We start from the raw sequence: 56,757 nt of genomic DNA, 5'->3' as shown, positions 1-56,757 counted from the left end.
GCTTGATTCGCCCATTGCTTTATACCACCGCGCAGTATCCTCGACACTCGCTATGTCTTTACCCTTGCAATGGAGGATAGCAAGGGCGACCAACAGTTCTAGACGTAGGCACTATGTTTGATGGTTCGGTAGAGTGAGCAAACCTTAAGTTTCTTCCTAAACGGCATTCAGCTCCCTACGAACGAATTCTCGAAAGACACGCACTCGCGCCGGTGCCTTCTGACCATTCAGGCTGATCGCATAGAGTTGGCCTTCCGATAGACTCCAATCCGCCAGCACCGGTACCAGAGCTCTGGAGGCAACATGGGCCGCTGCCACCAAGTCGGGAATGGGGCCAATCCCGGCACCCGCTATCGCCAAGCGCAACACGCTGGCATAGTCACTGGTACGAATACTCGGGCGGATAACCACCTCGTGTGTGCGGCCTCGGCGATCGGTCAGCACCAATTGTGCGGCCCCCGTAAACTCACGTGAGATGACAAAATGATGCTCTGCAAGCGCGGCGGGTGTATCACCTGACCATCCGTTCGCCTCGAGATAGTCGGGGGCGGCATAAAGTCCCACACGCAATTGAGCTACCGATGAGGCGCGGTAGACCATATCCGGCAGGTTTCCGTCTTGCGCTCTCAGTGCCAGGTCGATGCGATTGGCTGCAAGATCCAGCGGCGTATCTGTCAACAGAAGCTCAATGGTAATCTGGGGATGAAGTGCCCGGAATTTTGCCACTATGGGGGGCATCAACTCTATTCCGATATCCACCGGGGCTGTCACACGTAGATGCCCTTGGGGCACGTCTTGAGATTGACGTGCGTCTTCTGCAGCATCGTCCAGCCACGCCAGGGCTTCTCTCGCCTTGATATAAAAGGCGGTGCCTTCCTCGGTTGGAGAGACTGCCCGAGGAGCACGTGCCAACAAGGCCACGCCAAGCCGATGTTCCAGCCGTGATAGTCGACGACTGATACTTCCCTTGGTCTCGCCCAGCTGTCTTGCTGCGGCCGAGACCGTTCCAAACTCGGCGACCGCGCAGAACGCGCGAATGTCTTCTAATGCTCCGCCGATGGTTTCTGAATCATCAACCATGAGATGCAACTCCTGAAGTATTACGTGCACGCGGAAACTAATGCATGTTGTGCGTTTTCGCTAGTGCGAATGCTTGAGGACCAATTGGCTGACATTGGCCGTCGAGTAATCTGTCGTGGTAACCAAAAAATAACAAAACGCGAACGATTAACATTTATGTTGAAGATGAAAAAGCGATAGTGCTAATATTTGCCATCCGTCCGGTAGGTCGGGTTCTGTTCTTTTAAATCCAATCCTAAAGAACAGCATCCGCTAACGCTTCCTCCCAGCTTTCTTAAAGGCATTGGCATGAACGCACACTCTTCTCGTTTCAAACTGCATAGGATTGCATCAGCAATTGCTCTGGCAATGCTCACCATGGCGGCTTATGCACAATCTTCCGATGGGGTGGTCACCGAACTGCCCGCAGTGACCGTGACGGCAACGGCCAACGAGTTGGATGTTCGGGATGCCCCCGCCAGCGTGTCGATCATCACGGCCGAAGACATCAAAAAAATTCCCACGAACGACCTCAATGAAGTGCTGCGCCGCGTCCCTGGCCTATCCCAGGGCACAACGCCCGACGGCGGCACTAGCATCCAGATCCGTGGTCTGCCGCAGCGCTACACCTTGGTCCTGATCGATGGTCAGCGCACTGGAAGTTCAAGCGAGACATTCGATCGCTACACGCGCAATGAACTCAACTGGGTTCCAGTAGAGTCCATCGAGCGCATCGAGGTGGTGCGCGGGCCGATGTCCTCACTCTACGGTTCGGATGCAATGGGCGGTGTCATCAACATCATTACCAAAAAGACGGAAGACACGTGGGGAGGAAGCTTTGCTACGGGTGTGGTGGTCGATGAGGATTCGATTCGCGGTAATGACTACAACGGCAGCTTCTCTATTGGTGGTCCACTAGCCGACGGGCTGGCGTTACGCCTCAACGGCCAGCAGACATACCAGCAGGCCGACAGCGGCCTGCCGGATAGCGCCGATGGCGCCTTCCGCTGGGGAGGCGGCCGTGAAGGCAGCAAGCGACGCTCATTTGGAGGGCGCTTGGACTGGGACATCAACCCCGATCACCAGCTCTCCTTCGACTACCAGCATGGCGAGTGGCGTACGCTGCCAGCGCCGGAAGGCGACGCTAGCAATCCAGGTGGATTTTCAACATCCACCTTTACACGCGGGCCAGCAAAGATGGAGCGCGAAAACGTCGGCCTGAGCTATGCTGGCCGACACGATTTCGGTACGTCCAAACTTTCCGTCAACCAGGTCGAATACAGGAATGACACCACTGCACCGATTATCCGTGACGGTCAGTTGGTTGAAAAGGATCCGCCCGATCAGCGCGACCCCTATGTGGCCTATGACACGCAGGCAGTGGCGAAAGATCTGGTCGTGGATGGAAGTCTATCCATGCCCGTTACGTTCGGGATGGACCAGTTTCTGACGGTCGGTGGACAATGGAAGCGCTCCGAACTGGATAACCCTAATTCCGTGGGGGCGCTACCTAACGCCGATGGCGTCGTCGGCCTGTCGCACAAACAGGTCAACGCCTCCGCGCTTTTCGCTGAAGACGAGATCTTCCTGAGCGACAGCTTGAGCCTGACCTTGGGTCTGCGGGTGGACCAACACGACGAACATGGAACTCACGTCAGTCCGCGTAGTTACCTGGTCTATCACCCGACCAGCGAATGGACAATTCGAGGCGGTTATTCCGAGGGCTTTCGTGCGCCTACGCTGCGGGAATCGAATCCGAACTTCGTCAGCGAGTCGCGGGGAGCCGGCTGCGCGGATGGCTATCAGGGTGGTGGTTGCTATACACGCGGCAACGCCAATCTAAATCCAGAGACTACGCAAAGCTGGGAGTTAGGCACTAGCTGGGAGCGCAATACTTGGCAGGGCGGGCTGACTTTCTTCAACACCGACTTCGATGACAAGATCCATGTGCGTGGTCTGGGCTACCTGGGCGGGGCGGGCTACTGGCAAGAGTATGTGAACATCGCCGAAGCCGAAACCCGTGGCTTTGAGGCCAACTTCACCGTGCCACTGGTTGAGCATTCCTCCATCCCCGGGCTCCAGAGTGTGATGTGGAATACCAATATCACTCATATGTTGAAGGCCGAGAATAAGGCGACAGGTGAACCACTGAGTGCGGTGCCAAAATGGGCCGCCAGCTCCGGACTCGACTGGCAGATCACGGATGCACTGGGCGCAACACTGCAAGCCGAGTTTGTAGGCAAGCAGGTACATCTCGACTGGCGCAATGCTAACAACGCGGATCGCTTCGGTGATCAACGTATCCAGAACAGCTATACCATCTATGACCTAGGTCTGAACTACCAGATCAACCAGCGGGTGCGCGTTAATGCCGGTGTTCGCAACCTGTTCGATCACAACCCCAATGGTGACGTGGACAGTGGGAATAATTTTTACACACCAGGGCGTCGTTACTTCACAACACTGACTGCCAGTTTCTGACGCCCCTACACCATGATGGAAGATTTTCTGCACCTTTCCATGCGTATGGTGCGGGTTTTTTTTCTACTACTTTTTTGATCGGAGACTTCATGATCCAGACCCGAACAACGCTTGAAACACCGAATGCCAGTCGCTACATCACCCGGCTATGTAAGCACTGGGGGCACAAATTTTCTGTGGATTTCGATGCACAGCGCGGACACATCGACTTCGGCGGCTCATCGTGCGAATTACAGGCGGAGGACATGGTGTTGCACGTCTCGGTGTTCGCGCCTGAGGCCGAACTGGATGAGATGGAGAACGTGGTCGCGGAGCATATCCAGCGCTTCGCGCCACGCGGCGAAGAGCTGCAATTCGCATGGGAGCGTATCTAGTACCGATATCGAACCCAATGAAGAGGAAGCAGGATCGTGAGTGCGCGTAGGATAGGTTCTGATCGTGGCAGCGATCCTGGTAGAAATTGCGGAGAAACGCGGGTCCTTTGCTCACCGTGCAACAGCGCAGCGTCGTCCATGCGCAATGACCGAATGGCAGTACAAGGGACGCCTGACGAAGTCATCCACTCGGATGCTCTACGATCTATCCATGATATGGCGATTGACGTATCTAACCGCGATGATCGGCGCGTCGCCCATTACTACTGATCCAATCGTAGTAATAAGTCGGCTGACTCACAGATTAGTTATCTGCGTTGCCATCAGAGGGCGACGCGATAGCCGCTTCAAAGACTGCCCAGGTGGATTCGAGGCGTCTTTGATACTTCTTCGCACCGCCAAAAAGCAGTTCACTTTGCAGGCTGTCGATCATGCTCATGCAGGTCATCGCTAGTACATCGGCACTCAGCTGGCTGGCATTTGGGACGAGCGGCGACGCTTGCAGCGCATTCTTGAGGATGCGCTCAAGATCATCCATGAAAATGTGCATCGGATCCATGACCATATCGTACAAATGCACCGGAGGTGCGAGAAGAATCCGTACCCAGAACTGAACCCTATAAGAGCTATTGAATCGCTCTTCAATACCTTGTAGATACGCCAGGAGTTGCTGTTTCATATCGCCCCCACCGCGCAGCGTGCTTTTGGCGTACTCCTGCTCGGCCTCGATGACCAAAGGAATAAGACTAAGAAACAGTTCCTCTTTATTACGAAAATGCGCGTATACGGAAGGTTTCTTGATGCCAACGTCCGCCGCAATCTCGTTCATTGAGGTCGCATCGAACCCCTGTTTGGCAAATCGCGCAAGCGCGGCATCTTGTAATCGTGATGCGGTCAGCGTCGTCAAATCCAATCCAACTCGTATCCGTTATGGGGGGCCACACTCACCTCCTTATTCAAGGGGCCAAAGCGATGATGTGGGACAGCCAGCCTAGTATATTGTAAAACCTCTCGCCAAGGCGAGGTGGCACGGCTTCTCTCGCTGCGCCCACATCTTGCCGCATTCAGCGTCCGCACAAGAATACACGAATGCCTGCAAGCGCTCCGTCAATGGTTTCCATTTCATCAACCATCAGTTCCATTTCTGGCGTCTTACATCCATATGGAAACTACTTCACACTATTCACATGGCCTAGTCAACGTGCTTGGGTGATGGTCGGTATGGCCCAGCCGCTATCTAGTTTTTGGGAGAGCGTTATGCCAGGTCTTATCAACGGATAATGGCGCCTTCAAGTGCAATATTCGCCGCATCGAAGGCTACCCGCACTTGGCGAACTATCTACGCGAGCTATCTGCGCGAACTCTATCAGTGGGCGGGGATGAGCGAGACGGTCAATCTCGAACATACCAAAATCGGTTACTACACTAATACCGCCCTCAACCCGACACTTGTCGTGCCGCTGGGCCCTGAACTGGACCTTGAGCGAGCGCATGATCGAGATAATCTGCCCGGAAAAGGGATATATAAACGCACAGGAGCGGCTGGATGAATACCTTACTTCCCCCGATTGGCTTTGGTCTTGATGAGCTAGACGATCAACAAGTCGCACACCTGATTCCTGCCGCCTGGCAGGCAGGTTTTCGTGCCTTCGATACGGCCCAGCTTTACGGCAACGAGGCCGCGCTCGGCCGTACCCTGCGCGACATCGGCATGGATCGCGATGCGGTGTTCGTCACCACCAAGGTGATGAATAGCAATTTCTCTGAAGCGCGTTTTCTGCCTTCGATTCAGGAAAGCCTCGCAAGGCTCGAACTGGATACGGTCGATCTGCTGTTGGTACATTGGCCCGGTCATGGCATGCCGATCGAGCGCCAAATTGAGCTATTGAATGAAGCCCGCGCACGCGGTTGGACGCGCCATATCGGCGTCAGCAACTATAATGCCACTCAGCTTGCTCGCGCAGCCGAGATAAGCGAAGCACCGATTGCCACAAACCAGGTCGAGATCCACCCCTATCTTGATCAATCTACGCTTCGCCAGCAGGCACATAAGCTTGGCGTGCCGCTGACTGGGTTCTTCGTGATGGCGATGGGGGCGGTGCCGCGTGATCCGATACTGGCCCGGATTGGCGCGGCACATGGCAAAAACGCGGCACAAGTGGTCCTGAGGTGGGCGCATCAAAAGGGTGATGTGCCCCTTACCCGTACCACCAAGCCCACGCGCATCGCGGAGAATATCGCCATCTTCGATTTTTCCCTGTCACTCGATGAGATGGCGATGATTGATGGCTTAGCGCACACGGAAGGCCGCATCCTTAGTCCGGGCAATCTTGCCCCTACGTGGGACCAGTAACATCAGCCTCATATAAAGACGAAATAAGGAAAGCGTTCATGCAGATCGACTTGAAAGGAAAGCGCGCCATTGTCACCGGATCGACCGCCGGAATCGGCTTTGCCATTGCCGAGGGGCTAGCGCGTGCCGGCGCCAAGGTGGTAGTCACGGGGCGTAAGCAGAATACCGTGGATAGGGCCGTCGAGAGCATCGGCAAGGCAGTGCCCGGGGCGCGCCTATCGGGCGTTGCCGCCGATTTTGCTAATGCCGAGGGTTCGCAGACGCTGATTGCTGCCGTACCCGATGCGGACATCCTGATCAACAATTTAGGCATCTACGGTGGCTGCTCCTTTTTTGACATTGACGACGCTGCCTGGGAGGAAATCTTTCAGGTGAACGTCATGAGCGGCGTGCGTCTGGCGCGCCACTATGCCAGAGGTATGCAAGAACGTGGCTGGGGTCGTATCCAGTTCATTTCCAGCGAGTCGGCACTCAATATCCCCGCAGAGATGGTGCATTACGGCGTCAGCAAGGCAGCTATGCAAGGCGTCTCCCGCGGGCTGGCCAAGGTGCTGGCCGGAAGCGGTGTGACCGTCAACACCATCTTACCCGGACCGACTCGCACGGAAGGGGCCCAGGCGATGTTGGCGAAGCTTGCTGAAGAGCGTGGTGTCTCGACCGATGAGGCGGAGATTCTGTTTCTTAACGAGAACCGTCCCTCGACGTTGCTCAAGCGCTTCGCGACGCCGGAGGAGGTGGCTAACCTCTGCGTCTACACAGCCTCGCCCCAGGCCAGCGCCACAACCGGAGCGGCGCTTCGTGTCGAGGGCGGCATCGTCGAAAGCATTGCCTGATTAGCTGACCGGCGCCGAATAGCAAGCGGGGGAGCACTGGATTGGACAAGACGACATTCAGGCCGGGACCATCTCCGTGCGGCGCCGCCTGTCCAGCTCCCCCTTCAATCAATGACCTAGCTGGTTGTGGCTCAAAGGATGAACGACCTGCCTCTAGAGTTCATGATCGTAGGTTCAAATCCTACTGGGCACACCATTTTCTCAAGTCTTCTGCGACATCACCCTGCTAGCGCTACCCCTATTAGTACTAATCCAAACACTGCTACACCCGCTGCCACAGGCAGGCCCATTGTGCGTACGCGCAGCCATACAAGCAGCGTCACGAATAGTCCGATGGCCGTTGCTGCCCATGAAATAACGCCAGGATTAACGGGAACGAGCGAGACGCCGAGCACCGCCGCGATCATCAGCGGGCCTAAAATGCTGATCCATTGAGGAATGCTGTTTAGGCCGGTTTCACTTCCCAGGCGGCGCTGCATCCATAGAAACGGCACAACGCGTATGAGTAGCGTACCCAATGCTGAAGCGATTACGGCTAACCACAGTCCTGTGCTCATAATGTGCTCTTCCTGGGATAAAATCTCACCATATAAAAACAGATGGCACCGCAGGCAGCTGCCAACGGGATGGCAACGTTGCTCCAGCCATAAAGGGTAAAGAAAAGGGCGGATGCAATGGTGCAGCCCAAGGCTAATGCCCAGCGTTTATCCGTGACGCGTGGCGCTACCATGGTTAAAAAAAGCGCGGGTAGGGCAAAGGGCATAATTTCACCCAGCAGCGGCCAGTAGGCCGTTAACGTTTCTCCGGCTGTGGCGCCTACCACGGTACCCACAATCCACACGCCCCAGGCCAGCAGTGCTACTCCCAAAAACCAGCCGAAACGTTCAGATTCAGGCAGTTGAGGCAGACGCGTATGCGCCAGGGCAAAGACCTGATCGGTAAGGCCGTGCATAAGCCAGGGCCAGTGGCGGCTGCGGGGTAGCCAGGCCGCGATGTTCGGGCCGTAAACCACATGGCGCACGTTAATCAGTAGCGTCAACACGACCACCAGCCACAGCGGCGAGCCCGCCGCGACCATGCCGACGAATAGAAACTGTGAGGCACCCGCATAAATTAACAGCGATATGACCGCCGCTTCCCAGGTGCTAAAACCTGCCTGTGTCGCCACTAAACCAAACGAGAGCGAAACGGGTATATAGCCGCCCAGCAAAGGAATCGCTTCGCGCACGCCACGCAGTGTCGAACGACCAGAAGTAAGCTTGGTAAGCTGGTTCATGGCGTACCGCCTTTTTCAGCGTAAGTAATGGTTAAAATCAGCGTCGCCTCTGCTGCCTGGGTGCGGTAAAGGTGTGGCTGGTCGGCCGGGAAGGTGAGGGTCTCTCCAGGCATAAGCGCTGTAGTGTTGCCATCCGGCCCAGCTTCCAGCCTGCCGCTGATCAGCGTGAGTGATTCCTGCGCACCCGGCGTATGCGCCTCGGCATGGCGCAGCGTGTTCGGCGCGCAGCGCATCCAGTAAGCGTCCACTTGGGGCGAGTCTTTGCCCTGATCAATAAGCCGGACCTGCACGCCATCTTCACCCAGCGGCACGGTAATTGGTGCCACTAACGTACCAAACGGCACGTTGAGCTGAACGGCCAGCCGCCAGATAGTATCCAAGGTGGGGTTGCCATTGCCCTGTTCAAGTCGGCAAAGATTGGATTTGGCGATGCCCGCTTCATTGGCCAACTGCGACAGCGAAAGGCCTCGCTCCGTACGAAGCGTTTGAAGGTGCTGGCCCAATGTACTCAGTGAAAGCTTATCCATGACGTACTCTAGTGTTCTTTATATAGAACGTTCTATATAAGGGACGAGTGTGTGTCAATGATTACTGTTAATGGATGGAAAGAAGCTCAGCTGGAAAGACGACAGGGGGCTGGGAGCGCCAGCCAATTAAGGCGAGAGCGCTCCCATTTTGGCGTGCAGCTAGGAGGAAGTGAGAGGGTTGCTACGTGCGCGGCATGCAGCGGCAGTAAACAGCACGTCAGTTGAGGAGTTAAGCGCGGTTTCTGTGGAGTCCTGCACTACGCTAATCACAAAGCCGATCGCGACTGCCTGCATGGCCACTTCAGTTGGAATACCAAACAGGTTGGCGGCCATCGGAATCAGCATCAGAGAGCCACCGGCTACGCCGGAAACGCCGCAAGCTGCCAGCGCAGAGACGATGCACAGCAGTAAGGCAGTGGGGAAATCAACGTTAATGCCCAGCGTATGGGTGGTCGCCAGCGTGATCACGGTGATGGTGATTGCCGCACCGCACATGTTGATCGTCGCGCCTAACGGAATGGAAATCGAGTAAGTATCAGCGTCCAACTTCAGTCGGCGGCAGAGCTCAAGGTTGACCGGAATATTGGCCGCTGAGCTGCGTGTGAAGAAGGCGGTAATCGCGCTGCCGCGCAGGCAGGCAAATACCAGCGGGTAGGGGTTCTGACGGGTGGCGATGTATACCAGCAGCGGATTGCTCACCAGAGCAACAAACATCATGCACCCAACGATAACCGCGAGCAGCTGGGCATAGTTAACCAGCGACTCAATGCCTGACTCTGCCAGCGTACCGGCCACTAGGCCTAAAATACCCAGCGGGGCCAGACGAATTACCAGCGCAACAATACGTGAGATGGCGTCAGAAAGATCGCTAAGGGCAAGGCGGGTAGTGTCACTTGCTTGGCGCAGCATCAGGCCAAGGCCAACGGCCCAGGCAAGAATGGCGATAAAATTACCTTCCATTAGCGCACTGACGGGGTTGGCTACCGCGTTTAGCAGCAGGTGGCGCAGGATCTGGAAGATATCGCCAGGCGGGTTGCCCTCCGCTTGGGGGGCATTAAGCGCAAGCTCCGTTGGAAATGCAAAGCTTGCTGCAACGGCAATCAGCGCCGCTACCAGCGTGCCAACAATATAAAGCACCAGTACCGAGCGAATATGAGTAGGCTGCCCTTGCCGATGCGCAGAAATCGCGGCCGCCACCAGAACAAACACCAGAATAGGCGCGACGGCCTGCAGTGCAGCAATAAATAGCTGACCCAATAGCGCTATGTCGCTAGCAAGAGAAGGCGCGAATACCCCAAGTAGGGCACCTATCACGATACCGATAAAAATCTGAGAAATAAGGCCCAGCTGTAAAAGGGGGCGGAACAAGCCTGTGGCGGTTGCAATCATCGCGCGTCACTCAGGTAGTAGAATGTGATTGGCGCCGTGGACGCCTCCTGAAAGGGGCAGCATTCTATCACTTGCGGTTATCGCGCGGGCTTTTTGGCGGGTAAGTTTCTCTACATGGGCGAAAAGAAAATAAATTTTATATGCAGTTGGCCGTATTGGCATTTTGATATTTTATAATCGAATCGTCAGACCGGTACGGTTTACATAAAAATTGATATTGACTACATGACACTCAAAAAACTAGAAGGGAACGAACGAATGCGTATCACATTAAGGTTGGTGGCATTGATAATGCTTTGTTTATCGACGGTGGCTAACGCCTCTGACTACTACGTCGATGTTACCAATCGCACTGGCTATACCATCTTTTATATGTATGTTAGCCCAGCGAGTTCAAAGAGTTGGGAAGAAGATGTATTGGGAGAAACAGTGCTAGAGAACGGTGAAACTCAGCGGGTAACCTTAACGGGTTACACAAATCCATACTTTGATATTCGCTTGGTCGATCAAGATAACGACAGCTACACCTTCTGGACGATTGATGTGTCAACGCAGGATATCGTGGTAACGCTTGACCATCTCGATTGATGCTTGCTTCCCTTGCCGTCGTATTGCAACGGCAAGGGAAGCATCAGGAAAGGTTAAGACCTAATTAAGCAGCGACCATCGTTTGACGTGCCGCTTGTCGTGTAGTGCTGTGCGGGGCCGGTGTTGCAACGTTAGCGCTCATGGTAGCTACCATGGCATACCCTTTTTCAGTCAGTTCCACGACGTCTGGTGAAGAGCCCCATTTCAGCAGCATATCGTCAAGCTGACGTTCTGCGGCTTCAAACTGGCTGCAATGACACAGCAGTTTAGCGATGGTGTAATCGCATTCTGGGGTGTCGAACATTTCATCCTTGATTTCCTGGATAGCAAGTTGAAGACCGGCTTGGGAAATCTCTGCTAAATGGATATGTTGCATGCCACTACTCCTTGTGAATGCTGGTTTATTTGTACGCAAATTGTACTCTTGGAGAGTAATATAGCTTTTTTTCAGATGCAAACCCGAATTGGTCGAATGGCTTAAATGGACACTATAAAAAAATCCCTCCACTTAACGTAGAGGGATTTCGCTGCACTTTTTCATGCCGCTACTATAGGGTTTATACGGCTACAGGGGGAGCATCGCGAGTACGGTAACCACACAGCCTGCCAAAAAAGCGAGAGAAGCAAGCTTGATAATGTCTGCTTCTTGGTTTTTTGAGCGCCTATGCCGCTGTTCCATAAGATATTTTTCAAGGTGTTCGCGGCTGCCTGGTTTTGCTCCATTGAAAAGATGTTGGCGTATCATCTTGACTCCTTGAGCGTTGCGGTTAGTGATTTCCTCGTTCCCGCCTATAAAATCCTTGCACTCGAGCGTTTTACTGTCTGTTTTAACTAGCGTTGTAAATATCGTTCGAAGCCTAAGCATAGACCAAAACCAGAAAAACTAGGCATAAAAAGCTATACAAAAAATTAACAATATTGTCATGCGTGTGTCACTAATGCTCGGTTAGTGGTTTATAGAGCGGCGATGATAACGGTTAGCGTTTGGCTTTTTTCAGCTCTTTCAAGCAGTAACTACCGCAATATAAAAAATCACAAAATGGCGATCATCAGCATAAAGTATGCTGAGCTATTACAACCAAAGTTGTTAGACTTTGGTCGTAATTTTAGGTGATTTGCTGGACTAATGTTCTATTGCAGTGAATAAAGGGCGCCAAGAAACAGTTGGGCTCTTGCTGAGTAGAAGAGTGAGTTGCCAGCTATCCTTCTAAGCTATTTCGTTTACCTGACAAGAGCGGTACCTTTCCAATGCGCAGAACTGCCACGATGACGCTCTGGGATCAGCTTTGGCATTCCCACGATCAAGTCAAAAACCTACTCATGTGCGCGCTGCCAATATCCGGCACACCGCGTGCCCCTACGTCCACGAACGACACAAAAGGGGGGAGTGGTTCGGAGCCGCCGCGACCACCGGCCTATACCACCCCGCAAAAGATTGGCTTGATTCTAGGCCCGTTACTGTTTGCGTTCGTATTGATGTTTTTCCACCCGGCTGACTTAAGCATCGAAGGCCGTATGGTGCTGGCTACCACGCTGTGGGTTGCCGTTTGGTGGATTACCGAAGCGATACCTATCCCCGTTACATCACTACTGCCCATTGTGTTGTTGCCAATTACCGGTGCCTTGGAAAGTAATGCGGTCACGGCGGCTTATGGCAATCCGATTATCTTTCTTTTCCTGGGCGGTTTTATGATCGCACTGGCCATGGAAAAGTGGGACCTGCATAAGCGCATTGCCCTGACGATTATTTCCATACTGGGCACGAGCATTAATAGCATCGTGTTTGGTTTTATGGCGGCTACTGGCTTTTTATCAATGTGGGTGTCAAACACTGCCTCAGTGATGATGATGCTGCCCATTGGTACGGCGATTGTTTACCAAGTGACTCAAGAGCTTAATAAAAGCGAAGGGGACCATAGCACCGAGATCGACAAGTTCAGCAAAGCGCTAATTTTCGGCATCGGCTATGGCGGCACTATTGGTGGTTTGGGTACGCTGATCGGTACACCCCCCAATATTATTCTTGCGGCTGTCGTCACGCAGCTGTTTGACGTAGAGATTTCCTTTGCCAGTTGGATGATGTTTGCCTTCCCCGTTGTCGTGATATTGCTATTAATAAGCTGGTTGTTGCTGACCCGGGTTATTTACCCGATCAACTTCAACAAGCTGCCGGGCGGCAAGGAGATGATCCAAAAAGAGAAGGCTGCCCTCGGTAATATCACCTTTGAAGAGAAGGCTGTGCTGGGCGTTTTTCTTTTCGCGGCGTTCATGTGGATCACCCGTTCGTTTTTATGGCAGGGCCAAATTCTCAATATTCCTGGCATTAACGACACCATGATTGCGATTGTTGCGGCAATTCTGCTGTTTTTGATACCTTCACCCAATAAAGGCGGTTGCCTGTTGGGTTGGGATGTCGCTAAAGACGTTCCCTGGGGCATCCTGCTGCTGTTCGGGGGTGGCCTGGCGATTGCAGCGGGCTTTGGCTCTTCAGGCTTGGCAACGTGGATCGGCGAACAAATGAGCGTACTGGAAGGGGTTAACTTCCTGCTCGTGATTCTGCTTGCCACTGGCATGGTGCTTTTCCTTACCGAAATCACCTCAAACACTGCTACCGCAACGATGATTTTGCCCGTGCTGGCCTCGCTGGCGCTGGCGCTAAATATCCATCCTTTCGTACTGATGGTGCCTGCAGCGATGGCAGCTAACTGTGCTTTCATGCTGCCGGTCGGCACGCCGCCCAACGCGATTATTTTTGCCACAGGCAAAATCAAGATCATCGAAATGGTGCGCAATGGTTTCTGGCTTAACATTGCCGCCATGTTGCTGATCGTGGCCGCCGTTTACTTCCTGCTGCCCATGCTGTGGGGCGTTGATCTAACGGTTTACCCCGATGCCTTCCGCAACTAACCCGTTCACTTAATCGCGTTTCATCGAAGTTCTTATCAACAGCCCTTATCAACGATAAGGGCTTTTTTTATGCGCGCCTAAGCACTCTATTAACAAATAGTGAAGTTGGTAACCAAGCCTTTAACCCTCTGTAAGAACGGCTACATTTCAATAGAAGTGCAAATAAAAGGACGTCGTTTGGGTAGGAGTAATGCAATGGAATTGCTTAAGCAGATTACTGATTATCTACAGCAGCAAAACCTCAAATTGGCCACCGCCGAATCATGCACTGCGGGGCTGATCGTTTCTGAGCTGGCCCGTGTGCCTGGCAGTGGCCAATGCATTGATTGCGGCCTGGCAGTTTATTCACCGGAAGCGAAAAATCGCTACTTATCGGTCAGTTTCGATACGGTTGATACGTACGGACTTACCAGTGAAGAAACGTCCCGAGAAATGGCTTTGGGCGCACTTAATAATAACGATGCCAACGTCACCGTGGCCAACACTGGCATTGCAGGCCCTGAGCCGCATGATGATATTCCCGTGGGTACGGTATGTTTTGCCTGGGCATTTCGCCACGACCACAAGGTTTACATGATCACTGAGACGCGCCGCTTTTCCGGTGATCGTAACGAGGTACGCCTAGCCGCCGCGCACTATGCATTGGAGTGTATTCCTCGACATCACAGCAGTGTACTGGAAGGTAGCGCACCACTGGATGAGTAGAACCGAATCCATTTCTGCTCTAGCCTGAATCATACGCTATCCGCTATGGATTAACGTTCGACCCGCAAGGAGGCCAAGATGGTAGATCGACAGGCAACCCAATCGCATATTCAAACGACTTTACAGGTAAAGCCGCGTATTGACCCTCAGCAAGAGGTTGATAAGCGCGTTGATTTCTTATGTCGTCAAATGATCGATACAGGGCAGCACGCGCTCGTATTGGGCATTAGCGGCGGTGTGGATTCCACGGTAGGCGGCCGTTTGGCGCAGCTGGCGGTTAATAGGGCGCGTGAGCAGGGTGTAGATGCTTCTTTTTACGCAATGCGGCTGCCTTATGGTACCCAGCAGGATGAAGACGATGCGCAGAAGGCGCTGTCGTTTATCGACCCCGACCATGTGCTGAGTGTTAACGTTAAACCGGCAAGCGATGCCCTTCTGGCCGCACTGGAAGAGGGCGGGCTAACGTTTAGAGACGACGCTCACCGCGATTTTGTGTTGGGCAATATCAAGGCGCGCCAGCGTATGGTGACGCAATATGCGGCGGCGGGAGCGCGAAGCGGCCTGGTGGTCGGCACGGATCAAGCCGCCGAAGCACTAATGGGCTTTTTTACCAAATATGGCGACGGTGCCTGTGACGTTGCGCCACTCACCGGGCTAACCAAAAGCCAGGTTCGTGAAGTCGGTGCGGCGCTGGGCGCCCCCGCCGCTTTGGTTGAAAAGCAGCCCACCGCTGATCTGGAAACGCTCAAACCCCAGCTGGCGGATGAAGTAGCGCTAGGCGTAACTTATGTCGATATTGATGCCTTCCTGGTCGGCGATGCCATCAGTGATGAGGCGTACACCACCATTATTGACACCTATACCCGCACTGAGCATAAACGCCAGCTGCCCAAGACCCCTTGAGTGTTTCTCACCAGTAAAGGCTAAACGCCGTCAGGTTAGGTTGTTATGATGCTACCACCTAACCTGCTGTTGAGCCTGCTATGCGTCTACTCCACACCGCCGACTGGCACTTGGGAAGGTTGTTTCACAACATCTCACTGCTTGAAGACCAGCGCCACGTTCTAAACCAGCTGATCGAGATCGTTGACCGCGAAGGCGTAGACGCTGTGCTGATTGCAGGCGATATCTATGACCGCTCGGTGCCGCCTGCCGCGGCCGTCACGCTACTCGATGATGTGCTGGGTGAGCTTTGCCAAGCGCGTGGCTTGCCGGTAGTGATGATTTCCGGCAACCACGACGGTGCCGAGCGCTTGGGCTTTGGCGCACGCCATCTGCGTCAGGCTGGGCTGCATATTCTTTCTGACTTGAGCGCATGCGATACCCCTATTACGCTCGCCATCAACGGCGTCGAGGTGGATATTTTTGGCGTGCCTTACGCCGACCCGGAATACGTACGCAGCCAGTTCGGTGAGCTGGTCCGCGACTTTGATAGCGCCCACCGTTACCTGCTAAAGCGTATTGATGGAAAGCGCCATGCTACCCGCCCGACCATACTGATGAGCCACTGCTTTGTAGATGGCGGCAGCGCGTCTGATTCCGAGCGCCCGTTAACCCTGGGCGGTGCAGAAAGCGTTGCCTGGGAGCCCATGCAGGGCTTTGACTATGTCGCGCTTGGTCACTTACATGGTCCGCAATACCGCGGCGGCGAGCATATTCGCTACAGCGGTTCACTGCTTAAATACAGTTTTTCCGAAGCCCGGCAGCGTAAAGGCGTTACGCTTGTGGATATAGGTAAAGAGGGCATTACCGGCATTGAGCATCGCCCGCTGGTGCCCAGGCGTGAAGTGCGCGTGCTGGAAGGCGAGCTTGATGAGCTGTTGCGGCAAGGGCGCGAGGACTCACGTGCCGATGATTATTTGCTGGTTAGACTAACCGACCGCCACGCCATTTTAGACCCCATGGGCAAGCTGCGCGCGGTTTACCCTAACGTTTTGCATCTCGAAAAGCCTGGCATGCTGGGTGGGGAACAGCGTCAGCAGCTGGACCGCGAACGGCTGCGCTTTAATGCCTTGGACATGTTCAGCGACTTCTTCGAACAAACCAGCGGTGACACCATGAGCGCTGACCAGGCGCGCGCCATGAGTGATTTGATTACTTCCCTCAGCCGCGATGAAGAGGGCCAGCCATGACGCCACTCGTACTCACCATGCAGGCTTTCGGCCCCTTTGCGGCAGAGGAGAGCATCAACTTTGCTCAGCTGGGTAGAAGCCCGCTGTTTTTGATCAACGGCCCGACAGGCGCCGGAAAAAGCTCGATTCTGGACGCCATCTGCTTCGCGCTTTATGGCCAGACCACGGGGGAAGAGCGCTCGGGCACCCAGATGCGCTGCGACCAGGCCGCGGATACGTTGCTAACCGAAGTAACGCTGGATTTTTACCTGCGTGGAGAGAGCTATCGGGTGCGTCGCGTGCCTCAGCAGGAACGCCCCAAGGCGCGAGGCGAAGGGACGACGACGCAAAATGCGGAAGCCCAGCTGTGGCGGATAACCGCTGAGGGGAAGGAAAATCAGTGCCTCGTCGCGCGTAGCGTTAACGATGCTACCGCTCAAGTGCAGGCACTGCTGGGGTTGGATGCCAGCCAGTTTCGTCAGGTAATGGTGCTGCCCCAGGGAAAATTCAGAGAGCTGCTGCTGGCGGAGTCGAAAGATCGCGAAAAGATTTTTTCCCAGCTATTTCAAACCCAAATTTTTCAACGCATTGAAGAGCATCTGCGCACGCAGGCCAATCAAATAGAGCGGGCGGTGAAAGATCACCAGCACCGCGTGCAGGGCATTCTGGATGCAAGCGATAGTGAAAGCGAAGCAGCGCTTATTGAAGCGCTGGAAACGCTGGCGCCAGAGCATCAGGCTGCGGAACAGGCGTTAGCCATTGCCAAACAGCAGCGTGAACAGGCAGAGGCTGCCGAGCGACAAGGGCAGGAGTGCCAAGCGCTTTTTGATCGCCATGCGGCTCTGGGCGCAGAAAAAAACCAGCTGCTACACCAACAGCCAGAAATAGAACGCGCTCAGCAGCGCCTAAGCGCCCATGAACAGACCCAGGCGCTGGCCGAATCCTTTCACCGCGTGCAAACGGCGCAGCAAACGGCACGCGCTACTCAGCAAGAAAGCGTTCAGGCTCAAACGGCCGTCGAAAAACAGCAGGCGACGCATCAACACGCTCAGCAAGCGTTACACCAGGCACAAACCCGCTACCAGCAGTTGCCGGAACGCCGTGAACAGGCGGGTCGTTTACAGCAAGCATTGGAGCAGTTTCAGGCGCTCACTGGTGTAGAGCAGTCGCTGCAGCAGGCGCAACAAACATGGCAAAGCCTGCATCAAAAGCTTGACCAACAAACGCAGCAGCGCAACACCATCGCTGAGCAGGGCGAGGCGCTTGCCGCCAAGCTAAAAGCGGAACAGATAGAGCGCAATAACCTCGCGGGCTGCGGTGAGGTATTAAAAAGCCGTCAGGCGCTGCACGCGCAGCGGAAATCACTGGCCGGGCTTGAATCCCAGCGCACTGCCTTGGCTGAGCAAGTGGCTCAGGCGGCAAGCGATATTGAGCATCATCAGCAAGCGGTTGAACGCTATAAGCGTCGCGCCACAGAACAGGAGATGCACTGGCATCATGGCCAGGCCGCGTTACTCGCCGCTCGGCTGCAAACCCAGCAGCCTTGCCCGGTGTGCGGCAGCTGTGAGCACCCCGCGCCCGCCATACAGGAACAGCCCCCCGTTACCCAAGCGGATGTGAAGCGAGCACGCACGGAGCATGAACAGGCGCACCAAGCGCTGATGCAGGCTCAACAGTTGCAGCAGCGTTTGGCCCAACAGCTTAAGTATAACGATGAGCAGAGCGAGTACTTGCGCCATACGCTTGGCGAGTGGAGCACCAAATCGTTAAGCGCGCTGGAGGCTGCCTGCCAGGAGAGCCAGCAGCATGTTGAACGCTATCAAGTGCTTACCCAAGAGCTTGCGTCGCAGGAACGTACGCTTGAACAACAGCGCAGTGAATGGAAAGCGCTGGATAGCCAGATAAAGTCTCAACAGCCTGAGTTAGAGGCCGCCCAAAAGCACTGCCATCAGTTGGAAGCCCAGTGTGAACAGCTGCGCAGGACGTTGCCCGAGACGCATGGGTCACTTGAAGCGCTGCAAGCAGAGCTTCGCCGAGTGCAAGGTGATATTCAGCAGTCTGAGGCGGCGTGGCAATCTGCTCAGGAGAGTGCTCATCACGCACAAACGGCGCTGGCCCGCGCTGAAACCACGTTGTCAGATATTGTTCAGCGCGCTGGCGCCGCTACTCAGGCGCTAAGCACGGCCCAAAACGAATGGCAGCTGGCGCTAAGCGGTAGCGCTTTCGACAGCGACACTGACTTTCTTCAGGCCCGACTGGAAGCGCCTGAGCGTCAAGCGCTAATTGAAAGCGTTACCCACTTTCAGCAGGCATTGGCCAAGCTGGATGGTCAGCTTGAGGCAAGCCAGGCACGCCTTGAGGGGCTAACGCCGCCTGATTTGACAGCCTTGGCTGAGCAAGTGACTGCCGCGCAGGCGCATGAGCAGGTTTGCGATCAAACCTACCAGCGCTTGACGGCGCGAATTACTCAGCTAACCGCCACTCAGCAAAAGCTCAAGGCTGCCCACGCTGCCGAGGCGGAGCTTGAAGCCGAGTATCGGCTGTGGGGAACGCTGAGCGAGATTGCCAATGGACGCACCGGGCATCGCATTAGCCTGCAGCGTTTTGTGCTTGGGGTACTGTTGGACGACGTACTTATTCAGGCATCCGAGCGGCTGGTGCGGATGAGCCGGGGGCGTTATCAGCTGGTACGCCGTGAAGACCCTTCCAAGGGTAATAAGGCGTCTGGTTTGGAGCTTGATGTTGCTGATACCTATACCGGTAAAAATCGGCCCGTTGCGACGCTTTCGGGCGGTGAATCGTTTATGGCCGCATTGGCACTGGCACTGGGACTTTCAGATGTGGTGCAGGCGTATGCGGGGGGCATTCAGCTCGATACGCTATTTATTGATGAAGGCTTTGGCAGCCTGGACCAGGATGCCCTTGATCAAGCCATCGCCATGCTGAGCGAGCTGCAAATGGGCGGGCGCATGATTGGAATTATTTCGCATGTCAGCGAACTCAAAGAGCAAATGCCGGTTCGTATAGAGGTACGTGCCAGCCGCCAAGGCAGCACGGTGCAAGTACAAGGCGTTTTATAGCGTTTTAAGTGCACTAAACTCAGTTCTGTCTATCAGCTCAAGGAGTACAGGGATGAACGCAAGTAAAATTCTTCAGCAGCTTATGCAGCAAGCTGGCGGTAGTCAGAAAAGCGGCAGTGGTGTCGATGTTAAAGGCATCCTCGGTGGGCTTTCTAAACAGTTAGGTGGCAGCAGCCAGGGTGGTAGCTCCTCTAGTGGTTTTGATGTTAAGAGCCTTTTGGGCGGTGGCGCCATGGGCATGCTGGTCGGCTCCAAACGTGGCCGTAGCATGGGCGGTAAAGCGCTCAAGTATGGTGCTATTGCAGGTGTTGGCATGTTGGCCTGGAAGGCCTGGCAGAATTCACAGGCGGCTAAAAACCAGCCAGCCACCAGCAGTGAAGCAGAAGGCGAGCGCGTTGATGTATTAAGCGGCGAGATTCAAGAGCGCCGTAGCCTTGAGCTATTGCAGGCCATGATAATGGCGGCCCGCGCTGACGGGCATATTGATGAGCAGGAACAGGTGCTGATTACTGAGCAGATTGATGCGCTAGGGGCCGATCAGGAGATGCATAACTGGGTCGAAAGACAGCTAAAGGCTCCACTGGATGCTGAAGCGCTTGCCCGTGAAGCCGACTCGCCCCAGGCCGCCCGGGAAATGTATTTAATGAGTGTTGCGGTAACTGATGACCAGAACCCCATGGAGCGCGCCTGGTTGGATCAGCTGGCACAGGCGTTAAAGCTTACTCCAGAGGTCACCCAAGAGCTTGAGCATCAGGCTCAGCAGGCGGGCTGATAGCATTTTCATTTTCACATTAAAAGCGCCGCCAGGGTGCTGGCGGCGCTTCATTTTTACCGGTGGCAATCGCCTAAACGGCGTTACCGATTATTCCTGAACGACAATAACGGATTTCGCATTGACGAATTCGTGCATACCAAAGCCGCCGTGTTCGCGCCCATAGCCTGAGTCCTTGACCCCGCCAAACGGCATTTCCGGGGTGGCAACACCAAAGCCATTGATAAACACCATACCGGTATCGAAGTACTTGCTGGCAAGCTCCGTGGCACGCTTGGTATCTTTGGAGATGATTCCGCCGCCCAGGCCGTAACGGCTGTCGTTGGCGATGCGCATGGCGTCTTCATCGTCCTTGGCACGAATCAGTGCTGCCACCGGGCCAAACAGTTCGTCATCGTAGGCGGGCTGGCCTGGGGTGACGTTATCCAGCACGGTCACCGGATAGAAAGCACCTTTACCGGTTGGCTTTTCGCCGCCGCAGAGTATTTTGGCGCCTTTGCTGACACTCTGCTCCACCTGTTCGTGCAGCGCATCGCGCAAATCCACGCGCGCCATCGGGCCAAGATCGGTATCGCTAGCGTTCGGATCACCCACTTTTAACGATTTCATTTTCTCTACGAAGCGCTCTTTAAAGGCTTCGTAATTGGCATCTGTGACCACAAAGCGCTTGGCCGCCACACAGGTTTGGCCGCCGTTGAATATCCGGCCCTGAACGCAGGTATTAACCGCGACCTCAAGATCGGCGTCATCGAGTACCAAAAAGGCGTCGTTAGAGCCCAGCTCCAGCACGGTCTTTTTCAAATACTCAGCTGCCTTGGCCGCCACTTTACGGCCTGCGCCGTCGCTGCCCGTGAGCGTCACACCGCGTACGGCTTTGTGAGCGATCACTTCATCAGACGTATCGTGGGATATGACCAGCGTGCGGAAGACGTTTTCAGGCAGGCCCGCCTCGCGGTAAATCTTTTCAAGCAACAGGCCGCTGCCGGTCACGTTTTCAGCATGTTTTAGCAGTACGCTGTTGCCCGCCATGATATTGGCGATTGAGTAGCGTACGACTTGATACGCCGGGAAGTTCCACGGCTGGATGCCGTAAATAACGCCCATCGGCGAGTAGGTAATAAAACCGCGCTCGCCATTGCCGGGCTTGCGCTCTTCATCGGCCAGTTTCGTCGGGCCGTTCTCTGCCGTGTAGTCGCAGATTCCAGCACAGAGGTCAACTTCCTGGCGGGCTTGCTCAGGTGGTTTGCCCATTTCTTTGACCATTAGATCGGCCAGTTCATCTTTATGGGCGTTTAACGCTTCGCCGATCGCTTTAACGACCTTGGCGCGCTGCTCAAGAGATTTTAAACGCCATTCAAGAAATGCCTGATGGCTTGCTTCGACAACCTGCTTCGCCTGGCTGGAATCCATCAGCGTATAGGTATTTAGCGATTCACCGGTAGTCGGGTTAATGGTCGTGATGCTGTTGCTCATAAGATCTCCTATCTTTAGATCAACGCGTATCGTTAGATCAACGCTTCAATGTCCATATCGGTTAAAACCGACTGGTCTAATCAAGGTGGCTATCTACCTTAGTAGACAATCAGCCTTTATGCGTAATAGTGGGGCAGTAACATTTTTAAAGAGTTCGGAAAGCGCTAATAAAAAGCTAGCAAGCTCTATATCAATTGTTGCGTGACGTATTTATCGCTAATGGCCCAGCCCCGCTTTTTAAAGCCAGTACTTAAAGAGAGGGCCATACTTCGCCCAGCGTACGTAGAGCTGCATCAATGGTTGGTTCTTCTGCGCGGTCTTTACGCCAGATCAGGCTAAGTGCGCAAGGCAGGCGAATATCATTGGCAACGACAAGGCCGCTTTCCTGACGCTCGGTCATGGCCAGAGCGTCGCGTGCCAGGCTCAAGCCAACGCCCGCGCGGACTAAATCGAGCATGCAGGCTTCTTGATCGACTTTGGCAACGCGGTTGGGCGTGGCGTCACTGCTGGCAAGCGCGTGGTGTAAAAGGCGGTGATGGGCCGAGTCCTCGGGCGTGACGATCCAGGGCAACCGGGCCAAGGCTTCCCAACGTGTATCGGCCAACTGGGCATCCCAGCCCATTGGGGCAACAACATAATAGTGAAAATGAGTCAACTCGCGCCAAGCAAGCGCTTCATGGTTGGTACCCAGGCCGGGCGGCGCCAGATAAAACCCTACATCCAGATCACCTTGCTCAACACGTCTTAACGTACTGCCGCTCATTCCGTGATGAAGCTCGGTTTCAAGCTGCGGTGCCTGTGTCATTAAGCGGCGCAAAAAAGCGCCCAGGCGAATAAATTCCGGGTCGACAATTGTACCTATCTTGAGCTTGCCTCTTGGTGTGCTGTGCAGGGTATTGGCCGTTTGCTCAAAAGCATAGGCGCTGGCCAGGGCTTTCTCGGCAGAGGGGAGGAGGGCATGGCCATCGGAGGTTAACGCTAAGCCCTGTGAGCGGCGTTCAAACAACGTAAGCCCCAGATTTAGCTGAAGCTGCTTCAACTTTAGACTGATAGCCGGCTGGGTAAGGTGCAACTGTTCCGCCGCGCGTGAGACGCTGCCTAGCCGGGCCACAGTCACAAATGCCCGTAGCGTCGCATATTCGTGCATATCGCCTCCTCGTTATTATTTTGTTATTAGCAGAGCTTATATCCCAATTTAAATTTACTCAATTGCTTGCAGAAGCAATCACGCTAGTCTGGGGAGATCTAATTTGCTCTGCTTATAAAGGTAGCCGTGATGACAACAACAGCAATTCAGCACTTTATTAATGGCCAAGTCAGCGACGGGAGCGCAGGCGATGCTCAGGATGTGTTCAATCCGGCCACCGGCCAAGTAACCGGCCGCGTTACCCTAGCGTCGTCAAGCGATGTGGATGCGGCCGTAAAAGCAGCCAGTGCAGCGTTTCCTGTGTGGGCCGATACGCCTCCCATTCGCCGGGCCCGGGTGTTATTCAAGTTTCTGGAATTATTGAATACCCATAAAGATGCCTTGGCCGAGGCGATTACCCAGGAGCATGGCAAGGTATTTACCGATGCTCAGGGCGAGGTGGCGCGTGGAATCGATATTGTCGAGTTTGCCTGCGGCATCCCCCAACTGCTTAAAGGTGACTACACCGAGCAGGTGAGTACCGGTATCGATAACTGGACTGTCCGCCAACCGCTTGGCGTTGTGGCGGGTATCACGCCGTTTAACTTCCCGGTGATGGTGCCGATGTGGATGTTCCCAATCGCCATCGCCACGGGTAACACCTTTATTCTCAAGCCCAGCCCGCTCGACCCTAGCGCTTCATTAATGCTGGCAGATCTTCTAAAGCAGGCCGGTTTACCCGATGGCGTGTTTAATGTGGTGCAGGGGGGGAAAGAAGCTGTCGAAGCCTTAATCGATCACCCCGAGGTAAAAGCGCTCTCGTTTGTCGGCTCTACACCAATTGCCAACCTGATTTATGAGCGGGGTGCCAAACACGGCAAGCGGGTACAGGCGCTGGGCGGGGCGAAAAACCATATGGTCGTCATGCCCGATGCGCATCTCGATAAAGCGGTGGATGCATTAATCGGCGCTGCCTACGGCTCGGCGGGCGAACGCTGCATGGCGATTAGCGTGGCGGTACTGGTTGGCGACGTGGCCGATAGCGTGGTGGCCAAGCTTGCCGAGCGTGCCAAAACGCTAAAAGTAAAAGATGGCATGCAGCAGGACGCCGAAATGGGGCCGATCGTAACGCGCCAGGCCCTCCAACGTATTACCGGCTATATCGAAAAAGGCGTAGCGGAAGGCGCTGAGCTGGTTGTGGATGGCCGCAGCTTTGATACCGCCCAGGCAGGTGATGACTGTGCCGACGGCTTCTGGATGGGCGGAACGCTCTTCGATCACGTCATGCCGGAAATGACGATCTATAAAGAAGAGATCTTTGGCCCGGTATTGGTATGTGTGCGCGTGCCGGATATCGCCACGGCCATTCAGTTAATCAACGATCACGAATTCGGCAATGGCGTTAGCTGCTTTACCGAAAGCGGCAGCGTGGCAAGAGAGTTTGGGCGCCGCATTCAGGTCGGCATGGTGGGGATCAATGTACCTATTCCGGTGCCGATGGCGTGGCATGGCTTTGGTGGTTGGAAGCGTTCATTGTTCGGCGATACCCACGCCTACGGTGAGGAGGGCGTACGTTTTTATACCAAGCAGAAGTCGATTATGCAGCGCTGGTCAGAGTCGATCGATAACGGGGCTGAGTTTGTGATGCCAACTGCCAAGTAATAAATAAGCAGTAATAAGTTGATGCGGAGCAAGGCAAATGACACAACAACAAACCTTGGCATTTGACTACATCGTGATAGGCGCAGGCACCGCAGGGTGCCTGATGGCCAACCGGTTAAGCGCCGACCCGAATAATCGGGTGCTGCTGATCGAGGCGGGCGGGCGCGACAACTATCACTGGATCCATATTCCGGTGGGGTATCTGTACTGCATTAATAACCCGCGCACCGACTGGCTGTTTCGTACCGAACCCGAGCAGGGCTTGAACGGCCGCTCGCTGATTTACCCGCGCGGTAAAACCCTGGGCGGCTGTTCGAGTATCAACGGCATGATTTATATGCGCGGCCAGGCGCGCGATTACAACCACTGGGCAGAATTCGTGGGTGATGATGACTGGCGATGGGAGAACTGCCTGCCGGACTTTATGCAGCATGAAAGCCACTACCGGCTGGATGAAGGAGGCGATGCGGATGCCGAGCAGCGCGACTTTCACGGCGATGGCGGTGAGTGGCGGGTTGAAAAGCAGCGCTTGAAATGGGATGTGCTGGACGATTTTGCCGAGGCGGCCGTGCAGGCTGGTATACCCCGCACCCAGGATTTTAACCGCGGCAATAATGAAGGCGTTGCCTACTTTGAAGTAAACCAGCGCAATGGTTGGCGTTGGAACACGGCCAAGGCGTTTTTGCGCCCCGCGCTTAAACGTAAAAACCTGACGCTTTGGCACTCTACCCAGGTGAATCGGCTCTGCTTTGAAAATGATCAGGGCAGCCCACGCTGTAAAGGAGTAGACGTTACCCAGCGCGGTAAAAACCTGAACGCCCGCGCCAGCAAAGAAGTAATTTTGTGCGCTGGTGCCATTGGCTCGCCGCATATTTTGCAGCTATCGGGTATCGGGCCTAAAGCGCATCTTGAAGAGCACGCCATTGAGGTGGTGCATGACCTGCCGGGGGTAGGTGAGAATCTGCAAGATCATCTCCAGATCCGCTCAGTGTATCGTGTCACCAATGCAAAAACGCTTAATGCTGTAGCAGGCACTTTGCTGGGTAAGGCAGGTATTGGCTGGGAGTATTTATGCAAGCGTACTGGACCCATGAGCATGGCGCCGTCACAACTTGGCGCTTTTACCCGCAGTTCTAACGAGTATGAGTACGCTAATATTCAGTACCACGTTCAGCCATTAAGTCTTGAGGCGTTCGGGCAGCCGCTGCATCCTTATCCGGCCATTACCGCCAGTGTATGCAACTTAAATCCCACCAGCCGCGGAACGGTGCGTTTAAAAAGCCGCAACCCTTCCCAGGCCCCGGCAATTGCGCCCAACTATTTAAGTACGCCTGAAGACCGCAAGGTAGCCGCAGATTCGCTCAGAATGACTCGCCGGATTGCCGAACAGCCCGCGTTTGCCAAATACGCGCCGGAGGAAGTGAAGCCTGGCCCTGCGTATCAAAGCGATGACGAACTGACGCGTCTGGCCGGCGATATTGGCACGACTATCTTCCATCCGGTAGGCACTACAAAAATGGGCCGTGCAGATGATCCCTTGGCTGTGGTAGATGCAAAATTAAGAGTGCATGGAATCAAGGGACTACGCGTTGCTGATGCGGGAGTCATGCCGACGATTACCAGCGGAAACACCAATTCTCCGACCCTGATGATCGCCGAAAAAGCGGCTAAATGGATATTAAATGAGATTTAGAATAAAAATTGTTGCATAAAGTTTTTTTTTCAGCATAGTGTTGACGTGCGGCTGAGTTAAGCGCATGCTTCACGCAGTTGGTTAGCAAGTCGAACGTTGTCAGCAGTATCGAACGCCTAAGCGTGAGTCTGGTGAAAGTTTCTTGTTCTACCCACTGCAATTCGGGTATTTCCCGGCTTTACATTAAGCTACATCGAGGATTTCGATCATGGCAACTGGTACCGTTAAGTGGTTTAACGACACTAAAGGTTTCGGCTTCATTTCTCCGGACGACAATGGCGACGACCTGTTCGCGCACTTCTCCGAAATTCAAGCTGACGGTTTCAAAACTCTGCAAGACGGCCAGAAGGTTTCCTTCGACGTCACTCAGGGTAAAAAAGGCCTTCAGGCTTCTAACATCAAAGTTGTGAACTAAGTTTCACTATTGATGTTTGCAGCTAGCGGTTAACGCTAGTTGGCTTAAGACCCCGCCATGTGCGGGGTTTTTTGTGTGGCAAAGAAAAACTTTTTATTCTATTTCGATATTTAAATGTTTCTAAAAATAACTTTTTAGAATATGAGGTTGGCGTCACAATAGCGCATGCTTTTTTGTTAGGGATGCTGCGTTATGACGCTGGATGCTTGGATTGCGATCGCTGTTGTTATCACTATTTTTCCATTAATGAGCGTATCGCGGTTAGGGCCGGATATTATTCTGCTGGGTGCCGTTATTCTACTGATGACGCTGGGGGTGATTGATCCCGCCCAGGCGTTAAGCGGCTTTTCCAATAGCGGTCTGTTCACGGTCGCCTTTATGTATGTGCTGGTGGCCAGCATCCGCGAAACGGGCGGCATCGATCTGATTATTCGTTATGTTCTGGGGCGGCCGAAAAGCGAGCGCGGCGCCCTGGTTCGGCTCCTGTTACCGGTTGCCTCGTTAAGCGGTTTCTTGAATAACACGCCCGTAGTCGCTACCTACATACCGGCCGTGATGAGCTGGAGCCGTCGGCTGCGGCGCTCACCTCAACGGCTACTCATGCCGTTAAGCTTTGCCTCCATTCTGGGCGGCACTATTACGCTGTTCGGTACCAGCACCAACTTGGTCGTGCATGGGCTGCTGGTTGATCGCTATCCTGATTTGACCATGGGGCTGTTTGATCTTGCCTGGGTGGGGATCCCCGTGGCCGTGGTGGGGCTGACTTACCTGATCCTGTTAGGGCCACGCCTGCTGCCTGCCCGTGAGGGCTTGGGGAATGCCTTTGCCAATCCGCGTGAGTTCACCATTGAAATGGAAGTCGATCGGGAGGGCGTCCTGGTCAATCGCACGGTCGAAGAAGCAGGCTTGCGCCATCTCCAAGAGCTTTTTCTGGTTGAAATCGAGCGCGATGGCAACGTGGTAAGCGTCGTGGGGCCCGGGGAGCAGTTAAAGGGCGGCGACCGGTTGGTGTTTGCCGGTACCAGCGATGCCGCCGTGGAGCTTCAGCAGATTCGTGGCCTGATACCCTCGCGCGATAGCGCTTCAAGCCTGGAAAAAGAGTTTAAAGAACGCCGCCTGGTCGAGGCCGTAGTCTCCAACCAGTGTCAGTTTATCGGTCAGCGCATTCGCGACGGGCGCTTTAGAACGCTTTACGGGGCGGCCGTACTGGCGATTTGCCGAGGCGGCGAAAGGGTCACCGGTAACCTTGGGCAGGTGCGTTTGCAGTCTGCTGACGTGCTGCTGTTGGAAGCTCGCCCGCCGTTTATCGAGCGTCATCGACAGTCAAAAGACTTCCTGCTGATCAGTGAGTTGAACGGCTCTGCACGGCCGGTTCATGAAAAGGCGCCGCTGGCCTGGGGAATTTTATTAGGTGCGGTGCTGCTGGCGGCATTCGGCGTGGTGAGCATGCTAAATGCCGCCATGCTGGGCGCGGCACTGGCGCTTGTTACTGGCTGCTGCTCGGTAGAAGCGGCCAAGCGCGGGCTGGATAGTCAGGTGCTTTTAACTATTGCTGCATCGTTCGGGGTAGGGGCGGCGCTGCAAAGTTCGGGAGCGGCTGACGCTATTGCCGGTGGCGTTTTGAATATTGTGGGCGGTAATCCGTGGCTGCTCTTGATAGGCACTTACTGTGTGGTCGCGCTATTGACTGAGCTGGTGACCAATAACGGCGCTGCCGTGATTATCTTCCCTGTGGTGATGGCCGCCGCCGAGAGCCTGGGAGTAAACCCCATGCCGTATGTGGTCGCTGTTATGTTTGCCGCTTCGGCCAGCTTTTTAACCCCGATCGGCTATCAAACCAATTTGATGGTGTATGGCCCCGGCGGCTATCGTATCAGTGATTTTCTACGCGTAGGCGGTGGTTTAAACGTCATTACCGGGGCAATCGCGCTGGCCCTGATTCCCTTGGTGTGGCCCTTTTAAGCTCGGATATAGCCCTTTTAAGCGCAAGTGCTCGCCGCCACTGCCGGTTTGCGCTAGGGTGCTTTTTTAATTAATACGTAAGGACAAGTAACATGACCGAACCTGGCGAACTGATTATTGAACCGCAAAATGGGCAGCCCGCCGATGCCTGCGTGTTTATTATTCATGGCTTGGGCGCTGATGGGCATGATTTCGAGCCGCTGGTACCCGCGCTTAACCTTCCCAAGGATGCCAGCGTGCGTTTTATCATGCCTCACGCGCCTCGGCTGCCGGTCACCGTTAACGGCGGGATGGTTATGCCTGCCTGGTACGATATATTAGCCATGGATTTAGGCCGTAGGGTGGATGAAGCTCAGCTCAAACGCTCTGCTGAACGTATTCAGGCGCTGATTCAGGAACAGATCGATCAAGGTATCGACAGCCAGCGGATTATCGTGGCGGGTTTCTCTCAGGGTGGAGCGGTTGCCTATCAGGCGGCGTTATCGTTTCCGCTGCCGTTAGGCGGGCTGTTGGCAATGTCGACCTACTTTGCCACCGCGGACAGCATTGAAGCCAGCGAGGCGAACCAGCACATTCCTATCGAAGTGCATCACGGCAACTTTGACCCGATCGTGGCGGAGAGTTTAGGCCGTGCAGCGCTTGAGCGGCTCAAGACGCAGGGCTACGCAGCTAACTACCGTCAGTACCCGATGGCTCACGCGCTTTGCCCCCAGCAGGTAGGCGATATTGGCCGCTGGCTAAGTGAGCGTTTAGCGTAAGGCTGCGTCGACAAGTGATCAAAAGGCAGGCACAGTAACCTATCGAAAAGCCGGTGCAAGGATAGCAAAGGCAGTGATAGCGTCCCTTGATGTTATAGAAGTTCTATTAGCGCTTTGTCTTCTGACAGCAGCGCTGTTGTGTTTATTTGATCGCCACTTGGTGCGTGCCTGCTGCTGCTTTGGGGTGTTTACCCTGAGCATGGCGCTGGCCTGGCTGACATTAGGCGCGCCTTGGCTAGCAATTGCAGAAGCAATCATTGGCGCGCTACTCACCGTACCCTGCTTTTTTTACGCGTTAGGCATCTTTTCCACCAACTCGTCTGCTTTACCGCGCTATGATCACTTTAAAGAGTCGCTGACACGGGGCATGACTCGCACGCTGTTGGCGCTTGCCTGGTGCGTCATGGTTGGCACAGTCATCCGCTTTGTACTCCCCGCTATGGTTTATTCCCCGCTTGAGCATCCATTGCTGTTCGTTGGTGTGGTGATCGTTGCCACCGCGATGGGCGCTTTTGCCTGGCATCGGCATTTATTACGCCGTCTGCTGGCGTTTAATGTGATGGGTTCCGGTGTGTTTTTACTCTTGGCGGGGATGGCGGGCACGAGCGTGCAAGGCCAAGCGTTTATTACCATTGGGCTGGTGGTCGCTTGGCTTGGCTCCTTGCTGAGCGCCTTGTTGATTCGAACGCTCTATCTGCGCGAAGGGCCAGCGGCGTTACTGGGTGCCAGCGAGCCTCAGGAGTCGAAGCAATGATGTGGCGATTTGGTCTAACAGACAGCACGTTTGAGCCGCTGTTAACCAGCCACTGGGCGTTGGCCATTGCCTTGTGCCTGCCGCTTGTATTGGGTGGTTTGGCGGCGGTATGGCCTCCAAAGCGCATGTGGGTAGTGGCCCTGGCGTGTGCTCCACTGCTGGTGTCTGGGCTTTTATTATTGATCGACTTTACGCAGATAGGGTTGCTGCGTTGGCAAGAGGAGGTGCTGGGAGTCAGCATTGGACTGCGCCTTAATGGGGTAAGCATACTGCTGTTACTCTTGACGCAATGGCTGGGCGCGGCATCGGCACTCTATACGCCTGGCCTGCTGAGCGTTTCGCCGCCGGAACGCCTAGCCCGCTGGCTGTGGCCGCTGATGGGCGTGGTAGTCAGCGCGCTTTCATTGGTTTGGCTGGCGACCGACCTTATTACGCTCTACCTCGCATTGGAGCTGATGGGGTTGGCAGCCGTCGGCATGCTGTTATTGTCAGGTAAGACGCCAGCGCTTTTTGCCAGCATGCGCTATTTACTGCTCACCCTGGTGGGGTCGCTTGCCTATTTATTAGGGGTGGCGCTGCTGCTGGGCTACTGGGGGCAAGTTGATTTAGCCGGGCTTGCGCAGGTGGTTGAACCAGGCCCGGTTACCTGGGTGGCAGCGGCGTTGATCGGTGGCGGGCTTGCCTTAAAGGCTGCCTTGTTTCCGCTGCACGCCTGGCTTTCCCCGGTGCATGCCAGTGCCTGGACACCGGTAAGCGCGCTGCATGCAGGGCTGGTGGTTAAAGCTTCGCTGTTTGTGTTGCTGCAGCTGTGGAGTATTTTGCTACCGGATACCTTTTGGGCGCCTCGCCTAGTCGCCTGGATGGGGATGCTGGCGATTATTTGGGGCGGATTGATTGCCTGGCGCGCCGAGTCGCTTAAAACGCTGGTGGCTTCATCAACGGTTGCCCAGCTTGGGTACCTGATGGTGGTATTTCCGTTGTTGTTAGGCCCAAACGTTGGGCCACTTGCCAAGGCGCTGGCCTGGGAAGGGTTCTGGCTGCAGTTAATGGGTCATGCGTTAGCCAAAGCCGCCATGTTTCTGGCCGCCGGCAATTTGATTCTGGCAACCGGTGAAACCACGCTGAAGGGGCTGGCAGGCTGTAGCCGCAAGCTGCCGCTTTCGTTATTAGTGTTTGGCATTGCCTCGGTCACATTAATGGGGCTGCCGCCTAGCGCAGGCTTTACGGCCAAATGGCTGCTGTTGCAGGCCATGGTGATATCCCAGCAGTGGTGGGCGGTGGCCGCGCTATTAATCGGCACGCTGTTAACGGCTGCGTATGTTTTTCGGTTTTTCCGCTACTCTTTTATGGAAACTGCCCCGCGCCACCACTATCAGCCGCTTTCCCCGGGTATGGATATCATCGCGCTTTGTTTGGCATTGGCAGCCTTTGTCTTGGGGCTGCTCGCTCACTTTCCGTTAGAACTTCTCCATGGGGGTAGCTTATGAACGCCGCTTGGCTACCTTTAACGGCCATTGCCGCCTCCCTGTTGGCCGCCGTGATTATTTTCTCCCTACCTGAAGAGTCAAGGCGGCTGCGTACCAGCATTAACTTGCTGGCCGCCGTGATTAAAATCACGCTGGTCACGTTGATGATTCAGCGGGTAGTGGCGGGCGATGAGGCTATTTTCAGTTTTCAGATAGTGGGCAATATTGATTTTGTCCTGCGTGCTGATGCGCTGGGGGTGATGTTTGCCGGGCTGTCGTCACTGCTTTGGCTGTGTACGACGGTTTACGCTATCGGGTATCTAGAGGGCACTGCGAATCGTAAGCGCTTCTTTGGCTTCTTCAGCCTGTGTGTGGCGAGTACGTTAGGCATCGCGCTTGCGGGAAATCTGTTTACCTTTCTGATTTTCTACGAAATGCTGACGCTTTCCACCTATCCGCTCGTGGTTCATTCGGGCACTGATAAAGCCCTGAATGCGGGGCGGATTTATCTGCGCTATACCTTGACCGCCGGTGTCGTGCTGCTTTTCGGCGTGGTGCTGTTATATAGCGTAACGGGCGAGCATTCGTTTGCCTCTGAACGAGGCCTGGGTGACTACCTGGGCGATCACCGCACTTTACTCACGTTTATCTTCGCCCTGCTGGTGGGCGGGTTTGCCGTGAAGGCCGCCATGGTACCGCTGCATGGTTGGCTGCCCAGGGCGATGGTGGCGCCTGCGCCGGTCAGCGCGCTGCTGCACGCGGTAGCCGTGGTAAAAGCCGGCGCCTTTGGGATCTTGCGGGTTATTTATGATCTTTACGGTATCGAGCTAAGCGTTGAGCTGGGCGTGACCACAGCCCTTGCCGTGGCGGCCTGTATTACCATTATTTATGGCTCGGTGCGGGCCATCGCTCAGCACGAGTTAAAGCCTCGGCTCGCCTTCTCTACCATCAGTCAGGTGTCGTATATCGTGCTTGGCGTAAGCTTATTTGGCCCCTTTGGAACGATCGGTGCGCTTGCCCATTTGTTGCACCAGGGACTTATGAAGGTGACGCTGTTTTTCTGTGCGGGCATCTATGCAGAAGAGCTGGGCATTCACCGTATTGATGAGATGGACGGAGCTGGTAAGCGCATGCCGCTTACCAGCTTGGCCTTTACGGTGGGGGCGCTAGGCATGATTGGTTTACCCCCCTTCGCTGGGTTTATCACCAAATGGTATTTGGGTATTGGCGCCATTCAGGCTGAAATGTACTGGGTCATTGCCGTACTTGTTGCCAGTAGTGCGCTGAATGCGGCCTATTTTCTGCCGATTGTGTATCGCCTGTGGTTTCGTGTGGGGCCTGCCCATGGCCATGGCCGCTGGCCAAACGAGCAGCGCCTGGGGCGTTTGGAAACCCATGGTTGGCTGCTTTGGCCGGCGGTGTTTACCGCGGTGATCAGTCTGGCCGCGGGGCTGCTTGCCGGGCTGCCGTTTAGCCCGCTGGACTGGGCAACCCGGGTAGCGGTAGGGGAGTATTTACAATGATAACGCTGCTGCTGGTAAGTGCACTCTGCTGGCCGCTGTGCGTGATGCTGCTGGGGATATGGCAGGCCTATCGTACTCCCGCTGTTCAGCGGCGTTATTTCTCATGGTGGTGGTTAAGTGCGGCGTGGCCCGCGCTCTTGCTAGCTTACGCAGGCGAATCCCAGTGGATAATCGATGCCTGGATGCTGGGCGGGCAGTGGTCACTGAACGCGCTTAGCCGCCCATGGCTGGCATTCACGGCGCTGCTCTGGAGCTTCGCGGCCTTTCATGCCCGGGGTTACTTTGCCAAGGAGCAGGCAAAGGCTCAGACGGGCGATCATGCCGCCGAACGCCGCTTGCTGCGCCTGGCCCTGCTATGGCCGCTGACGTTTGTGGGCAATGTTTTGCTGATTATCGCTCAGGATATCGCCAGCTTTTACCTGGGGTTCGCGGTGATGACGTTTGCCGCCTACGCCCTGGTAATACATAACGGCACGCCTGAGGCGAAGCTGGGCGCGAAAGCCTATCTGATTCTGGCGGTCATCGGTGAAAACTTGATTTTGGGTGGCCTACTTTGGGCGGCGGGCAGTGCGGAAACGCTGTTGTTGGAGGGCGTGCGTGAAGGTATCGCCACTGCCGAGCATGGCGCTCTGATGGCGGGCTTGCTGTGGCTGGGGCTGGGCATTAAAGCGGGTGTCATCGGCCTGCATGTGTGGCTGCCGCTGGCGCATCCCGCTGCCCCGGCACCGGCTAGCGCCGTATTAAGCGGGGCGATGATCAAGGCAGGGTTGCTCGGCTGGATTTATGTACTGCCCCTTGGGGAGCCCGCCATGTCAGAAGCGCTAGTCCGTCTGGGTGAAATAATCCTGATAGCGGGATTAGCCGCGGCTTTTGGAGCGGCGCTATATGGCGTGTGGCAGCGTCATCCCAAAGCAATACTTGCCTACTCCAGTATCAGCCAGATGGGCATGCTCACCGCGATGATTGCCATGGGGTTGGCAGCGCCAGACGTATGGCCTTTGCTGTTACCGGGCGTTGTGCTGTTTGCTGCCCATCACGCGCTGGCGAAAGGGGCGCTGTTTATGGGTACCAGTATTAGTGAACACTTACCTCGCTGGCCGTTAGCGGTCGTGTGGATATTGCTGGCACTCCCCGCGTTATCGCTTACCGGGGCGTTTGGCGCGGGCCTGATCAGCAAGTGGACCGTGAAGAGCGCTCTGTATGAGATGCACCATGAGCAGTTGATTACACTGTTAACCTGGGCAGCCATTGGTACGTCAGCACTGGTAAGCGTTAGCTTATGGCGCCAATGGCAGCAGCGTAGCGCAGGCGGTAGCCATCCGGGCCAGTGGGGCGCCTGGCTTGCGACATTGGTCGCTGCGCTAATGACCCCGGTGTGGCTGCCACTTCCCGAGGCAAGCGTTGCCATCCCACCGCTGAAAGAATGGGTTAGCCTGATGTGGCCGCTACCTGCTGGGGTGTTAATGATTGGGTTTGGCTTGCTATTAACGCGCCGCCTGCGTATCGGCACGCCACCTGCCGGTGATTTGTGGTGGCTTTATGCACCGCTCGGTTACACAGTGGTGAATGCGCTGCGCTTAAGCGGCGCGTGGCTTAAGAATGCTAAATCGACATCTGTTGATATCACTCTATTGATTGAAAAGCAGGTAATGAGGCGCTTAACTCAACTAACGGGCATGGAAGGCTGGATGCGGCACCATACGAGCGGTTTGATGATGGCGCTCGCTATCACACTGGCACTGTTACTAATCTGGGAAGGGGCATAATGAGCCACGAGAATGCACCGAACCATCGGGGACGGGATGCCGAGAAGCCAGATGAAATTACGCGCCGTGGTTGGTTTGACATCGTGTGGCGCGTGCTGCGCGCCGCCAAGCGTGACCGTCTTACCATGCTGGCCGCTGGCGTTGCGTTTTACGCACTGTTAGCGCTATTTCCAACCATTGCCGCAGTGATCTCGCTGTGGGGATTACTGTTCGACCCGGTTGAAGCGGGTCGGCAGCTTTATGAGATAAGCCGCTTTATGCCGCCTGATGCGGCAGACCTTATTGACCAGCAGACCCAGGCAGTGGTTGAAAGTACCGAATCAGGCAGCGTGATGACGGTGCTTGTGGGGCTTTTGGTCGCGATGTATATCGCCTCCAAAGGGGTAGGTGTGCTCGTGGTGGGACTCAATGTGGTTTATGGCGAAAAGGAGCGGCGTAACGTCTTTCTTCGTGGCGTTGTATTAACACTGCTGACGTTTGGGCTGATCGGCATGACGCTTATATCGCTTGGCTTTATCGCTATCGTACCGGTGCTGGTCGACGCATTAATCGTGGAACCTCCCTTTGATCAGCTATTTAAGTGGCTGCGCTGGCCTGCGTTATTGGTCATCATGAGCTTTTTAATTGCCTTATTGTATCGGTTTGCGCCGTATCGACGAGCAGCGCAGTGGAGCTGGTTAAGCTACGGCACGCTGTTGGCCACCATATTATGGCTACTGGGATCGGGTGGGCTTTCCCTTTATGTGCGCTTCTTCACAAGCTTCAGCGAGCTTTACGGCTCACTGGGCGCGGTGGTGGTGTTAATGATGTGGTTTTGGCTTTCTGCCTTTGTGGTATTGCTTGGCGCAGAAGTGAACAGTGAGATGGAGCGCCAGACCTATAGGGACACCACCATAGGCGAGGATCGTCCATTAGGTGAACGCGAAGCCTTTGCCGCCGATACGCTAGGTGTTGAAAACCCTTGGAACGGTGATAAAGAATAAACCCGCCAGTAGCTAGCTGGCGGGTTTCCCGTACGCTTATCGAGGATATTTACCCTCGTTATATAAGGCTCTTTACAGAAGTTCTTCAGCCGCCAGCGCCAGGCGCGAGCGCTCAACGCTTTTAAGCGTAATGTGCCCGGCATGCGGCCAATCACGGAAACGCTCGACCACGGCCGCCATGCCGCAGGTATTGGCGGTCAGGTAAGGCGTATCGATTTGCCCTACGTTGCCTAAACAGACAATCTTGGTATTACGCCCGGCTCGGGTCACCAGCGATTTAAGCTGTTTAGGAGTAAAGTTCTGCGCCTCGTCAATAATCAAAAAGGTGTCGTTTAAGGTGCGCCCGCGCATAAAGCTGGGCGAGCGAATTTGCACCCGCGAGCCGATCAGTTGCCGTGTGGCGCCATTATCCCAGGTGGATTCCCCTTCGTCATTGCGCAGCAGGTTGTCCATATTGTCGTGGAAGGCACCCATCCACGGCGACATTTTCTCCTCTTCAGTGCCGGGCAGAAACCCGATGTCCTCACCCATGGGAATAGGGGCGCGGGTAAACACAATGCGTTCAAACTGCTTGGTATCCAGGGTCTGCTGGAAAGCTGCCGCCAGGGTCATGAACGTTTTGCCCGTGCCTGCATTACCGGCAATCGTCACCAGGTCGATGTCCGGGTCCATCAGTAGGTTAAGGGTAAAGTTTTGACGACTATCGTGAGCGTGAACTCCCCATACGCCGGAGTGGTGGCGGTAGTTGGTTAAGAGCTGCAAGCGGGCTGATGAGGGGGAAAGCTCACGGATAATGGCTTCAAACTCGGCGCCGTTTTCGCAATCGGATACCAGCATCCCCAAGTGCCAATGGCGGGGCATGTCACCACTTAGCTGATAAAACGTATGATGGTCTACCCGTTCAACGGTGACATCGACATTGAGCGTTTCCCAAAGCGTGGCGCCATCATGCCCGGCATCGGCATAGATTTGGGCACCTTCGATCATCGCGTCACTATCTGAGAATGCCCGGTCGTTAAAGTAATCTTCTACCGGTACCTTAAGTGCCGCGGCCTTGACGCGTAGATTGATGTCTTTGGTGATCAGGATGACGGACGCGTCAGGGCGTTCGTCACGCAGGCGACAGGTTTCAGCCAAAATGCGGTTATCGGGGCTATCGTCTAATGCATCGAACGGTTTCAGGTCGTTGTAGCACAAAAAGTGCAGGCGCCCGGTTTCCCCACTGATCCGGGGGATGGGAATGCCGCGCTGAATTTCATCAAAAGTAACTTGGTTGGTAAGGTCAGAGAGCGTACGGCTAATTTGCCGTGCCGTACGGGCGATTTCTCGAATTCCGTTTTTGTGCTTATCCAGTTCCTCAAGGACAGTCATGGGGATAACCACGTCATGCTCGTCGAAGTGATAGAGCGCAGCGGGGTCATGGATCAGGACATTGGTGTCCAGGACATAAAGCCTAGTCGCTTTCTTATCGAGTCTTACCATCGGTGGAATAACTCCTTGGTTGACGGCAACATCGACACTGGCAGTTACATCTTACGCCTATATGACACTTGCCTGTGTCGTTCCTCTGGCGTGTCCTTAAGTCTCCTTCTTTAGCACTTTTTTATAGCGTGGAAGGCAATCGCGTTTTTTTCCACTGCTATATTTCAACGAAGTGACCGTTAGCGCGTATTACCTAGAAAACGCGCCACATTATTTAGTAGCGCGGTGGCCACTACACCAAGGTTTTCGCCCTCAACGTAACGGTAATAATGGCTGTCGAGCGCAAGGTCATGATTAAGCGCGCAAAGCGTTTTTTTCTTGAGCGCCTCCTTCACCAGCGGATAGGGGAGCAGCGCCCAGCCCGTGCCGTTAATGACCGCGTCGCGAATCACCTCAAACATGGTGAATCCCAGGTAATTAGCCGAAAAAAGCGCTTCGCTGACCAGTTTGTCGTCCTGAATATGGGTTAGGCACACCTGAGTGTATTGCGCCAAATCATCGCGATTAACGCTGGGTAGCCGACTAAGCGGATGCTGAGGGGAGGCGACTAAGCGCATCCCTACCGGCGCGAGATTAGCTGCGCTGGTAACCACGCCTTCAGCAGTATATAAACCAAAAGCGATATCCACCGTTTGGCGCAAAATAAATTGGCTGTGCTCTTGTGGGGGAACGAGATAGACCGATATGGCCGTTAACGGAAACTGCTGCTTTAAATCGTGCATTACCTGGCGCCAGAACCGCTCGGGAAGCGCATCGTCGCGGGCGATGCACAGCTGGTTTTCAACCCCTTGCAGGTGCTGGTGGCAGTGCTTTTTAATGCGGCTGGCGCTGGTCAGCAGCCGGTAACAGTCGGGCAGTACACTTTCACCTACCGCCGTGAGCGTCAGGCTATTGCCCGAGCGCTCAAACAGCGCCACGCCCAGGCTATCTTCCAAGGCATGGACAGCGGCACTTAGCGTGCTTCGCTTTATGCCTGATTGACGGGCAGTGGCGGCAAACGAGCCGTGCTCGGTGACCTCAACAAACGCTTGAACTTGTTCAGCACGCATATTAGAGCCTTAGATATAAGCGCTAATTTTTTTAGCGCTGAGTGATTCGTTTAACGTTAGCACAAGCGCTACTATGCGCCACGATTTCCTATTTGCTTATTCCACCTTGATATGGAGTTTTTAGCGTGACCCCCTTTGTTGCCGAGCGCCGAGCGCTACGATTTTCCGCCATTTCGGCAAGCCTTTTTGCGTTAACCGGGCTTGTGCTGGGATTGGCCAGCGGTTCCATTACGATTTTATTCGATAGCGGCTATTCGCTTTTGAGTCTTGCCTTGGCGTCACTCTCCCTGCTTGCTCTGCAGCAGGCGCGTAAACCGGCGGATGATCACTACCCCTTTGGGCGGCTGACGGTAGAACCCCTTGCCGTACTGCTCAAAGGCGTAATGATTGCGCTGGTGTGCCTGTTTTCGATGGTCTCAGCGGTGTGGAGCCTGTTGCAGGGTGGTCGCCTGGTAACACTTGATCTAGCCATTCTGTTCAGCCTAGCCAACGTAGGTGGCTGTTTGCTGACCTGGTGGTGGCTGAAGCGTTACGCGCAGATCGCCCGCTCATCGCTGTTGGCCGCCGAGCTGCGCCAGTGGCAGATGGACACTGGGCTGAGTGCGGCCGTCATGTTCGGTTTTGCCCTTACCTGGCTGTTAACCCTGACCCCCTGGGCCAGCTATGCGCGGTTTGCCGACCCGGTGATGGTGCTGATCATCGCTGGCTACTTTCTGCCCATGCCGGTTCGTATGATACGCGGAGCGCTGCGCGAGCTGATGTTTGGCGAGCCCATGGGCAGCATACGTCAGGATATGGTGGAGGAAGTCGCGGATTTTGATATCGCCAGTGATGATGTACGTATGGCCCAAGTGGGCAGTTTTCTGATGGTGGATATCCAGCTCGACAAACAGCAAATCGATGATGCTGAAGAGATTGTCGATAGCGTTGAACAGCATTGCTTACAGCGTAATTTACGTCCGATTACCAGTATCACCCTGGTGACTACTTAAGCCACCACTTAAGACACTACGTAAGCCTTTAAGTAAAAAGATTGACGCTGTACGAGTGGGATGATATCTAGCGCTACCGACAAACGGTGTCGGCCTAATATCGTACTTTTGAGGGTTTACTAAACATGCCACTGCGCCGCTGTTTGCCCGTGCTGCTAGCAACTGCTCTGATTGCTGGCTGCGCAAGCTCCACCGTTGCTCCGCGTTACACTACCGACAACCCGGACGTAATGCGTATTGGCGGGGAGCGCCCTGCTAATGCTGACCCACGCACTGAAGATGCCGGTTCTTTTTGTATGGAAACTACCGAGCGTTGGAATGAACATGGCCGCACGCCCGATGGACAAACTCTATGGGCCAAAGACACGCTACGTCGTGTCGTGCCCTGTCAGTAAGAGCCTGTCAGTAAGAATCTGTCAGTAAGAATCTGTCAGTAAAAGCAATCCTGTAATCTGCATAACGCCAGCCCGATAAGCTGGCGTTATGCTATAAAAGCGAATATCCACAGCGCCTATAGCTAAACGCTTGCACCTATCAACGTTCAATCGCCTTTTTTGTCAGGCTTGCCTTTGCGTTCGGTGCTTGCCATCTCCTCAAGCTCCTCTTCGCTCATTGAGTCGTACATTTCCTTGGAAGCATCGTAAAGCTCGCTTGGCTTGGTTTCCCCACGCTTGGCGGAAAGGGCGGCGCCTGCGGCTTTTTGCTGGGCTTTTGATGTGGCTGGCATAATAAACTCCTGTTAGTTGACTTCCCTTCAAGGCTTACGCTATTTAGCCTAGCAGGCAGGTATAAGCTTTCCAGAGCCCAACAGCCTCGCTATCCATGTTTACTAATCATTAAGAGAACCTCATGACACCGGCCATTAATACGGCAAAAAAAGCGGGCATCCCGTTTGAACTTCATGAATACCATCACGACGTGGCGGCGGAGTCTTATGGCCTGGAAGCCGCTGAAAAGCTAGGAGTTGCTGCCGAGCAGGTATTTAAAACCCTGGTGGTGAAGCTTGATGGCAAGGCGCTTGCGGTGGGCATTGTGCCAGTGACCGGGCAGCTGGGCTTAAAGCAGATTGCCAAGGCGGCGGGCGCTAAAAAAGCCGTCATGGCCGTACCGGCTGAGGTAGAGCGTACCACCGGTTACGTATTGGGCGGAGTAAGTCCCTTAGGCCAGAAAAAAAGCTTGGCCACCTATATTGATGCCTCTGCACAGGAGTTTTCTAAGGTGTACGTTAGTGCCGGACGGCGAGGACTTGAAATTGAGTTGGCACCTGACGACTTGGCCACCCTATGCCAGGCCGGTTTTGCGCCCCTTGCGGTATGACAGACACGCAGGGCGCGGCACTTTCTGGTATGGTGCTTTACCTTATAGTAATTACCTTTTTACTGGCCGTTAAATGGCCCTGCAGGTTTTATTGTGTCAGACGCCTCCTTCTCGTCGCTTGCCTTGCCGGCAGCGCTGCTTACTAACCTTGAATCACTGGGTTACCACCACATGACGCCGGTACAGGCACAAAGCCTGCCGCCTATGTTGGCCGGGCGTGATGTGCTTGCTCAAGCTAAAACGGGGTCGGGTAAGACGGCCGCGTTTGGCTTGGCGTTATTGGCAGAGCTGCGCGTTGATGCGTTTGCCGTGCAGGGTTTGGTGCTTTGCCCGACTCGGGAGCTTGCTGATCAGGTGGCCGAAGAACTGCGTCGCTTGGCGCGGGCCATGGCCAACGTGAAAGTATTGACGCTTTGCGGCGGTGCTCCGTTCGGCCCTCAGTTAGGCTCTTTAGAACACGGCGCGCATATTGTGGTGGGTACGCCTGGGCGTATCGATGAGCACTTGCGCAAGGGGTCGCTGACCCTGGGCTCGCTAAGTACCCTGGTGCTGGATGAAGCGGATCGCATGCTGGATATGGGCTTTCAGGCCACCATTGATGCCATCATCGCCGAGACGCCGGCTGATCGCCAGACGCTGCTGTTTAGCGCAACGTTTCCTGATGAGCGCGAAGCAGGCGGTTTGGCAACCATGACGCGCGGCGTAATGGTTGACCCTGTCACCGTCAAAGTGGCCGAGTTGCATGACGCCACCACCATTGACCAGCACTTCTACGAAGTACCCAGTGAAGACGCCCGCTTTGCTGCGCTTAAACAGCTTTTATTGGTCAATCGTCCGACCACCAGCGTGGTGTTTTGTAATACCAAGCGTGAAACCCAGGCCGTCGCCGATAGCCTGGTGGATGCTGGTTTCAGCGCCGTAGCGTTGCACGGTGACTTGGAACAAAAAGACCGCGATCGTATCCTGATACTCTTTGCTAACCAAAGTGCCTCAATTCTGGTGGCGACCGATGTCGCCGCCCGTGGGTTGGATATCGCACAGCTGGACGCGGTCTTCAACTACCAGATTGCTCGTGAGCTGGACGTTCATGTGCACCGCGTCGGCCGCACCGGGCGGGCAGGGGCTAGCGGTATTGCCTGCACGTTGGTAACCCCCCAGGAAACTTACCGCCTTGGGCGGCTGGCCGAGCTTTTAAGCGAGCAGTTAACCACTGAGCCGCTGCCCAAAGCTAAGCAAACCACACCGTTTGAGCCGCCCATGGCTACCCTGCAACTGGCAGGCGGTAAAAAGGATAAGCTACGCCCAGGCGACATTCTGGGCGCGCTTACCAGCGAAGGCGGGTTGCGCGGTGATCAGGTGGGTAAAATCAAAGTGCTGGCCCGCAGTGCCTATGTGGCCGTAGAGCACTCTGTGGCCCACAAAGCGCTCGCCAAGCTTGAGCGAGATAAGCTGAAAGGTCGGGCTTTTCGCGTTCGTCGAATTCGGTATTAGATACTGCTGGTAAAGAGACAGCGTTAAAAATAATTGGTATTAAGAACGCTGGTATTGAAAAGCGTTAGTATTTAAAACATGTGTATTAAAAACGCTAGTATTCGATATCGTTGGCCATGTCCATTCATTAAAGGAGCCATTACCGCTAACCATGAAGACACCCAAACGATTACAGCCCCTGGTCGATGACGGCCTGATCGATGAGGTGCTGATGCAGTTGATGAGTGGCAAGGAAGCGCAGGTTTACGTTGTACGCTGCGGTAACGACGTGCGCTGTGCCAAGGTATTCAAAGAGGCCAAACAACGTAGCTTCAAACAGGCCGTGCAATATCAGGAGGGCCGTAAAGAGCGCAATAGTCGCCGTGCGCGCGCCATGTCGAAGAAAACCCGCTACGGTCAAAAAGAGCAAGAGCAGGCGTGGTTGACCGCCGAGGTGGATGCGCTTTACCGGTTGGCGGCAGCCGACGTGCGGGTGCCCAAGCCCTACGGCTTTGTCGATGGCGTGCTGCTGATGGAAATGATCACAGACGCTGAAGGCGATGTGGCACCGCGCCTGGACGATGTCACGCTGACCCATGAACAGGCGCTGCGCTACCACGATAAAGTCATCACTGATGTAGTGCGTATGCTGTGCGCTGGCCTGATCCACGGCGACTTGTCGGAATTCAACGTGCTGGTGGATGCCGAAGGCCCGGTCATTATTGATTTGCCTCAGGCCGTTGATGCCGCCGGTAACAATAGCGCCGCCGCCATGCTTGAGCGTGATGTGGATAATATGCGTGCCTATTTTGGCCGCTTTGCGCCTGAGCTCTTAACCACTCATTACGGTAAGGAGATGTGGGCGCTATATGAATCGGGCGAGCTGCATCCGGATAGCAAACTGACGGGCCACTTTACGTTCGCGACCCACATTGCCGATGTGAATGAACTGATGGAAGTGATCGACGACGCCAAGGAAGAAGAGGCCGAACGTCAGGCGCGCATGCGTGATGACGGGGATGATGACGAGATCCCACAGCCGTACTGAGCCCACGATCGACAACGATTAGTGATAAACTGACCGTACGATTAGCAGGTTAATTATTTAACCGATTGAGATGGGGCTCAGTAACAAGGAGTGGCTGTGAAAGGTATTAAGGTAAGCTCGGGGACCGCAAAAGGGTTGTTAACGTCGTTAACCATTGGCGCTATTGGTGGCACGTTTTTTCAACTCACCGGCTTACCGCTTGCCTGGATGCTTGGCCCTCTGATTGCCAACTTATTGGTTTCCTCTCAAGGCATTAACGTGGTGGTGCCAGAGCGGCTGCGCAATATTTTTTTGGCCGTGATGGGGCTGGTGCTGGGCAGTCAGGTGACGCCGGAACTTGCTCAGCGCGTGATTGACTGGCCGGTATCGGCGGTGTTGCTAATACTTGGCATTGGCGCTTCAACCGCTGTGGCCTCGGCCTGGTATCGGCGCTGCGGATTTGATTCGGTAAGCGCATGGTTTGCAGCGGCCCCCGGTGCCATGACCGCGATGATTATTCTGGGCGACAAATGTGGTGGCGACCCTCAACGTATCGCAATTGCCCAGTCGCTACGCGTTATTTTAGTCATCCTGTTTTTACCACCGCTCTTTTGGGCTTATGAAGGCGGTGGCGCGGGCACAGCGCCTCAGACGAGCGGATTTGAACACGCCTGGATGCTATTACTGATTCCTATGTTGTTGCCGCTCGGCCGTTGGCTGCGTTTTCCTACCCCTGCCTTGCTGGTCCCCTTACTGGCGGCTGCCCTGCTTTCAGGACTTGATATCGCAAGTCTGGCGCTTCCCCCGTGGGGCATGAACCTCATGCTTTGGGTGCTGGGCAGTGCCATTGGCTCGCGCTTTAAAGGCATGACGCGGCGGTTATGGGGCCGCTATTTATGGCAGTCGGGCGTTGCTACGCTGCTTGCCTTAGCTGTATTGGCCTTATTTGCCGAGCTGATTCATCAGTTCGTGGGCGTGGGGCGTGATGTGGCACTGCTGGCGCTGGCGCCAGGTGGAATAGGCGAAATAGCCATTTTAGCGGTGGCGCTTAATATCGATCCTGTATTTGTCGCTTTTCACCATCTACTGCGCATGGTGCTGCTGATGGCCTTTGCACCGTTTTGGGCACGCTGGCTTTTACGCCGCCAGGCTTAACCCTCTTAATGATCGATGAGTAACGTAAGGAATCTCCATGTTTTCTCGTGTGCTGCAGCCGCTGTTTCGTTACTTTGAAACCCGTGTAGATCCTTATCCCATGGGAGACGTGCAAACGCCTCCACAGGGGTTAATACCTTTTATCAAGCACTTCTCACGCCCGGTATTGCCGCTGCTGATTGTCATGACGCTATGCACCGCACTGGTGTCATCGGCTGAGGTGTTTTTCTTTAGCTACATGGGGCAGCTGGTTGATTGGCTTGGCAATGTCGAGCGCGAAGGCTTTTGGGCCGCGAATGGTCTTTGGCTTGCTGGGGCAGGGCTGGCGATCCTTATCGGACTACCGCTTTTGGTGTTGGCCCAGTCGTTGATTACGCATCAAAGCATATTTGGCAATTATCCCATGATTGGCCGCTGGCTATCGCATCGCCACATGCTCAATCAGAGTCTGGCCTTTTACCAGGATGAGTTTGCCGGACGCGTGTCCCAGAAAGTCATGCAGACCGCGCTGGCCATCCGCGAAACGGTCACCAAGGTAATGGGCCTGTTGGTCTACGCCATTGTGTACTTTACCGGGGCGGCGATTCTCTTGGGTCGAGCCGATTTATGGCTATTGCTGCCCTTGGGGCTTTGGCTGATTGGCTACTTGGCCATCATGCGCTTTTTCGTGCCCCGGCTGCGTGATGTATCCATGGCGCAGGCAGACGCGCGCGCCCAGATGACCGGCCGCGTGGTCGACAGCTACAGTAATATTCAAACCATCAAGCTATTTGCCGATACCGAGCGCGAGCAGCGCTATGCCCGTGATGCCATGGAAGGTTTCATGGACACGGTGCACCGTCAGATGCGCCTGGTCACCATCATGAGCGTCTGCTTGACCCTGCTGAATACCGCGTTATTGGTGGGCACGGCGGGAATGGCGATTAGCACCTGGTACTTTGACGCCATATCGCTTGGCGTATTGACCGTCGCGATTGCGCTGGTAATGAGGATTCGATTTATGTCCGACTGGATCCTATGGGAAGTGGCGGGGCTGTTTGAAAATATCGGCACCGTGCAGGATGGCATGAATACCATCGCCCGCGAACCTACCATCCGCGATGTACCTAATGCGCCTGAGCTTAATGTACCTGCTGGCGAAATCCGGTTTGACGACCTGCGCTTTAGCTACGAGCAGGCTAAGGGCGAAAACCGCACGGTGTTTGACGGCTTGAATTTGACTATCGCGCCGGGTGAAAAAATTGGCTTGATTGGCCGCTCTGGGGCGGGTAAATCGACCCTCGCTAACCTGTTGTTGCGTTTTTACGATGTACAGGGCGGACGCATTCTGATCGACGGACAAGATATCGCGCAGGTAACGCAAACCTCTCTGCGTCACCAAATTGGTATGGTGACCCAGGATACCTCGCTGCTTCACCGCTCGCTGCGCGATAACATTCGCTACGGCACGCCTCAGGCAAGCGATGAGGCTGTGTGGACCGCCGTATGCCGTGCCCATGCCGATGCGTTTATCCACGACCTGGTAGACCCGCACGGCCGCCGCGGGTTGGATGCCCATGTAGGTGAGCGGGGCGTCAAGTTATCTGGGGGGCAGCGTCAGCGGATCGCCATTGCCCGCGTGCTTTTGAAAAATGCACCTATCCTTGTATTGGATGAAGCTACGTCAGCACTGGATTCTGAAGTGGAAGCCGCTATTCAAGAGCAGTTGGATACGCTGATGGAGGGCAAGACCGTGATCGCGATCGCGCATCGGCTCTCGACCATTGCCATGCTCGACCGATTGATCGTAGTGGAGCAGGGGCGCATAGTCGAAAGCGGTACTCATACTGAGCTGCTCGCGCAAAACGGCATTTATGCCGGCTTGTGGAAGCGTCAGTCGGGCGGCTTTCTTGGGGTAGATGTGTGAGAAGCTCTATCCTCTGCTAACGTATTTGCCTCTGCTAACGTATTTTCCAAGGAATGATTGAATAAAGGAGATCGCGCTATGCAAGTCGTAACGCTCACGGCCCCCGGTGGGTTAGATAAGCTCAAGGTACAAGACGTATCGCCCCCTGGCGCCCCTGGCCCGGGCGAGATTCGTGTTCGTGTGCACGCAAGCTCGCTCAATTTCCACGACTATGGCGTGGTGGCAGGCAAGATGCCGACAGCCGATGGGCGTATTCCTATGTCTGACGGCGCAGGCGTGGTTGAGGAGGTAGGTGATGGCGTTAGCGAGTTTGCGGTAGGTGACCGCGTCGTCTCGACGTTTTTCCCCGACTGGCTTGAGGGCCCTGCCCGAATTGCCGATTTTACGACGACCCCAGGCGACGGCGTGGATGGCTATGCTTGCGAGCAGGTCGTTCGTCCGGCGCAGTGGTTTACCCGTCAGCCGAAGGGCTATAGCCACGCTGAAGCCGCAACGTTAACCACCGCAGGGCTCACTGCCTGGCGCGCTCTGGTAGTGGATGGCGGTTTAAAAGCGGGCGATACGGTGTTGGTGTTGGGTTCCGGCGGGGTATCTATATTTGCACTGCAGTTTGCCCGCATGATGGGGGCACGTGTCATTGCCACGTCTTCTTCCAATGAGAAGTTGAAGCAGCTTAGGCAGCTGGGCGCAGCACACACCATTAATTATAAAGAAGAGCCGGAGTGGGGCAAAAAAGTTAACGCGCTGACCAACGGCCAGGGTGTCGACCATATTGTGGAAGTCGGTGGCCCCGGTACTCTGCCGCAATCCATTGAAGCGATCAAGATTGGTGGGCATATTTCGCTGATTGGCGTATTGACTGGGCGCCAGGGCGATATTCCTACCGCTAAGTTAATGGCTAAACAGGCGCGCTTGCAGGGGTTGATTGTAGGCAGCCGCCGCCACCAGCTTGAAATGATTAAAGCCATTGAGGCGACCAGCATGCGCCCGATCATTGATCGTGAGTTTGTGTTAGCCGATATCGCGGAGGCATTCCGCTATCAAGAGGCAGGCAAGCATCTGGGTAAAATTTGTTTAACGTTCTGATTGGCTCGGGCAATGGCATACCAGCACGGCCCAGAAGGGCAATGCTGGTAGTCACCGACACGTTGATAAACTGATGTTTATTCAGCCAAACGGCTATATACAACGCCTTTGATTTCAAGCTCCCAAATATGATCATAAGGTACGGTGATGCTATCTACCTCGTCCGAATCATCATGGCTTTTGCGAAGCTGGGCTTCGGGGATGACAGTTGCATCCATCCCTCGAGCCTGTTGAACGCGCGCACTGAACCGGTTGCCTTCCTGATCAATGAGTACGCGCTCTCCCGCCATACATTTCTCAAGCTTGGCGTATAGCTCCTGCTCGCTAACATGAACGATGCTCATGATCGCCTCCTCCGACACTCGATATTTGCGGGTAATGGATATCCCTATAAAGATTTCATTTTAGACGATAAGTTCGAATAGCCCCCAGCGACTATCGCCCGCATGCTAACCTTAATCTTGTTTATTTCATTTACGTTAGCCTTTAGGACGGACTATGGCGCAGCGCTTAGCAGAAACCGCTTCATCGCCCTGGGCGGTAGTCGAGCTTGATAAGTTTTGTACGCCCGAGCATACCCAAAAAAGCCAGTGGCGGCGCAGTCGACGGGCGATGTTAACTTGGCTAACCGGTAAACGCGCCGCCGAGCAGCAGGCGAAAGACGAGAATGAGCTGCGCCTGTTGCCGGAAGTTAAGCTAGCGCATTTGGTGCCCAGTATTGATTGGTCGCCGGTCGCTGATAGTCTGACCCAGACCCTGAGTGAGCCCGAAACCTCCCTCGAACCGATAGTGTTTTTTATCACACCTCCTTACGGCGGTCATGCCGCGGTGGTTAGCCATTGGGCGGAACAGCAGGGTATTCGCAGTATAATGCCGCCCAGCCATCAAGAGCTTACCGAAGGCAGCCTTGAATGGGTGGAGCGCTGCGGCCATCTAAATTGCTGGGCGCTGCCAGCGCTTGAGCGGCATATGCTGCGTCATACCCAAGGTCTTCAAGGCGTGCGCGCGTTTTTAGAACGCGCCCTAAGTGGCCGTTTGGGGCGCGGAGTGATTGGCTGCGATAGTTGGACTTACGCCTATTTACAGCAAGCGGTAGGCATTGAAGGAGCGCCAGCTTTTACCCTTCAGGGCATGGAGGGTAAGCAACTAGCCGATTACTTTGTAAGCATTGCCGATAACGGCCAGAACCGCCTGACGGTATATAGTACGCGCACGGGAAGGCAGGTGTTAACCAATCAGCCCGCTGATCAAAAAAAAGCGCAAGAGGCTGAACGTAAAGCCTCTACCCATAAGGAACTACAGCGTTTAGCGGCGCATTGTCGGGGCCATTTGGGCGTGGCATGGCACTATTGGCGTAAACGCTTGCGCGAACCTGCTCAAGAAGATGCCCCTGATGCATCAGAGCTATGGCTGCTTGATGCGCTTGCAGATGCCGAGCTGCCCGCAGACACCGGTGATGTGGCACTGCTGGTATTGCACGCTTTACTGCTGCATGGCGGTCTGGAGGACCAGGCGCTTGGCGATGTACTTCCGTTTTCTCACCATGAAGCATTGAACGCTCGTTTAGCGTTGACTCGCCAGGGAATACTTTCGCGTGAGGACGGGCGCTGGCAGGTAGCACCGTTAAGCTATGCCAGTGTCCGGCAGCTATTGGCTTCTCGCAATTATCTTGTCGACCCGTTATAGGAGCCTTGATGGACGATCAAAAGCAGTACGCTAAGCTGTTTAACGATATGGACAGCCAAACGGTTATTACCCTGGGCATCATTCTGGCAAGCGTTATTCTGCTGACCATTGCCAGCCAGCGGGGCTTGAGCTGGCTGGCCAATCGACTGCATGGGCAGGTTCGCTTTCGGATATTCGCGCTGGTGCCGCTAACGCGCTTACTGATCCTGCTGACCGCGCTGGCTATTGCAGTACCTATCGTGATCGAGCCTTCGCTGCGCAATATGGTGACGCTTCTAGGCGCTATCGGTCTGGCGATCGGCTTTGCCTTGAAAGATTACGTGAGCAGTCTGATTGCCGGGGTGGTGTCAGCCATAGAATTACCCTATCGGCCAGGTGACTGGGTGGATATTGAGGGGACATACGGGGAAGTAAAACATGTGGGAATGCGCACCGTCGAAATCCAAACCCCAGACGATGATTTAGTCGCGATGCCGCATTTAAAGCTATGGGACTCCGCCGTTTACAATGCCAATAACGGGGGGACTAGCTTACAGTGCGTAGCAAATTTTTATCTTCACCCAGAGCATGAAGCCGATGGGGTACGTAAAGCGTTGCGGGATGTGGCTCTGACCAGCGCTTACCTTAAGTTTGATCAGCCGATTATCATAGTGGCTGAAGAGAAACCCTGGGGGACGCATTACCGTATCCGCGCTTATCCCGTGGATCCGCGTCAGCAGTTTCTGTTTATTACTGATTTGACCGTGCGGGGTAAGCAGGTGCTTAGCCGGGCGGGCATCAAACCTGCACTGTTGCCGCCCGATGCTGCTCTGGATACGCCTAAAGGCGTGCCTGATGTGCATCGGCGCCAGCAGCGGACCCAATAACGATCTAGCTGCAAGCGTGGTTTGCAGCTAGATGGTGTTGGGGGGTGAAGGCTAGCGCTGAGATAGAAGATTGCTTGCGCTACTTATTCGCTCGCTTCAGGCAGCTCGGCACTATGGAAGACGTTTTGGACGTCGTCCAGATCGGTGAGCATGCCTAAGAATTTTTCGAACTGTGCCACGTCATCGCCTTCGAGAGGCGTGGTGTTTTGCGGCAGAAACTGAATCTCATCAATTTCAAAATCGAGCTCGCCGAACGCATTCAGTAGTGCTTGTTTGGCTTTGGCATATTCGGTGTGAGGCGCATAAACCGTTATACGTTCTTCTTCCTGCTCAATGTCAGCCACATCGACATCGGCTTCCATTAGCGCTTCAAGCACAGTGTCTTCTTCCTGGCCGACAAAGGCAAAAATCGCACAGTGATCGAACATGTGGCTAACGCTACCGGGCGTGCCAATCTTGCTTTTCGTTTTGGTAAAGCAGCCGCGTACATCACCGAAGGTGCGGTTAGGGTTATCGGTTAAGCAGTCGACGATCACCATGGCGTTGCCGGGGCCAAAGCCTTCGTAGCGAGCCGTCGCAAAGTCTTCTCCACCTGCGCCGCTGGCCTTGTCTAGCGCTTTATCAATAACGTGCGAGGGAACCTGATCTTTTTTAGCCCGCTCCATTAAGCCGCGCAGCGCAAGGTTGCCGTTCGGGTCTGATCCGCCGGCTTTTGCAACGACGTAAATTTCACGCCCGTATTTGCTGTAAACCTTAGTTTTTGCGTCGGCCGTCTTGGCCATCGATTCTTTACGGTTTTGAAACGCCCTACCCATATTGGAGTCCTTTATTAGCCGTGCCACGCCTGTCTTGACAGCAGGCGTCATTTTCATCGAAAAAGGGGCAAATTTTACCCAACAGCGTACCATGCTAACAGCGTTATTTAAGAGAGGTGACGTTATACAATAGGCGACCCGGCCGGTAACGGCATTGCTGTATTGAGACAATGAGCAATTAACAATTAAAGGAAAGGAAAAAAATGCCGTTTTCACTCTGGTTGTCATTAGCCGCTATCTGCGCCATGGGGGCAATGTCGCCCGGGCCTAGCCTTGCCCTGGTGCTAAAACATACCCTGGGCGGTGGTCGGCTGCCAGGCATTACCGCGGCTGTATTTCATGCAGCTGGGGTCGGGTTTTATGCGCTTTTGACCGTTTGGGGGCTAGGCGCGTTAATTACTCGTTCACCGGATGTTTTTCAACTGATTACCTGGGCGGGGGCGGCCTATTTGGCCTGGCTGGGTATCAAGGCATTGCGGGCCGGCAAGGCCGGGGTAATGAATCAGCAGGGTGTGGCAACCACTAGCCGACAGGCGGCCAGGGAGGGCGTGCTGGTAGCGCTGGGTAATCCTAAGCTGATTATCTTTTTTGTGGCGCTGCTGAGCCAGTTTGTTACCCCAGGTATGAGTATTATGGCAAAGATGATCGTCGTCTTAACCGCTATGCTTATTGATGGTGGTTGGTACGTGCTGGTGGCGGTCGGTTTGTCGCATTCGCGGGTCCTGCCGTGGTTGCAGCGCCATGCGCACTGGGTCAATCGATTGACCGGTGTCTTGCTGATAGCCCTGGCGCTACGAGTCGTTGCCGGGCCAATCACCTTTGGTTAACCGAACGGTGTTAAGCAGGCTCATCAGCACTGTTGCGGGGCGCTGGTGTCAGCATGATGGTCATGGCAAAGTAGCGTTTATATTGCCTCGAAGGTTTAAGGCTCCATAATGACGATTTACGATCAAGATTGTTATAACCATCAAGGTCAGCCGTTTAATCTGCGCGCGCTGCGTGGCCAGGTGTTGCTGGTGGTCAATGTGGCCAGTCAGTGTGGTTTTACGCCACAGTTAAAAGAGCTTGAAGCGCTGTACCAGCGCTACCGCGACCGTGGATTCACCGTGCTGGGGTTTCCCTGCAACCAGTTCGGCCGACAGTCGCCGGAAAGCGCCGAAGCGTTTTGCACGTTTGGCGAGCAAACCTTTGGAGTAAGCTTCCCGTTGATGGAGAAGGTCAACGTCAATGGGGGCAACGCCCACCCGCTGTTTGTGTTGCTGAAAAAACAGGCCCCTGGCGTATTGGGCACCAAGGCTATCAAATGGAACTTCACCAAGTTTTTGGTAGGGCGTGACGGCCAGGTAATTGCGCGTTTTGGCCCGCGAGACCACGGCCCCCCGTTGCGCCTAGCGCTGGAAGCCGCGCTTGATCGCGAATAAGACGTGGTTGGCGGCGTTCAAAGCTCTTGGCCTTTGGCAACCTGGACCCGGTTCATAAGCTCAACCCAACGGTGGCGTACCATCATGGTGGTCAGGCCCGAGAATAGCGCCCAGCTTTTGCGCCGCCAGCCTTTTAAGCGCAGGTTATGGCTGACCAGCTGCTGCATCAGTTTACGGTCATCGAATTGACGCCACTCGCTGGCAATCGACAGCTGATGGCGCGACATCACCGGGGCAAGCTCTAGGCGGAACATCCACTCAAGCTCTGAAAGCGTCATATTATGCTCTTGAATGACCTCCACCATGTGGGCGTAGTCGCGTTCGCGCGGTTCGCGGTCTAACCATAAAGGGGCTAGAGCAAGCCAAAGGTCGCCGCGCTCATCGACAAGCTGCTGTGCGTTCATGGGGGCCTCGTGGGCATTGAAAAAGAGAGGGACACTATCCTGCCGTGAAAGCCAGGCAAGCTCAAGAGCGGACAGCGCCCTCTTAGCCCGCTAGAATAGCGCTCATAGCGTAAGGCATAGCAATGCCGATAATGAAATCAAGCTGATAACGAGGTTCGATGTGATTATTAAACCCAAGGTGCGCGGCTTTATCTGCACGACGACTCATCCTAAAGGCTGCGAGCAAAACGTTCTTGAGCAGATTGAAGCGACAAGAGCCCGTGGTTTGGATAAAAGCGCCGGCCCGAAGAAAGTTCTGGTGATCGGGGCTTCCAGTGGTTACGGCTTAGCCGCTCGGATTACCGCAGCCTTTGGTTACGGTGCCGATACGCTGGGCGTGTTTTTTGAAAAGCCCAGCAGTGAAACCAAAACCGGCACCGCTGGTTGGTACAACAGCGCGGCGTTCGACAAGTTTGCCAAGCAGGAAGGTCTTTACAGCAAATCAATCAACGGCGATGCGTTCTCTTCTGAGGCGCGTGAAAAAGCCATTGAGCTGATCAAGCAGGATATGGGCGAAATCGACCTGGTGGTCTACTCACTGGCATCGCCCGTGCGCAAACTGCCGGATAGCGGTGAACTCAAGCGCTCAAGCCTGAAGCCGATCGGTGAGACCTACCGCGCTACGGCCATAGATACCAATAAAGACCGGATCATCGAAGCGGAAGTCGAGCCTGCAACCCAGCAGGAAATCGACGATACCATCACCGTGATGGGCGGCGAAGATTGGGAACTGTGGATGGATGCGCTGGACCAGGCAGGCGTGCTGGCCAAAGGTGCACGCAGCGTGGCGTTTAGCTATATCGGCACAGAAATTACCTGGCCGATTTACTGGCACGGCGCACTGGGTAAAGCCAAGGAAGACCTGGACCGTGCGGCCACGGCTATCGATGACAAGCTTAAAATCAGTGGCGGTGGTGCTAACGTCGCGGTTCTCAAATCTGTCGTTACCCAGGCCAGTGCGGCTATTCCGGTGATGCCGCTGTATATCGCCATGGTGTATCGCATCATGAAAGAGCAGGGCGTGCATGAAGGCACTATCGATCAGTTGAATCGCCTCTTCGGCGAGCGCCTTTACGGTTCAGACATGAGCACCGACGAGAAGGGTCGGCTGCGCCTGGACGACTGGGAACTGCGCGAGGATATTCAGCAGGCCTGCCAAGACCTCTGGCCGGAAGTGACTACCGAAAATCTGTTCGATATCACCGACTACGCAGGTTACAAGCACGAGTTCTTGAAGCTGTTTGGCTTTGAACGTGACGACGTTGATTACGAAGCTGACGTGAATCCCAACGTTGAGTTCGACGTGGTCAGCTTGTAAGTAAGAAGCTTTAAAACATTTGTACTGTTGGTATTCTCAATTGCCGGGCCTTTGCGCCCGGCAATTTGCGTTAGGCGCCGTCAAGGCCGTTAGCGGCAGGTACAAAATCAACCGCTGTTAAACTTTTAGTGCTGGGTAGGCAAGTTATTAAAGGTTCTGCCATGGTTAAGAGCAGAGTGTTACACGCTTTTGCCAAGGAGGAAATATGACCCGTACAGCACGAGTCGAGCCGATTAGTAGAGAACAGGAAGACGCGATCATCGTCTCTGGATGGCGCGTTGTTGATGTTACCGAACCCGATGCCCCCCAAGAAATATCCCAGCACGCAACCGAGCCGCAAGCGATCGAAGCGGCACGCCGCTTTGAAGCCGAAACCTCATATGAACCTGGTTCAGCGCCTGACGATACCCAGGATTATGATGCGACTGACCCAAATGCCGGTAAGCACTTCTCATAACAAGATCATTTCAATTTCTGGTCAGGAGGCGTCATGAAATCGATTTGGCAAGCAGGTGTGGATGATCCCTGCCATTTCCCCGCGTTAACTGACAGTATTGAAACGGACGTAGTCATCGTAGGCGCAGGGATCACAGGCCTAACGACGGCACAGCAGTTAATGGAAAGTGGGAAACGCGTAGTGATTTTAGAGGCTCACCGCGTAGGCAGCGGCTGCACAGGAGGAGCGACCGGTAATTTATATAGCTCAGTATCAGCGGGGTTGGCGCAACGCGGGGTCAAGTGGGATGACGATACCATCCAGACCATCGTTGAAGCGCGCGCAAGCGCCATTGATTTAATTGAGGAGACGACTCAGCGCTTTAATATCGACTGCCAGTTCAAGCGGGTTCCGCTTTATCGGCTGCTCACAGAAAATGACCAGGCAAGCAACGATGCATTGGAAGCCGAGTGCGAAACTATGGTGCAGGCTGGCCTGAAGGCTAGATTTTGTCTGGATATGCCGGCGCCATTTCCAGCCACTCAGGGTATTAGCGTTGGCCACCAGGCGCAGTTTAACGCTTTTCACTACGCTCAAGGGCTTGCCAAAGCGCTTAGCCAGCGTGGCGTGAGTATTTATGAGCAAAGCCCTGTACGCGATATAGATTACCAGCATTGCATCGTTAAAACCGATAACGCTGAGATTCAAGCCACCGATATCGTTTTAGCAACGCACACCCCGAAAGGAGTGAACATGTTGCAAACCGGAATGATTGCCTCCCGTGAGTATGGCGTTAGTGCCAAGCTGAACGCCGGATCTTTTCCTGATGGCATTTTCTTTATGCTCGACCCCTTCCATTCCATACGCAGCTATCACTTGAACGGGAAACACTACGTTATGGCGATTGGGGAAAAGCATCAAACAGGAGAGGAACAGTCGGAGCGCAAACACTTTGAGGCGCTGCATAGCTACTTAAACGCACATTTTGATGTGGGCGAGATCGAATACGAATGGTCTGCTCAGCAGTACAGCTCTGGTGATGGCTTGCCGTATATCGGACGAACCTTGGCCAGTGACCATGTGTATGTAGCCACCGGCTTTGCCGCCGACGGCCTGACTTGGGGCACGGTCAGTGGAAAGATAATCGCCGATATCATCCAAGGGCGGGATAACGCCTGGTACCGCTGCTTTGACTCGCAGCGCTTTACGCCGGTTAACTCCGCCGAGCACTGGCTCAAAGAAAACATTTCCGTGGTGAAGCACTTTATTAAAGATCATTTCGGCACAAAAAAGCTCAAGGAGCTTGACGAGGTGGCGCCTGGCCAGGCAAAGGTCGTTACCTTGCATGGTGAAAAATTGGCTGTCTATCGCAATGAGGCCGGTAATTTATCGGTTCTTTCGGCCATTTGTCCGCATTTGAAGTGCGTGGTGCATTGGAACGATGCTGAAAGAACTTGGGACTGTCCCTGTCATGGCAGTCGCTTTGATATCCAGGGCGAGGTGATAGAAGGACCTTCCCTGCATCCGCTTGAACACCGTCACTCAAGTTAAGGCTATCAGGTTAAGTGAGGATGTAGGCTTTTCCTAATATTGGTTATTTGCAGCCCAGTCGTCTAACTTGTAAGAGTACGTTTAATCAAGGAGAAACACTATGAAACGGACTACGCTAGCTATCGCCATTGCTGCACTTTTTACAGGAATGTCAGGCAGTCTTCATGCTCAGGATGCCCAAGCAGAACCAGATGATGAGCAAAGCGCCATTGAGCAGCAGGAAGAAGCTGTAGATGAACAGACAAATGCTGATGACGAGCAGCCCGCAGCGATGCAGGGTAGTGGTTACCCCAGGTCTTCTGCGGACACGGACGACGAAGAGAATGATCCCAACGATTTAATGTCACATCAGATTCGTGATCTTGAAGGCAAGTCAGTCGTTAATCAGCAAGATGAAGAGATCGGCGGAATTCTGCGTATCGTTGAGCATAAGGCGTCTGGCGATTTATATGCCGTTATCTCTATTGGTGGAGTGTGGGGTATCGGTGACGATGAAGTTGCCATGCCGCTAGAAAATATTGAGATGCAAGATGACCAATTGGTTACCAATACCACTTACGGTAGCGATGAGATAAAAGCGTCAGCAGAAAAATATGATAAAGAAAACTATAGTCAAATAGACAACAATATGACGCTAGACCAAGCCCAAAAGCATCCTAATTAAGGCGGGCTAAATGATGTGGCTAGCAAAAAAAACCACG

General features: G+C 54.6%; 53 protein-coding genes. 37 read left to right on the top strand and 16 right to left on the bottom strand.

The annotated features are described in order from the left end of the window. Positions 1-156: 156 nt before the first annotated feature. Positions 157-1,080: a LysR family transcriptional regulator gene (locus ACT3R7_RS13965; RefSeq protein ID WP_193091173.1), complete on the bottom strand. Its 924-nt coding sequence runs from the start codon at positions 1,078-1,080 to the stop codon at positions 157-159. Between the two features lie 288 nt (positions 1,081-1,368). Between ACT3R7_RS13965 and ACT3R7_RS13960 the strand changes: the two genes are divergently transcribed. Together ACT3R7_RS13960 and ACT3R7_RS13955 are read left to right on the top strand one after the other, a co-directional pair. Beyond that, entirely contained in the window at positions 1,369-3,540 is a 2,172-nt protein-coding gene (locus ACT3R7_RS13960) for a TonB-dependent receptor domain-containing protein (protein ID WP_193091174.1), read from the top strand. Positions 3,541-3,629: 89 nt separating this feature from the next. After that, positions 3,630-3,914: a DUF2218 domain-containing protein gene (locus tag ACT3R7_RS13955; protein ID WP_193091175.1), complete on the top strand. Its 285-nt coding sequence runs from the start codon at positions 3,630-3,632 to the stop codon at positions 3,912-3,914. A gap of 304 nt (positions 3,915-4,218) precedes the next feature. Here the strand turns inward: ACT3R7_RS13955 and ACT3R7_RS13950 are convergent, their stop codons facing one another. Further along, complete coding sequence (locus ACT3R7_RS13950; RefSeq protein WP_496199243.1) at positions 4,219-4,821, bottom strand: TetR/AcrR family transcriptional regulator; 603 nt, start codon at positions 4,819-4,821, stop codon at positions 4,219-4,221. A 639-nt stretch (positions 4,822-5,460) separates the two neighbouring features. Between ACT3R7_RS13950 and ACT3R7_RS13945 the strand changes: the two genes are divergently transcribed. Together ACT3R7_RS13945 and ACT3R7_RS13940 are read left to right on the top strand one after the other, a co-directional pair. Beyond that, entirely contained in the window at positions 5,461-6,267 is an 807-nt protein-coding gene (locus ACT3R7_RS13945; protein ID WP_496199242.1) for an aldo/keto reductase, read from the top strand. Further along, positions 6,255-7,100, top strand: coding sequence for an SDR family NAD(P)-dependent oxidoreductase (locus tag ACT3R7_RS13940; protein ID WP_444280538.1), 846 nt, complete (start codon positions 6,255-6,257; stop codon positions 7,098-7,100). The genes ACT3R7_RS13945 and ACT3R7_RS13940 overlap by 13 nt, the downstream gene beginning before the upstream one ends. Positions 7,101-7,318: 218 nt before the next feature. Here ACT3R7_RS13940 and ACT3R7_RS13935 read toward each other — a convergent pair whose 3' ends face one another. The 4 genes from ACT3R7_RS13935 to sstT form a co-directional block, all read right to left on the bottom strand. Then, a complete protein-coding gene (locus tag ACT3R7_RS13935; RefSeq protein WP_192537026.1) occupies positions 7,319-7,657 on the bottom strand; it encodes an AzlD domain-containing protein in 339 nt (112 codons plus the stop codon). Continuing rightward, on the bottom strand, positions 7,654-8,376 hold the full coding sequence (locus ACT3R7_RS13930; RefSeq protein WP_193091176.1) for an AzlC family ABC transporter permease: 723 nt from the start codon (positions 8,374-8,376) through the stop codon (positions 7,654-7,656). The genes ACT3R7_RS13935 and ACT3R7_RS13930 overlap by 4 nt, the downstream gene beginning before the upstream one ends. Further along, positions 8,373-8,903 (bottom strand): helix-turn-helix domain-containing protein, encoded by a 531-nt coding sequence (locus ACT3R7_RS13925; RefSeq protein WP_193091177.1) that lies wholly within the window; start codon positions 8,901-8,903, stop codon positions 8,373-8,375. Before ACT3R7_RS13925 ends, ACT3R7_RS13930 begins: the two co-directional genes overlap by 4 nt. Positions 8,904-9,062: 159 nt before the next feature. Further along, positions 9,063-10,292, bottom strand: a complete 1,230-nt coding sequence (sstT, locus tag ACT3R7_RS13920) for a serine/threonine transporter SstT (protein ID WP_192537029.1) — start codon at positions 10,290-10,292, stop codon at positions 9,063-9,065. A 258-nt stretch (positions 10,293-10,550) separates the two neighbouring features. Between sstT and ACT3R7_RS13915 the strand changes: the two genes are divergently transcribed. Further along, complete coding sequence (locus ACT3R7_RS13915; protein ID WP_192537030.1) at positions 10,551-10,880, top strand: hypothetical protein; 330 nt, start codon at positions 10,551-10,553, stop codon at positions 10,878-10,880. Between the two features lie 64 nt (positions 10,881-10,944). Here the strand turns inward: ACT3R7_RS13915 and ACT3R7_RS13910 are convergent, their stop codons facing one another. Next, complete coding sequence (locus ACT3R7_RS13910) at positions 10,945-11,256, bottom strand: hypothetical protein (protein ID WP_193091178.1); 312 nt, start codon at positions 11,254-11,256, stop codon at positions 10,945-10,947. Between the two features lie 189 nt (positions 11,257-11,445). Continuing rightward, a complete protein-coding gene (locus ACT3R7_RS13905) occupies positions 11,446-11,625 on the bottom strand; it encodes a hypothetical protein (protein WP_496199241.1) in 180 nt (59 codons plus the stop codon). A gap of 521 nt (positions 11,626-12,146) precedes the next feature. Between ACT3R7_RS13905 and ACT3R7_RS13900 the strand changes: the two genes are divergently transcribed. From ACT3R7_RS13900 to ACT3R7_RS13875, 6 genes are all read left to right on the top strand, one after another. Then, positions 12,147-13,787: a DASS family sodium-coupled anion symporter gene (locus ACT3R7_RS13900; RefSeq protein ID WP_192537035.1), complete on the top strand. Its 1,641-nt coding sequence runs from the start codon at positions 12,147-12,149 to the stop codon at positions 13,785-13,787. A gap of 195 nt (positions 13,788-13,982) precedes the next feature. After that, entirely contained in the window at positions 13,983-14,492 is a 510-nt protein-coding gene (locus tag ACT3R7_RS13895; protein WP_192536825.1) for a CinA family protein, read from the top strand. Positions 14,493-14,570: 78 nt separating this feature from the next. Next, positions 14,571-15,395 carry an NAD(+) synthase gene (gene nadE, locus ACT3R7_RS13890; RefSeq protein WP_193091179.1) on the top strand — a complete coding sequence of 275 codons (825 nt, stop codon included), beginning with the start codon at positions 14,571-14,573 and terminating at the stop codon, positions 15,393-15,395. Positions 15,396-15,475: 80 nt separating this feature from the next. Further along, positions 15,476-16,624: an exonuclease SbcCD subunit D gene (locus ACT3R7_RS13885; RefSeq protein ID WP_193091180.1), complete on the top strand. Its 1,149-nt coding sequence runs from the start codon at positions 15,476-15,478 to the stop codon at positions 16,622-16,624. After that, positions 16,621-19,683: an AAA family ATPase gene (locus ACT3R7_RS13880; protein WP_193091181.1), complete on the top strand. Its 3,063-nt coding sequence runs from the start codon at positions 16,621-16,623 to the stop codon at positions 19,681-19,683. The genes ACT3R7_RS13885 and ACT3R7_RS13880 overlap by 4 nt, the downstream gene beginning before the upstream one ends. Positions 19,684-19,735: 52 nt before the next feature. Then, positions 19,736-20,455: a tellurite resistance TerB family protein gene (locus ACT3R7_RS13875; protein ID WP_193091182.1), complete on the top strand. Its 720-nt coding sequence runs from the start codon at positions 19,736-19,738 to the stop codon at positions 20,453-20,455. 90 nt (positions 20,456-20,545) lie between these two features. Here ACT3R7_RS13875 and ACT3R7_RS13870 read toward each other — a convergent pair whose 3' ends face one another. Both ACT3R7_RS13870 and ACT3R7_RS13865 read right to left on the bottom strand, forming a co-directional pair. Then, complete coding sequence (locus ACT3R7_RS13870) at positions 20,546-21,928, bottom strand: NAD-dependent succinate-semialdehyde dehydrogenase (protein ID WP_193091183.1); 1,383 nt, start codon at positions 21,926-21,928, stop codon at positions 20,546-20,548. Positions 21,929-22,178: 250 nt separating this feature from the next. Continuing rightward, the gene (locus tag ACT3R7_RS13865) at positions 22,179-23,075 is read right to left on the bottom strand and encodes a LysR family transcriptional regulator (RefSeq protein WP_192536831.1); all 897 of its coding nucleotides are present in this window, start codon (positions 23,073-23,075) and stop codon (positions 22,179-22,181) included. Positions 23,076-23,204: 129 nt separating this feature from the next. Between ACT3R7_RS13865 and ACT3R7_RS13860 the strand changes: the two genes are divergently transcribed. From ACT3R7_RS13860 to ACT3R7_RS13815, 10 genes are all read left to right on the top strand, one after another. Then, positions 23,205-24,716: a CoA-acylating methylmalonate-semialdehyde dehydrogenase gene (locus tag ACT3R7_RS13860; RefSeq protein ID WP_193091184.1), complete on the top strand. Its 1,512-nt coding sequence runs from the start codon at positions 23,205-23,207 to the stop codon at positions 24,714-24,716. A 37-nt stretch (positions 24,717-24,753) separates the two neighbouring features. Further along, positions 24,754-26,409, top strand: coding sequence for a GMC family oxidoreductase (locus ACT3R7_RS13855; protein WP_441675540.1), 1,656 nt, complete (start codon positions 24,754-24,756; stop codon positions 26,407-26,409). A 208-nt stretch (positions 26,410-26,617) separates the two neighbouring features. Further along, complete coding sequence (locus ACT3R7_RS13850) at positions 26,618-26,824, top strand: cold-shock protein (RefSeq protein WP_018916514.1); 207 nt, start codon at positions 26,618-26,620, stop codon at positions 26,822-26,824. Positions 26,825-27,016: 192 nt separating this feature from the next. Further along, positions 27,017-28,786: an SLC13 family permease gene (locus tag ACT3R7_RS13845; RefSeq protein ID WP_193091186.1), complete on the top strand. Its 1,770-nt coding sequence runs from the start codon at positions 27,017-27,019 to the stop codon at positions 28,784-28,786. Positions 28,787-28,878: 92 nt separating this feature from the next. Next, positions 28,879-29,544 (top strand): alpha/beta hydrolase, encoded by a 666-nt coding sequence (locus ACT3R7_RS13840; protein WP_193091187.1) that lies wholly within the window; start codon positions 28,879-28,881, stop codon positions 29,542-29,544. A gap of 73 nt (positions 29,545-29,617) precedes the next feature. Next, positions 29,618-30,298 carry a hydrogenase subunit MbhD domain-containing protein gene (locus tag ACT3R7_RS13835; protein ID WP_193091188.1) on the top strand — a complete coding sequence of 227 codons (681 nt, stop codon included), beginning with the start codon at positions 29,618-29,620 and terminating at the stop codon, positions 30,296-30,298. Then, positions 30,295-31,785 (top strand): complex I subunit 5 family protein, encoded by a 1,491-nt coding sequence (locus ACT3R7_RS13830; RefSeq protein ID WP_193091189.1) that lies wholly within the window; start codon positions 30,295-30,297, stop codon positions 31,783-31,785. The genes ACT3R7_RS13835 and ACT3R7_RS13830 overlap by 4 nt, the downstream gene beginning before the upstream one ends. Beyond that, a complete protein-coding gene (locus ACT3R7_RS13825; protein ID WP_193091190.1) occupies positions 31,782-33,287 on the top strand; it encodes a proton-conducting transporter transmembrane domain-containing protein in 1,506 nt (501 codons plus the stop codon). The genes ACT3R7_RS13830 and ACT3R7_RS13825 overlap by 4 nt, the downstream gene beginning before the upstream one ends. Next, positions 33,284-35,053 (top strand): proton-conducting transporter transmembrane domain-containing protein, encoded by a 1,770-nt coding sequence (locus ACT3R7_RS13820; protein ID WP_193091191.1) that lies wholly within the window; start codon positions 33,284-33,286, stop codon positions 35,051-35,053. Before ACT3R7_RS13825 ends, ACT3R7_RS13820 begins: the two co-directional genes overlap by 4 nt. Continuing rightward, on the top strand, positions 35,053-36,036 hold the full coding sequence (locus ACT3R7_RS13815) for a YihY/virulence factor BrkB family protein (protein ID WP_193091192.1): 984 nt from the start codon (positions 35,053-35,055) through the stop codon (positions 36,034-36,036). Before ACT3R7_RS13820 ends, ACT3R7_RS13815 begins: the two co-directional genes overlap by 1 nt. A 72-nt stretch (positions 36,037-36,108) precedes the next feature. Here ACT3R7_RS13815 and ACT3R7_RS13810 read toward each other — a convergent pair whose 3' ends face one another. After that, positions 36,109-37,518, bottom strand: coding sequence for a PhoH family protein (locus tag ACT3R7_RS13810; RefSeq protein WP_192536841.1), 1,410 nt, complete (start codon positions 37,516-37,518; stop codon positions 36,109-36,111). 179 nt (positions 37,519-37,697) lie between these two features. Next, the gene (locus ACT3R7_RS13805) at positions 37,698-38,567 is read right to left on the bottom strand and encodes a LysR family transcriptional regulator (protein ID WP_193091193.1); all 870 of its coding nucleotides are present in this window, start codon (positions 38,565-38,567) and stop codon (positions 37,698-37,700) included. A 125-nt stretch (positions 38,568-38,692) separates the two neighbouring features. Here ACT3R7_RS13805 and ACT3R7_RS13800 point away from each other — a divergent pair, with 125 nt between their 5' ends. Further along, positions 38,693-39,559 carry a cation diffusion facilitator family transporter gene (locus ACT3R7_RS13800; protein WP_192536843.1) on the top strand — a complete coding sequence of 289 codons (867 nt, stop codon included), beginning with the start codon at positions 38,693-38,695 and terminating at the stop codon, positions 39,557-39,559. Positions 39,560-39,684: 125 nt separating this feature from the next. Then, positions 39,685-39,954 carry a hypothetical protein gene (locus ACT3R7_RS13795; protein WP_192536844.1) on the top strand — a complete coding sequence of 90 codons (270 nt, stop codon included), beginning with the start codon at positions 39,685-39,687 and terminating at the stop codon, positions 39,952-39,954. Between the two features lie 146 nt (positions 39,955-40,100). On the opposite strand, the gene ACT3R7_RS13790 is transcribed toward ACT3R7_RS13795, so the two are convergent. Further along, entirely contained in the window at positions 40,101-40,286 is a 186-nt protein-coding gene (locus tag ACT3R7_RS13790; RefSeq protein WP_018916526.1) for a DUF3008 family protein, read from the bottom strand. A gap of 122 nt (positions 40,287-40,408) precedes the next feature. Between ACT3R7_RS13790 and ybaK the strand changes: the two genes are divergently transcribed. From ybaK to ACT3R7_RS13760, 6 genes are all read left to right on the top strand, one after another. Further along, on the top strand, positions 40,409-40,876 hold the full coding sequence (ybaK, locus tag ACT3R7_RS13785; RefSeq protein ID WP_193091194.1) for a Cys-tRNA(Pro) deacylase: 468 nt from the start codon (positions 40,409-40,411) through the stop codon (positions 40,874-40,876). Positions 40,877-40,969: 93 nt separating this feature from the next. After that, entirely contained in the window at positions 40,970-42,367 is a 1,398-nt protein-coding gene (dbpA, locus tag ACT3R7_RS13780; RefSeq protein ID WP_193091195.1) for an ATP-dependent RNA helicase DbpA, read from the top strand. A 151-nt stretch (positions 42,368-42,518) separates the two neighbouring features. Next, positions 42,519-43,394: a PA4780 family RIO1-like protein kinase gene (locus ACT3R7_RS13775; RefSeq protein WP_193091196.1), complete on the top strand. Its 876-nt coding sequence runs from the start codon at positions 42,519-42,521 to the stop codon at positions 43,392-43,394. A gap of 96 nt (positions 43,395-43,490) precedes the next feature. Continuing rightward, on the top strand, positions 43,491-44,528 hold the full coding sequence (locus ACT3R7_RS13770; protein ID WP_193091197.1) for an AbrB family transcriptional regulator: 1,038 nt from the start codon (positions 43,491-43,493) through the stop codon (positions 44,526-44,528). Between the two features lie 37 nt (positions 44,529-44,565). Beyond that, positions 44,566-46,434: an ABC transporter ATP-binding protein gene (locus ACT3R7_RS13765; protein ID WP_319643913.1), complete on the top strand. Its 1,869-nt coding sequence runs from the start codon at positions 44,566-44,568 to the stop codon at positions 46,432-46,434. 78 nt (positions 46,435-46,512) lie between these two features. After that, complete coding sequence (locus ACT3R7_RS13760) at positions 46,513-47,520, top strand: zinc-dependent alcohol dehydrogenase family protein (RefSeq protein WP_193091198.1); 1,008 nt, start codon at positions 46,513-46,515, stop codon at positions 47,518-47,520. A gap of 77 nt (positions 47,521-47,597) precedes the next feature. Here the strand turns inward: ACT3R7_RS13760 and ACT3R7_RS13755 are convergent, their stop codons facing one another. Further along, positions 47,598-47,864 carry a hypothetical protein gene (locus ACT3R7_RS13755; RefSeq protein WP_193091199.1) on the bottom strand — a complete coding sequence of 89 codons (267 nt, stop codon included), beginning with the start codon at positions 47,862-47,864 and terminating at the stop codon, positions 47,598-47,600. Positions 47,865-48,018: 154 nt separating this feature from the next. Here ACT3R7_RS13755 and ACT3R7_RS13750 point away from each other — a divergent pair, with 154 nt between their 5' ends. Then, the gene (locus ACT3R7_RS13750) at positions 48,019-49,206 is read left to right on the top strand and encodes a hypothetical protein (protein WP_193091200.1); all 1,188 of its coding nucleotides are present in this window, start codon (positions 48,019-48,021) and stop codon (positions 49,204-49,206) included. Between the two features lie 8 nt (positions 49,207-49,214). Then, entirely contained in the window at positions 49,215-50,072 is an 858-nt protein-coding gene (locus ACT3R7_RS13745) for a mechanosensitive ion channel family protein (RefSeq protein WP_192536851.1), read from the top strand. Between the two features lie 83 nt (positions 50,073-50,155). Here ACT3R7_RS13745 and ACT3R7_RS13740 read toward each other — a convergent pair whose 3' ends face one another. Next, the gene (locus tag ACT3R7_RS13740; protein ID WP_192536852.1) at positions 50,156-50,887 is read right to left on the bottom strand and encodes a YebC/PmpR family DNA-binding transcriptional regulator; all 732 of its coding nucleotides are present in this window, start codon (positions 50,885-50,887) and stop codon (positions 50,156-50,158) included. A 203-nt stretch (positions 50,888-51,090) separates the two neighbouring features. Between ACT3R7_RS13740 and ACT3R7_RS13735 the strand changes: the two genes are divergently transcribed. Both ACT3R7_RS13735 and ACT3R7_RS13730 read left to right on the top strand, forming a co-directional pair. Further along, the gene (locus ACT3R7_RS13735) at positions 51,091-51,714 is read left to right on the top strand and encodes a LysE family translocator (protein WP_192536853.1); all 624 of its coding nucleotides are present in this window, start codon (positions 51,091-51,093) and stop codon (positions 51,712-51,714) included. Between the two features lie 108 nt (positions 51,715-51,822). Continuing rightward, positions 51,823-52,308: a glutathione peroxidase gene (locus tag ACT3R7_RS13730; protein WP_193091201.1), complete on the top strand. Its 486-nt coding sequence runs from the start codon at positions 51,823-51,825 to the stop codon at positions 52,306-52,308. Positions 52,309-52,325: 17 nt separating this feature from the next. On the opposite strand, the gene ACT3R7_RS13725 is transcribed toward ACT3R7_RS13730, so the two are convergent. Beyond that, positions 52,326-52,712 carry a DUF7079 family protein gene (locus ACT3R7_RS13725; protein WP_193091202.1) on the bottom strand — a complete coding sequence of 129 codons (387 nt, stop codon included), beginning with the start codon at positions 52,710-52,712 and terminating at the stop codon, positions 52,326-52,328. Positions 52,713-52,872: 160 nt separating this feature from the next. Here ACT3R7_RS13725 and fabV point away from each other — a divergent pair, with 160 nt between their 5' ends. From fabV to ACT3R7_RS13705, 4 genes are all read left to right on the top strand, one after another. After that, positions 52,873-54,069 (top strand): enoyl-ACP reductase FabV, encoded by a 1,197-nt coding sequence (gene fabV / locus ACT3R7_RS13720; protein ID WP_193091203.1) that lies wholly within the window; start codon positions 52,873-52,875, stop codon positions 54,067-54,069. A gap of 205 nt (positions 54,070-54,274) precedes the next feature. After that, positions 54,275-54,526 (top strand): hypothetical protein, encoded by a 252-nt coding sequence (locus ACT3R7_RS13715; RefSeq protein WP_193091204.1) that lies wholly within the window; start codon positions 54,275-54,277, stop codon positions 54,524-54,526. Between the two features lie 33 nt (positions 54,527-54,559). Beyond that, complete coding sequence (locus ACT3R7_RS13710; protein WP_193091205.1) at positions 54,560-56,056, top strand: FAD-dependent oxidoreductase; 1,497 nt, start codon at positions 54,560-54,562, stop codon at positions 56,054-56,056. A 100-nt stretch (positions 56,057-56,156) separates the two neighbouring features. Continuing rightward, positions 56,157-56,720, top strand: a complete 564-nt coding sequence (locus ACT3R7_RS13705; RefSeq protein WP_192536859.1) for a PRC-barrel domain-containing protein — start codon at positions 56,157-56,159, stop codon at positions 56,718-56,720. The last annotated feature ends 37 nt before the right edge of the window (positions 56,721-56,757 follow it).

Source organism: Halomonas sp. AOP43-A1-21, assembly GCF_052376775.1.
Lineage (GTDB): Bacteria > Pseudomonadota > Gammaproteobacteria > Pseudomonadales > Halomonadaceae > Vreelandella > Vreelandella colorata.
This window is presented reverse-complemented; position numbering and strand designations above follow the sequence as displayed.

What these genes read in the sequence shown, in the direction of transcription:
- ACT3R7_RS13965 (WP_193091173.1), bottom strand. Translation starts at nt 1,080, where the DNA reads ATGGTTGATGATTCAGAAACCATCGGCGGAGCATTAGAAGACATTCGC.
- ACT3R7_RS13960 (WP_193091174.1), top strand. Translation starts at nt 1,369, where the DNA reads ATGAACGCACACTCTTCTCGTTTCAAACTGCATAGGATTGCATCAGCA.
- ACT3R7_RS13955 (WP_193091175.1), top strand. Translation starts at nt 3,630, where the DNA reads ATGATCCAGACCCGAACAACGCTTGAAACACCGAATGCCAGTCGCTAC.
- ACT3R7_RS13945 (WP_496199242.1), top strand. Translation starts at nt 5,461, where the DNA reads ATGAATACCTTACTTCCCCCGATTGGCTTTGGTCTTGATGAGCTAGAC.
- ACT3R7_RS13935 (WP_192537026.1), bottom strand. Translation starts at nt 7,657, where the DNA reads ATGAGCACAGGACTGTGGTTAGCCGTAATCGCTTCAGCATTGGGTACG.
- ACT3R7_RS13930 (WP_193091176.1), bottom strand. Translation starts at nt 8,376, where the DNA reads ATGAACCAGCTTACCAAGCTTACTTCTGGTCGTTCGACACTGCGTGGC.
- ACT3R7_RS13925 (WP_193091177.1), bottom strand. Translation starts at nt 8,903, where the DNA reads ATGGATAAGCTTTCACTGAGTACATTGGGCCAGCACCTTCAAACGCTT.
- sstT (WP_192537029.1), bottom strand. Translation starts at nt 10,292, where the DNA reads ATGATTGCAACCGCCACAGGCTTGTTCCGCCCCCTTTTACAGCTGGGC.
- ACT3R7_RS13915 (WP_192537030.1), top strand. Translation starts at nt 10,551, where the DNA reads ATGCGTATCACATTAAGGTTGGTGGCATTGATAATGCTTTGTTTATCG.
- ACT3R7_RS13910 (WP_193091178.1), bottom strand. Translation starts at nt 11,256, where the DNA reads ATGCAACATATCCATTTAGCAGAGATTTCCCAAGCCGGTCTTCAACTT.
- ACT3R7_RS13905 (WP_496199241.1), bottom strand. Translation starts at nt 11,625, where the DNA reads ATGATACGCCAACATCTTTTCAATGGAGCAAAACCAGGCAGCCGCGAA.
- ACT3R7_RS13900 (WP_192537035.1), top strand. Translation starts at nt 12,147, where the DNA reads ATGACGCTCTGGGATCAGCTTTGGCATTCCCACGATCAAGTCAAAAAC.
- ACT3R7_RS13895 (WP_192536825.1), top strand. Translation starts at nt 13,983, where the DNA reads ATGGAATTGCTTAAGCAGATTACTGATTATCTACAGCAGCAAAACCTC.
- nadE (WP_193091179.1), top strand. Translation starts at nt 14,571, where the DNA reads ATGGTAGATCGACAGGCAACCCAATCGCATATTCAAACGACTTTACAG.
- ACT3R7_RS13885 (WP_193091180.1), top strand. Translation starts at nt 15,476, where the DNA reads ATGCGTCTACTCCACACCGCCGACTGGCACTTGGGAAGGTTGTTTCAC.
- ACT3R7_RS13880 (WP_193091181.1), top strand. Translation starts at nt 16,621, where the DNA reads ATGACGCCACTCGTACTCACCATGCAGGCTTTCGGCCCCTTTGCGGCA.
- ACT3R7_RS13875 (WP_193091182.1), top strand. Translation starts at nt 19,736, where the DNA reads ATGAACGCAAGTAAAATTCTTCAGCAGCTTATGCAGCAAGCTGGCGGT.
- ACT3R7_RS13870 (WP_193091183.1), bottom strand. Translation starts at nt 21,928, where the DNA reads ATGAGCAACAGCATCACGACCATTAACCCGACTACCGGTGAATCGCTA.
- ACT3R7_RS13865 (WP_192536831.1), bottom strand. Translation starts at nt 23,075, where the DNA reads ATGCACGAATATGCGACGCTACGGGCATTTGTGACTGTGGCCCGGCTA.
- ACT3R7_RS13860 (WP_193091184.1), top strand. Translation starts at nt 23,205, where the DNA reads ATGACAACAACAGCAATTCAGCACTTTATTAATGGCCAAGTCAGCGAC.
- ACT3R7_RS13855 (WP_441675540.1), top strand. Translation starts at nt 24,754, where the DNA reads ATGACACAACAACAAACCTTGGCATTTGACTACATCGTGATAGGCGCA.
- ACT3R7_RS13850 (WP_018916514.1), top strand. Translation starts at nt 26,618, where the DNA reads ATGGCAACTGGTACCGTTAAGTGGTTTAACGACACTAAAGGTTTCGGC.
- ACT3R7_RS13845 (WP_193091186.1), top strand. Translation starts at nt 27,017, where the DNA reads ATGACGCTGGATGCTTGGATTGCGATCGCTGTTGTTATCACTATTTTT.
- ACT3R7_RS13840 (WP_193091187.1), top strand. Translation starts at nt 28,879, where the DNA reads ATGACCGAACCTGGCGAACTGATTATTGAACCGCAAAATGGGCAGCCC.
- ACT3R7_RS13830 (WP_193091189.1), top strand. Translation starts at nt 30,295, where the DNA reads ATGATGTGGCGATTTGGTCTAACAGACAGCACGTTTGAGCCGCTGTTA.
- ACT3R7_RS13825 (WP_193091190.1), top strand. Translation starts at nt 31,782, where the DNA reads ATGAACGCCGCTTGGCTACCTTTAACGGCCATTGCCGCCTCCCTGTTG.
- ACT3R7_RS13820 (WP_193091191.1), top strand. Translation starts at nt 33,284, where the DNA reads ATGATAACGCTGCTGCTGGTAAGTGCACTCTGCTGGCCGCTGTGCGTG.
- ACT3R7_RS13815 (WP_193091192.1), top strand. Translation starts at nt 35,053, where the DNA reads ATGAGCCACGAGAATGCACCGAACCATCGGGGACGGGATGCCGAGAAG.
- ACT3R7_RS13810 (WP_192536841.1), bottom strand. Translation starts at nt 37,518, where the DNA reads ATGGTAAGACTCGATAAGAAAGCGACTAGGCTTTATGTCCTGGACACC.
- ACT3R7_RS13805 (WP_193091193.1), bottom strand. Translation starts at nt 38,567, where the DNA reads ATGCGTGCTGAACAAGTTCAAGCGTTTGTTGAGGTCACCGAGCACGGC.
- ACT3R7_RS13795 (WP_192536844.1), top strand. Translation starts at nt 39,685, where the DNA reads ATGCCACTGCGCCGCTGTTTGCCCGTGCTGCTAGCAACTGCTCTGATT.
- ACT3R7_RS13790 (WP_018916526.1), bottom strand. Translation starts at nt 40,286, where the DNA reads ATGCCAGCCACATCAAAAGCCCAGCAAAAAGCCGCAGGCGCCGCCCTT.
- ybaK (WP_193091194.1), top strand. Translation starts at nt 40,409, where the DNA reads ATGACACCGGCCATTAATACGGCAAAAAAAGCGGGCATCCCGTTTGAA.
- ACT3R7_RS13775 (WP_193091196.1), top strand. Translation starts at nt 42,519, where the DNA reads ATGAAGACACCCAAACGATTACAGCCCCTGGTCGATGACGGCCTGATC.
- ACT3R7_RS13765 (WP_319643913.1), top strand. Translation starts at nt 44,566, where the DNA reads ATGTTTTCTCGTGTGCTGCAGCCGCTGTTTCGTTACTTTGAAACCCGT.
- ACT3R7_RS13760 (WP_193091198.1), top strand. Translation starts at nt 46,513, where the DNA reads ATGCAAGTCGTAACGCTCACGGCCCCCGGTGGGTTAGATAAGCTCAAG.
- ACT3R7_RS13755 (WP_193091199.1), bottom strand. Translation starts at nt 47,864, where the DNA reads ATGAGCATCGTTCATGTTAGCGAGCAGGAGCTATACGCCAAGCTTGAG.
- ACT3R7_RS13750 (WP_193091200.1), top strand. Translation starts at nt 48,019, where the DNA reads ATGGCGCAGCGCTTAGCAGAAACCGCTTCATCGCCCTGGGCGGTAGTC.
- ACT3R7_RS13745 (WP_192536851.1), top strand. Translation starts at nt 49,215, where the DNA reads ATGGACGATCAAAAGCAGTACGCTAAGCTGTTTAACGATATGGACAGC.
- ACT3R7_RS13740 (WP_192536852.1), bottom strand. Translation starts at nt 50,887, where the DNA reads ATGGGTAGGGCGTTTCAAAACCGTAAAGAATCGATGGCCAAGACGGCC.
- ACT3R7_RS13735 (WP_192536853.1), top strand. Translation starts at nt 51,091, where the DNA reads ATGCCGTTTTCACTCTGGTTGTCATTAGCCGCTATCTGCGCCATGGGG.
- ACT3R7_RS13730 (WP_193091201.1), top strand. Translation starts at nt 51,823, where the DNA reads ATGACGATTTACGATCAAGATTGTTATAACCATCAAGGTCAGCCGTTT.
- ACT3R7_RS13725 (WP_193091202.1), bottom strand. Translation starts at nt 52,712, where the DNA reads ATGAACGCACAGCAGCTTGTCGATGAGCGCGGCGACCTTTGGCTTGCT.
- ACT3R7_RS13715 (WP_193091204.1), top strand. Translation starts at nt 54,275, where the DNA reads ATGACCCGTACAGCACGAGTCGAGCCGATTAGTAGAGAACAGGAAGAC.
- ACT3R7_RS13710 (WP_193091205.1), top strand. Translation starts at nt 54,560, where the DNA reads ATGAAATCGATTTGGCAAGCAGGTGTGGATGATCCCTGCCATTTCCCC.
- ACT3R7_RS13705 (WP_192536859.1), top strand. Translation starts at nt 56,157, where the DNA reads ATGAAACGGACTACGCTAGCTATCGCCATTGCTGCACTTTTTACAGGA.